Below are 56978 nucleotides of genomic sequence, written 5' to 3' on the forward strand. Positions count from 1 at the left end.
GATGAAGGAGAACGCGATGCGCACCAAACTCACTTACGTCACACCGGCATTGGGTGCTGTCGCGGTAGCCGCCGCGATCTTCGCCGCACCGATCGCGTCGGCTTCCACGATCAGCGACGACTGCGCCGACACGGGCGGCGGCACGGTGTGCCAATCACCGGGAAACGTTCAAATCGACGCCACCCCAGCGCCTTTGTCATACAACCCGTACGGTGACGAGGCATTCCTGCTCGGCGACGGCTTCGTCGGAGGCGGGTTCGGGGGTGTTCACGGCGGCGGGTTCGGCGGCTTTCATGGCGGCGGGCACAGGTAACCGCTAGTCGACGCCGCCGGTGAAATCCAGTGGCAGCTCGGCACGCAACGTCGTTCCGTCACCTCGTGGACTGACGACGGTCAGCGTGCCTCCGACAGCCTCGACGCGGTCGGTGAGGCCGATCAGTCCCGAACCACCGGACGGATCGGCCCCGCCGACTCCGTCGTCATGGATCGTCAGGACCAGACGGTCATCTTCGACGGCCGCGCGAAGCGTCACGACCGACGCGTTCGCGTGTTTGGCCGCGTTGGTCAGCGCCTCCGCGGCGACGTAATAGGCCGCGCCCTCGATGTTCTCCGGTAGCCGCCCGTCGACGTGCACATCCAGTTCGATCGGCACGGCGCAGCGCCGCGACAGCGAGCGCAGCGCCGGCCCGAGTCCACCCTTGGACAGGATCGCCGGGTGGATACCGCGGGACAACTCCCGCAACTCCTCGACCGCCTCGAGTAGCCCAATGTCCAACGCCGCCAAGTCATTTCGCAACGTAGGCGGGTCCGCGGGCACGTCCGACTCGACGAGCCGAAGCTTCAGCGCGAGCGCGACGAGGCGTTGCTGAATGCCGTCGTGCAGATCCCGCTCGATGCGACGTCGCGTCTCGTCGGCCGCCGTCACAATGCGGGCGCGCGACGCCATCAGGTCGGCGTGGGATTGTGCGTTCGCGATGGCGGTGCCGACCAGGGCGGTGAATTCGACCATGTGGGCTTCAGTGTCGTCGGGAAGCGGACGGTCCAGCGGCGACAGCGCGGTGATCGCGCCCCACAGTGATCCGCTGACCATGATCGGCGCGCCCACCGCCGAGTAGGAGCCCGCCGACAGGCCGGGCGGCGACTCTTCGATGATCCGGGCCGACGTACCGCTTTGGCGCACCCGCGCCGCCACGGTCACGTCGATCGCGATACGGGACCCGGTGGCCAGGGGCTGCCCGGTGCGGGTCCACGCGGCGGCCACCGTCGCGCTGCCGTCCGACTCGAATCGCAACAGGCGGGTGATTTCGGCGTCGAGCAGTAGTCCGACTTCCTCGGTGACCGAGGTGAAGATCTCCCGCGCCGGTCGGCCCTGCGCGACGCATGTCGCGACGCGGCGCAGCGCGGCCTGTTCGTCGGTGACGCGGGCCAGCGCGTGGCGACCGCGCTGCAGCGATTCGCCCATCGCATTGAAATTGCGTTCCAGCACCCCGATTTCGGCCTTGCCGGTCTCGGGAACGCGCGCCGTCAGGTCACCGGCCGACAGCCGCTCCGCCATTCGGGCGGTCCGCCGCACCGGACCGACAACCCCGCGCGCCAGATACAGGGTGCTCAGCGCGGTGACCACCAGGGAGGCGCCGAGTCCGACGCCCGCGATGATCGTCGCCTGCTGATAGTCGCGGTCGGCGTTCATCTGCTCCGCGTTGCTGAGCTCGAACTCCGCCGTCAGGAATTCGTCCAACTGCCTGCGCAGCGCGTCCATCCGCTGCTTGCCTTCCTCGTTGGCGGGAAGACCCCGTACCCACGGTTCACCGCGACGCGCAGCGGCGACAAGCGGGTCCGCATAGTCGTGGACGTAGGCCAGCGCGCTGGTCTGCAGGTCCGCGGCCCGTTCAGCCTGAGTCGGGTGGTCGACCATCGCGCGCAGCGTCGTCAACCTTTCCGGAAGCTTCTGGCGGGCCGATTCCCACGGGGCGAGGAAGTTCGGTTCACCGGTGATGATGTAGCCGCGCTGGTTGGTCTCCATGTCGCCGAGCATTCGTCGCACGTCGCGGGCCACGAACGACTCCTCCGCTGAATGGGTGGCCAAATCCCTGGCGCGGTGCACGGAGGCCAGCGCGAAAAAGAGCAGAACGAACGCCGCCGTGACAATCACCGCGACCACGCCCGTCGCCAACAGCAGACGCGTGGTCAGCCCGACTCGCACACGGCTCCCTTCTTGTCCTTCAGGTCCCCGTCAGTTCGCCTAAAGGTAGAGCATGAGCGTGTGAGCTTCACAACAAAACGGCGTACCTTACTCAAGAGTCAGTTCGCATACCTTACTCTTGAGTCAGTTGCGTGTTCGCGCACGTCCACCAGCAAGTGAGGCAGCTGCCATGACCAACACACTGCCGTCCAAGAAGCGCTCGGGCAAAGAGAGCGCCGTCGGCATGCACAAGCACAAGCGGACAGCGACCGACATCGGGTTGGCGCTGATCACCCCCATCGTCGGGCAGGAGTTTCTGGACCGCTACAACCTGCGTGATCCGCTGAACCGTGGTCTGAAGTACGGCGTCAAGCAGGTGTTCACCGCCGCGGGCGCGGCCAATCGGCAGTTCAAGCGGGTCTCCGGCGCGCCGGGCGGGCCCACCCGGCTGAAGAAGAGCGGGGCGGACTTCTTCGACCTGACCCCCGACGACGAACAGCAGATGATCGTCGACACCGTCACCGAGTTCGCCGACGAGGTGATGCGGCCCGCCGCGCACGACGCCGACGAGGCCACCACCTATCCCCCGGAGCTCGTCGCCAAGGCCACCGAACTGGGCATCACGGCCATCAACGTGCCCGAGGATTTCGACGGCATCGCCGCGCACCGCGCCGCGGTGACCAACGTGCTGGTAACTGAGGCGCTGGCGTACGGCGACATGGGTCTTGCGCTGCCGATCCTTGCGCCGGCGGGCGTCGCCTCCGCGCTGACGCACTGGGGCAGCGCCGATCAGCAGGCGACCTACCTCAAGGAGTTCGCGGGTGAGAACGTCCCGCAGGCGTGTGTGGCGATCGCCGAACCACATCCGCTTTTCGATCCCACAGCATTGAAGACCACCGCGGTGCGCACCCCCAGCGGCTACCGCCTCGACGGCGTCAAGTCGTTGGTACCCGCGGCCGCGAACGCCGAATTGTTCATCGTGGCAGCACAACTCAACGGCAAGCCCGCACTTTTCATCGTCGAAGCATCGACCAAGGGCCTCACAGTCACCGCCGACCCGAGCATGGGTATCCGGGCGGCGGCGCTCGGCAAGGTCGAACTCGACCGCGTCACCGTGCCGTTGAGCGCGCGCCTCGGCGAGGACGGTGCGACCGACGCCGACTACTCCGAAGCCGTCGCGCTGTCGCGTCTGGGATGGGCAGCGTTGGCGGTCGGAACCGCACACGCGGTGCTCGACTACGTGGTGCCCTACGTCAAGGAACGGCACGCCTTCGGAGAACCGATCGCGCACCGGCAAGCGGTGGCGTTCATGTGCGCCAACATCGCGATCGAGTTCGACGGGCTGCGGCTCATCACCTGGCGCGGAGCCTCTCGCGCCGACCAGGGTCTGCCATTCGCCCGTGAGGCCGCGCTGGCGAAGCGACTGGGCACCGACAAGGGCATGCAGATCGGACTGGACGGCGTGCAACTGCTCGGCGGCCACGGTTACACCAAGGAGCACCCGGTCGAACGCTGGTACCGCGACCTGCGGGCCATCGGCGTCGCCGAGGGTGTCGTCGTCGTCTAACTTCGAGCGAAAGTCGAACCATGGCAATCAATCTGGAACTTCCGCGCAAGCTGGAAGCGGTCATCGAGAAGGCGCATCAGGGCGCCGCTGAGATGCTGAGGCCGATCGCCCGCAAGTGGGATCTGCGCGAGCACGAATACCCCGTCGAGTTGGACACGCTGGCGACATTGTTCGAAGGCATCTCGGACGCAAAGGCTTTCGCGTTCGCGGGCGCCGAGGCCTTCGCGGGCACCGAGACCAAGGAAACAAACCACAACGGCGGCAACATGTCAGCCGTCCTCAACGTGATGGAAATCAGTTGGGGCGACGTAGCTCTGATGCTGTCGGTACCGCGCCAAGGCCTCGGCAACGCCGCGATCTCCAGCGTGGCCACCCCTGAACAGCTGGAGAAGCTCGGCAAGGGCGTGTGGGCGGCCATGGCCATCACCGAACCCGGCTTCGGGTCGGACTCCGCGGCGGTGTCGACCACCGCGAAACTCGACGGCGACGAGTACGTCATCAATGGCGAGAAGATTTTCGTCACCGCCGGATCACGGGCCTCCCACATCGTCGTGTGGGCGACGCTGGACAAGTCGCTGGGGCGCGCGGCGATCAAGTCGTTCATCGTGCCGCGCGATCACCCCGGCGTCACGGTCGAGCGTCTCGAGGACAAGCTCGGCATCAAGGCCTCCGACACCGCGGTGATCCGGTTCGACAACGTCCGCATCCCGAAGGACAACCTGCTGGGCAGCCCGGAGATCCAGGTGGATAAGGGCTTCGCCGGGGTGATGGAGACCTTCGACAACACGCGTCCGGTGGTCGCCGCGATGGCGGTCGGCATCGCCCGCGCCGCGCTCGAGGAACTGCGCAAGATCCTCACCGAGGCCGGTGTCGAGATCTCCTACGACAAGCCGTCCCACGCACAGAGCGCGCCCGCCGCCGAGTTCCTGCGCATGGAATCCGATTGGGAGGCGGCCTATCTGCTGATGGTTCGCTCCGCCTGGCAGGCCGACAACAACATCCCGAACTCCAAGGAAGCGTCGATGGGCAAGGCCAAGGCCGGCCGCGTCGCCAGCGACATCACGCTCAAGGCGGTCGAACTGGCAGGCACCGTCGGCTATTCGGAGCAGACGCTGTTGGAGAAGTGGGCCCGCGACAGCAAGATCCTCGACATCTTCGAGGGCACGCAGCAGATCCAGCAACTGGTGGTGGCTCGCCGCCTGCTGGGCCTGTCGTCGTCCGAGCTGAAGTAACTCCCCTTTTCCGCGCGGGAGAAGAACCGCCCTCTTAGAAGCCGCCCTTGACCACCACACGGGTGCGGCCTGTGACGCCGCCCCCGACGATGCTGCGCAGGGTGCGCGGTGCGTCGAGGATCGAGACGTCATGGGTGATGTCGTCGAGGTGATCGGGCAGTAGCTCGGTGGCGATCGACTGCCACAGTTCGCGACGCTTGGCGATCGGCAGCAGCACCGAGTCGATGCCGGCCAGCGTGACACCGCGCAGGATGAACGGCATCACCGTCGTCGGCAGATCAGCCGACCGGGCCAGGCCTGAAATCGCCGCCACACCAGCGTAATTGAGCGTGCTCAACGCATACGCGAGCGTGTCGCCGCCCACGCTGTCGACCACCGCGGCGTAGCTCGACTTGCCGAGCGGGCGAACCTTCTCGCCCTCCGCGGGCAGTCGGCCGACCACCTGGTACGCGCCGAGCCCCATCAGATAGTCGTGCGCCTCCGCCTTTCCGGTGGATGCAATCACCTCGTAGCCGATCTTGGCCAGCAAGTCGACGCTGACGCTGCCGACGCCGCCCGTCGCGCCGGTGACCAGCACCGGCCCATCCTGAGGCCGCACCCCATGTGCGCGAATTGCGTTGACGCTCATGGCCGCTGTGAAGCCGGCAGTGCCGATGGCGGCCGCCTGCGCGGTGGTCAGGGTATCCAGCTTGACCAGATAGTCGGCCGGAAACCGTGCGGTGTCGGCATATCCGCCGTGGCGGCCGGTGCCGATGTCGTAGCCGTGGGCGACCACCCGATCCCCCACCGCGAAGTCGTCGACCGTGCTTGCAGTCACCGTGCCGGCGACATCGATACCCGGAATGAGCGGATACGACCGTGCCACACCGCCCTTCGGGGTGATGGCCAGTGCGTCCTTGTAGTTGACGCCGGAGTATTCGACGGAGACCGTGACGTCACCCTCGGGCAAGAAGCTGTCGTCGACAACCTCGTGCCCAAGCGTGATCGCGCCCTCGGCGTCCTGGTGTGCGACCAAAGCGTTGACTGCGACCATGGGCTCAGTATTCACCAAACGCGAAAGCCCCCGACTCGGTGTCGGGGGCTTCGCGTGTTCCGCTGATCAGCCGAGGTAGGAGATCAGGTCCGGCTTCATCTGCTGAAGCTGCGCACCCCAGTAGCCCCAGCTGTGGGTGCCGTTGGGCGGGAAGTTGAAGACCGCATTGCGACCGCCCGCGGCGATGTAGTTGTCGCGGAACGTCTCGTTGGTGCGGATCGTCAGACCTTCGAGGAACGTGGCCGGGAGGTCGGCGCCGCCCAATTCATTCGGCGTGCCGTTGCCGCAGTACACCCACAGTCGGGTGTTGTTGGCCACCAGCGCAGGGATCTGCAGCATCGGGTCGTTGCGCTTCCAGGCGCTGTTCGGGTCTTCGGTCGGACCCCACATGTCGTTGGCCTTGTAGCCGCCCGCGTCGCCCATCGCCATGTTGATCAGGAATGGCCAACTGCCCTCGGACGGATTGAGGAATGCCGACAACGAGCCTGCGTAGACGTACATCTCCGGGTGGTAGACCGCCAGGATCATCGCGGAGTTGCCCGACATGGACAGGCCGACCGCGGCATTGCCGGTCGTGGACACACCCTTGTTGGCGGACAACCACTGAGGCAGCTCACTGGTCAGAAACGTTTCCCACTTGTACGTCTGGCACCCGCTCTTGCCGCAGGCGGGTGAATACCAGTCGGAATAGAAGCTCGATTGGCCACCGACCGGCATCACGATCGACAGCGGGGTATCGAGGAACCACTCGAACGCCTGGGTGTTGATGTCCCAGCCGTTGTAGTCGTCCTGGGCACGCAGGCCGTCCAACAGATACACCGCGTGCGATCCGGTGCCCTTCTGGAACTGGATCTTGATGTCCCGGCCCATCGACGGCGACGGCACCATCAGGTACTCGACCGGCAGGCCTGGCCGGGAGAAGGCACCCGCAGTCGCGGACTCCCCCGCTAGGCCGACCACGCCCGGCAGGACGGCCGCCGCAATGGCTGCCACCGCGAACCGGCGCGCCCAATGGCCACGAATCTTGTCAACGAACCTCATAGAGCAATTCCATCCATCTTCCGGTTACCGCTCCAGCTGTAACTAGTTCCCCCGACGATCACAGATCGTCATTCGCCACCGCAGCACTGTCTCTGCTGCGCTGTCGCGCCCGCTCTATTGAGCCCGGTTCGGCGGAAGAGCGGACCGAGAAAATTTCAGTTGTGCGTGAGCAGTAAAACATGCGACCAGCACACCTGAAACCCCGGCAGGCGTTGACTGCCACTTTCCTGTGAAATATCGGCCGTCTTTTCAGCGCTATTTGCTTGCCTCGCGGGACCGTAGGCTGCGGCTTATGGGGAGGGCTGATTCGCCGACGGGCAACCGGTTGTCGGTCGACGACTGGATCCAGGCGGGCTTTGCGATTCTGGCCGAGGAGGGCATCAAAGCGCTCAAGATCGACCGGTTGTGTCGCCGCCTCGAAGTGACCAAGGGCAGCTTCTATTGGCACTTCAACGACATCGCCGGCTATCGCACCGCGCTGGTACAGGCCTGGGGCGAACTGCGCGGCGACGATCGCAGCGACCTCGGCGAGTTGGCCTCGCTTCCGCCGCGGGAACGCCTGTCACGCATGATGTCGTCGCTGGTCAGCCCCCGTCACTGGACTCTGGAACGCGCAATGCGGGAGTGGGCCCGCACGAACGCCGACGTGGCGGCCAGCGTGCGCGCCGCGGATCTGCGCGTGCTCGCCGCAGTACGCCAGGCGTTCCTCGACTACGGGTTCGACGCCGACGAGGCCGAACTGCGGGCCAACGCCACCTTCGCCGCAGGCGTCGGCTTCCTGCACCTGGCCGGCCCGCACCCGAACGCCCGCGCGGCCGCCGGGCGCGAGGGCTTCCTCGACATCATGCTCAAGCGCTGACGCTCACCGCGCCGCGACCGCGGCTCGTTCGCGGAATTTGCTAGATCACGATCCGGGCGCGATTCGGCGCGTCGTCCCATACCAAAAGGTATGGTAGCGTCGCGCCATGCCCGCCGGAACGGCCGCCCGGCCGACGATCACTGCAGAATTCGTGGCGCGGCTCGGCGAACGGGCAGCGGAAGCCGAACGACTGCGCCGGCTGCCGCAGGCCACCGTCGACGACCTCCTCGCGTCCGGTTTCACCGACCTGCTGGTGCCCGCCCGCTACGGCGGCGCGCAGGCCGATTTCCCGGCCATTCTGGATCCCGTGCGGCGAATGGCGCACGGCTGCGCGTCGAGCGCCTGGACGATCGGGTTCTACGCGCTGCACAACTGGCTGCTCGCGCTGTTCGACGAGCGCGCGCAGCAGGAGGCGTTCGTTACCCGGCCGTTCCTCGCGCCAGCGCCGCTGGCTCCGACGGGCCGCGGCCTCCCGTGTGACGACGGCGTCCGGCTCACCGGCCGCTGGTCGTGGGTCACCGGTGTGATGCACGGCAACTGGGTCATCGTCGGCGCGTTGTGCGGCCCCGAGGAGGATCGAGCCGGGATCTACCCCGCGCTGGCCTTGCTGCCGATCGACCAGATCGAGATCGACGACGTCTGGCACACCGACGGCATGCGCGCCACCGGGTCCAACGACGTCGTCGCCTCCGATGTATTCGTCCCTGCGCACCGGTTGGTGCGGGTGGCCGACATCTACACCGGGACGGCGCCGGGGGCGGGTCTGCACGACGCCGACGCCTACCGCTGGCCGATGGTGCCCGCCTTGGCGCTGCTGGCCGCCATGCCGGCACTGGGCAGCGCCGAACGCGCCGCTGAGATCTACGCGGAGCGACTGTCGCAGCGGGTGCTGGCCTACGAAGACGTGATGCAGAAGGACAAGCCGATCGCCCAAGCGCATCTGGCCGAAGCCCGCGTCCGGCTGCGCGCGTTACACGGCCTGCTCGCCGACACCGTCACGGACATCGAAAACCACGTTGCCACAGGCGATCCCGTACCACGGCAGGTTCGCGGCGAGGCCAGGCTCGCGGCTGCGTACATCGTGCACGAGTCGCGCGCGGTGATCGGCAACCTGCTCGAGGCGTCCGGCGCCAGCGTCCACTTCCTCGACAACCCACTGCAGCGGATCAAGCGCGACGTCGACGTGATCTGCGGGCACGTGATTTTCGACTACGACACCAGCCGCGAACTCTCCGGAGCCCTCACACTGGGGATGAAGGTGCCGCGAACCGCGATGGTGTGAGAGGGGACCCCATGGCCAACGCACTGCGTGACCACATCACCAGCACGTTACAGAAGCAGGTGGCCAACCCGCTGATGCGACTGCTGCCGTTTCAGACGCTGTTGGAGACGACGGGCCGCAAATCGGGTGCACCCCGAAGCACGCCGATCGGCGGCAGTCGGGTCGGCGACCAGTTCTGGTTCGTCTCCGAGTTCGGCGAGAAGGCGCAATACGTCAAGAACATCAAGGCCGACCCCAACGTCCGGGTGCGGTTGAACGGGCGGTGGCACAAGGGCGTCGCGCATCTTCTGCCCGACGACGATCCGCACGAGCGACTGAAGTCGCTGCCCGCGTTCAACAGCATGGGCGTGCGCACCTTCGGCACCAACCTGCTGACCATCCGCGTCGACCTGTTGGATTGACCCGCCCCTGGAAGTAAAACTAATATCACTTTTAGTTTCTTACGTCGACGCTGATGGAGGCCACCATGGAATCGTTCGTCCACCTGCGAAAAGGCCGCACCCCGAAGCGATTACACGCCGATCTCGACGGCCTCAAAGACGACGAGCTCGGCCGCGGGGGCTTCATCGGCCGGACCGCCAACATCTACCGGCGCCACGACCCGACCGCCTACCGCGCCTCCGGGCCACTGCGTCCCGTCGACGTGCTCGCCGACCAACTGAAGCCGGGTGACGCCACCGACGCGGCGGGCGGGCCGCTGCTGATGTTCTCCAACGCCGACTGCCAGGTGCTGCTGTCGCGGCGCAGCGATGCGATGCCGTACTTCGTCCGCTACGTCGACGGTGATCTGCTCAGCTTCGTACACCGCGGCTCGGGCCTTCTGGAAACCGAGTTCGGTCCGCTGCGCTATCGCCAAGGCGATTGGGTCTACATCCCCAAGGCGTGCACGTTCCGCCAAGTCCCCGACGAAGAGTCCACGCTGTTGATGATCCAGGCCACCGACGAGTTCCGGGTGCCGCCGCCGGGCTATCTGGGACGACACTTCCCGTTCGACCCGTCGCAGGCCACCATCCCCGAGCCCGCGCCCATCGACGACGACGGCCGCGGCGAGTACGAGGTGCGGCTAATCCACCCGTCCGTTGCTGGCGGGCCGACTTCGCTGTTCTACCAACATCATCCGCTCGACGTCGAAGGGTGGCGCGGCGACAACTTCGCGTTCACGTTCAACATCGACGACTACAACGTGGTGACCTCCGACAGCGTGCACCTACCGCCCACCGTGCATCTGTTCATGCAGGCCACCGGCGTGTACGTGATGAACTTCCTGCCCAAGCCCGCCGAGGGCGTCCCGGGGACCGAGCGCACGCCCTGGTATCACCGCAACGTCGACTATGACGAGATCGCGTTCTTCCACGGTGGTTCGCTGTACGGAATACCGATGCCACCCGGACTCATTTCCCATGCACCGCAAGGGGTTCACCACGGCGCGCCCGAGAAGGCCCGCGAGCGTGCACGCCGCAAATTCGACGAGTACGACTCGGTGGACTGGTCGGTGATCGCGGTGGACACCCGGCGCAGGCTGGAGCCGTCAGCCGACGTCCTCGCCAACGACCTGGGACAGCACTCATGACGTCCACGATGGTGAAGTACGAATATGACCGTATCCCGTATTTGATTGCATACCAGAACGTTTCGGGTGTCCGGGATGTCTACGGCGGCGTCTCCGAGCTGATCGTCCTCGAGAGCTACCTCCTCAAGCCGGAGACCAAGCCATCGGACACGGTGCTGGTGTTCATGCACCCCATCGGGGGCGGGGCGTACCTGCCGATGATCAACGCGCTGGCCCGCGCGGGGCATCACGTCATCTACTGCAACAGCCGGTTCCGGGGCACGGACTCCGCGCTGCTGATGGAGAAGGTCGTCGAGGATCTCGGCGAATGCATCAAGGACGCCAAAAACCGGCTTGGCTACCAGAAGGTGGTGCTCGCCGGCTGGAGCGGCGGCGGCTCGCTGTCGGCGTTCTACCAGCAGCAGGCCACCCACCCGACGGTGACCGCCAGCCCGTCCGGCGACGGGCCCGACCTGACCAAACTGGGCCTCATCCCCGCCGACGGCATCATGATGCTGGCCGCGCACATCAGCCGCCACGGCACACTGACCGAATGGCTGGACGCGTCCATCCTCGACGAGTCGGACCCGTCCAAGCGGGACCCCGAACTGGACCTGTACGACCAGGACAACCCCGATCAGCCGCCCTACGCCGAGGAATTCCTGCAGCGCTACCGGGCCGCTCAGGTGGCACGCAACCGGCGAATCACCAAGTGGGTCAAAGAAAAACTAGCCAAGCTCTCCGAAGAAGGACGCCCCGATGACGAGTTCGCCTTCGTCGTGCACGGCACCATGGCCGACCCCCGTTGGCTGGATCCCACGGTCGACCCGAACGAGCGAGAACCGCGCAGCACCTACCTGGGCGACCCGCAGGTGGTCAACATGGGCCCGTTCGGCCTCGCCCGGTTCTGCACGCTGCGCAGTTGGCTGTCGCAGTGGAGTTACGACGACGCCAACGGCGACGCCGTCAAGGCCGGCCCCGACATCGACGTGCCCACGCTGGTGATCGGCAACCTGGCCGACAACGCGTGCACACCCAGCCACACCCGCCGCATCTTCGACGCCATCGGGCATCCTGATAAGGAAATGCGCGAGATACACGGCGCCAACCACTACTACTCCGGCCCAGACCAGCGCGACGCGCTGCGCGAGGCCGTCGGCATCTGCACGGACTGGCTGCACCGGCACGGATTCTCGCTATGACAGTGGCGAGCCCGCTGGACGGCATCCGGGTCATCGAGGTCGGCACGCTGATCTCCGGGCCCTTCGCGGGCCGCCTGCTCGGCGACATGGGTGCCGAAGTCATCAAGGTCGAACCGCCGGGGGCGCCGGACCCGCTGCGCACCTGGGGTCAGGCCGAACTCGACGGCCATCACTTCTTTTGGACCGTGCACGCTCGCAACAAGAAAGCCGTCACGCTTAACCTGCGCGAGGAGGCGGGTCGCGCCCTGTTCCTCGACCTCGTCGAGCGCTCCGACATCATCGTCGAGAACTTCCGGCCCGGCACGCTGGAGAAGTGGAACCTTGGTTACGACGTGCTGCGCGAACGCAATCGAGGCATCATCCTGGTCCGTGTGTCCGGTTACGGTCAGACCGGACCCGAGGCACACAAGGCCGGCTATGCGTCCGTCGCCGAGGCGGCCAGCGGACTGAGGCACATGAACGGTTTCCCCGGCGGCCCGCCGCCCCGGTTGGCCCTGTCATTGGGCGACAGCCTGGCCGGGATGTTCGCCGCGCAGGGTGCGCTGGCGGCGCTGTATCGCCGCACGGTGACCGGTGAAGGTCAGATCGTTGACGCGGCGCTGACCGAATCATGCTTGGCGGTACAGGAATCCACGATTCCCGACTATGACGTCGGCGGTGTGGTGCGCGGCCCGTCGGGTACCCGGTTGGAAGGCATCGCGCCGTCGAACATCTACCCGACCGCCGACGGCAGTTGGGTGGTCATCGCCGCCAATCAGGACACAGTGTTCCGCAGGCTGTGCGCGGCGATGGGCCAACCGGAGCTGGCGACCGACGAGCGGTTCGCCAATCACGTTGCCAGGGGTCGCAATCAGGACGATCTGGACAAGATCATCGGCGCGTGGGCCGCGCAGCGCCACCCGGCCGACATCATCTCCACGCTCAGCGACGCCGGTGTGATCAGCGGCCCGATCAACACCGTCGCCGAGGTGGTCAGCGATCCGCAGCTGAATGCCCGCGGCATGATCGCCGACCACTGGGACGAGCGGATCGGGCGAAACGTCAAGGGCCCCGGCGTCGTGCCGGTGCTGTCGCAGACCCCGGGAACCATCCGCAAGGCGGGTCCCGCCAGCCCGGGACAGCACAACGACGAGATCTACCAAGGCCTGCTCGGCAAGACCGCTGAGGACCTGGAGATGCTGCGGGGAAAGGGTGTGCTGTGACCGGATTACCTGAGCACGTCGACATCCGCGACGTCTCGATGCGCGACGGATTGCAGATCGAGGCGCCGATTCCGTTGGCCGCCAAGCTCGAACTGCTCGCGGCGGTCGCCGCCACGGGAGTTCGGGAGATGGAGGCGACGGCATTCGTGTCACCGTCGAAGGTGCCCGCGCTGGCCGACGCCGCGGAACTTGCAGCAGAACTGTCGTCGTTTCCCGGTATCGAGTTCTCGGCGCTGGTCGCCAGCCCCAACGGCGCCAAGCGGGCGATCGCGGCGGGCCTGGGCTCGATTGAATACGTGGTGTCGGCCGCCGACGGCCACAGCCGCGCCAATGTCGGCCGGTCCACGGCCGAAGCCACCGCTCAGATCCCGGAGATCCTCGCGATCGCCCACGACAGCGGAGCGTCCGTCGAGGTCATCATCGCCACGGCGTGGGACTGCCCGTTCGACGGACCCACCCCGGCCGAGCGCGTCGTCGATGTGGTCAGCGCGGCGTGCGACGCCGGCGTCGACAGGCTCGCGATCGCCGACACCATCGGCACCACCACCCCGCGGCGGGTCGTCGACCTGATCGAGCGAATCCGACCGCGTATCGGCGGCATTCCCCTTGGTGCACACTTCCACAACACCCGCGGCGCCGGACTGGCCAGCGCCTACGCGGCGGTCAGCGCGGGCGTCACCCGACTGGACGCCGCGGTCGGCGGCCTCGGCGGCTGCCCGTTCGCCCCCGGCGCCAGCGGCAACATCGCCACCGAAGACCTGGTGTACCTGTTGCGGGACAGCGGCATCCACGTCGACGTCGACCTGCAGGCCGCCATCGCCGCCGCCGGCGTGGCACAACGCGTGGTCCGCCACGATTTGCCGAGTTCGCTGCTGCGCGCGGGCGACCGCATCCTCGGCGGCTAGCGTGCCCGCCGAAACCCTGAGCGCCAAGGGTCGCCAAACCCGAGACGCTATCGAGCAGGCGGCGCGAAAGCTGTTCGCCGAGCGGGGGTTTCACGGCACGACGCTGGCCGACATCACGTCGGCGGCTGGCAAGTCGCCCGCCGTGTTCTATCGCTACTTCGGCGACAAAGAGGATCTGCTCGCCGCGCTGGCCGAGTCGTTCCTGCACGATACCGTCGCGCCGCTGGGGGTGAATCTCGATCTGCCCGATTCCCCCGACGACGACGCGTTCTTCACCTCCGTCGTCGCCGGCTACTGGACCATCTTCAAGCAGAACATCGGCGTGATGATCGCCGTCGCTCAACTTGCCGCCACACAGCCGCGATTCGCCGCTGTGCAGAACGAATTCCGCCGCTTCGGGATCGACATAGTGGCCGCATCGGTGCGGCGCGCTCAGGAGCAGGGCTACGCGGCCGAACTCGTCCCCGAGCACACCGCCGCCGCGATCGCGCTGCTGTTCGAGAACTTCACCACCGTCTTCGTCGGCACCTCCGGCTTGGGCTTGCAGATCACCGACGAGGACGCGGTCGCCACCCTGGCGAGGATTTGGAAGAAGACGTTGTACGGGTTCTGACAACTGAGGAGAATCAGCGTGGATTTCGCCCTGCCAGAGCACCTTCCGGGGTTGCTCGCCGAGATGGACGCGTTCATCGAGGCCGAGATCAAACCGCTGGAGCGTGAGCACATCCAGTACTTCGACCAGCGCCGCGAGCATGCCCGCACCGACTGGGACAACGGCGGCATCCCGCGCCGGGAGTGGGAGGATCTGCTCGGCGAGATGCGCAGGCGGGCCGACAAGGCCGGTTGGTTGCGCTACGGGCTGCCGTCCCGGTTCGGCGGCCGCGACGGCACCAACATCGACATGGCGGTGATCCGGGAACACCTGGCGCACAAGGGGCTCGGACTGCACAACGACCTGCAGGACGAGTCCTCGATCGTCGGGAACTTCCCGCAAGTCATCATGATGGACCGGTTCGGTTCCGAGGCTCAAAAAGCGGAATGGACCGAGGCGCTGATCACCGGTGAGCGGTCGATGGCGTTCGGGCTGACCGAACCGAACCACGGATCGGACGCGACCTGGCTGGAAACCCACGCCGTCCTCGACGGCGACGAGTGGGTGATCAACGGCGCGAAGCGGTTCAACACCGGCGTCCACCGGGCGACGCACGACCTGGTGTTCGCGCGCACCTCCGGTGAGCCGGGTCAGGCCCGCGGCATCACCGCGTTCCTCGTGCCCACCGACAGCCCCGGCTTCACGGTGCCGTACTACTGGTGGACGTTCAACATGCCGACCGATCACGGTGAAGTGGAGCTGAAGGACGTCCGCGTACCTGCCGACGCGGTGCTCGGCGAGGTCGACCGCGGGCTGGAGGTCGGCCAGACCTTCCTGCACGAGAACCGGATTCGGCAAGCCGCCAGCAGCCTCGGGGCCGCGCAGTACTGCATCGACCGGGCCGTCGGCTACGCCAACGACCGGTCGGTGTTCGGCAAGCCGCTCTCGGTCAATCAGGCCGTGCAATGGCCGCTCGTCGAACTGCAGACCGAAGCCCAGATGGTGCGGCTGTTGGTGTATTACGCGGCAACCCAACTCGACGCCAACCACCACATGGAGGTCTCCGACAAGGTGTCGATGGCCAACTACCGGGCCAACCGGCTGGTCTGTGAGGCCGCCGACCGGGCCATGCAGGTGTTCGGTGGCGTCGGCTACAGCAGACACGAGCCATTCGAACACATCTACCGGCATCACCGGCGCTACCGCATCACCGAAGGTGCCGAGGAGATCCAGATCCGTCGGGTGGCCCAGCGGCTCTTCGGATTCGGGCGCAAGTGAGAGAGCAGCTGGCGGCGGTGCTGCGACCGGTGCTCGGTGATGTCACCGTCGAGAACCTGCGGGCGCTGACCGGTGGCGCCAGCCGCACCACATGGGCGTTCGACGCCGTCGGCAATGACCGCCGGCCACTGATCCTGCGGACCGGGCCACCGGACGACGTGCACGCCGGCATGGAATTGGAGGCCGCGGTGCAACAGCGCGCGGCCGCGGCGGGCGCACCCGTCCCCCACATCCTGGCCGCCGACAATTCGGCTGCCGCACTGGGTAATCCGTATCTCATCTGCGACGCGATCGCAGGCGAGACGATCGTCAGGAAGATCCAGCGCAGCCTCGACGACGCTGGCCGGGGGCGACTGCTGCGGCAGTGCGCCGAAGCGCTAGCCGCGATACACCGCGCCGACCCCGACGGCATCGGCTTGGCCGAGGCCGACCAGCTGGCCGGGTGGCGGCAGCGCCTCGACGAAATGGGCGACACCACAGCGACGTTCGAATGGGCGTTTCGTTGGCTGGGCCGCCACCGGCCGCCGCCGTCGCCGCGAGTTCTGGTGCACGGGGACTTCCGGATGGGCAACCTGATCGTCGACGACGGTGGGCTCGCCGCCGTGCTGGACTGGGAACTGGTGCACACCGGCGAGGTGTACGAGGACCTCGCGTGGTTCTGCATCCGCGCATGGCGGTTCGGCGCGTCCGAGTCGCTCGGCGCGGGCGGACTGGGCAGTGTCGAGGCATTCCTGTCCGCGTACGAGGCGGCCGCGAACGTCACGCTTGATCGCGACGCTTTCCGCTGGTGGCTGGTCGCCGCCACGCTGAGCTGGGGCGTCATCTGCCGATTCCAGGCAGAACGACACCTGTCGGGGCAGACGCCGTCGGTGGAACTGGCGGCGATCGGCCGCCGCGTCGCCGAAACCGAATGGGATCTGCTCGACCTGTTGGAGGCGAAGTGAACTGGCTCTACGGACGGCCCACCGCGGCCGAACTGGTCGCCGCCGTCGCCGACTTCCTCGACAACGACGTCCGGTCCCACATCGACGGACAGGTCAACTTCCACGCCCGCGTCGCCGCCAACGTGCTGCGCATCGTCGAACGCGAACTGACCGACGAGTCGGCCGCCGAGGTCACTGGGGCGCTGGCCGCCCTCGGCTTCGCCGACGAGGCCGCGCTGGCGGCGGCCATCCGCGCCGGGTCGTTGGACGAGCGGACTGGCGAGGTGCTGCCCATCCTGCGCAGCCTGGTCCGGCACCGGCTGGCGGTCGCCCACCCGGGCTACGACCAGTAGCGGCCCGGCGATTTGTGCGCGTTGACGAGCGCTGAGCGGCTGAAACGCGCACAAATCACTCAGAGGCGACGGGCGCGGGCCAGCCAGGCGGGCTCGTCGACGCGGGTCCCGGCGGGCAGTCCGATGGCGTCGGCCTGCGCCTCGTTCACCACGCCTCGGTAGGTGGTGGTGTGCAGCGCCTCCAGCGCCCAGCCCGCTGCGAACGCCCCGCGGATATCGGCCTCGCTGACCTGCGGGCCGAAGCCGCGACCCGCGTCGGACAGGGCGAGCACGTGGACCAGCCCACCCTGCCGCAGCGCACCGTGCAGGCTGTGCACGTATCGCATACGGTCGCCCCGGTCGAAGATGTGGAAAAGCGCGCTGTCGAGAATTGTCTGGTACGCGGCATCGGGGTCGAGGTTCATCGCGTCGGCAACCTCGAAACGAGCATCAACGCCGTTGTCCGCGGCGTTGGCTCTGGCTTGCTCGATCGCGTTCGACGAGAAGTCGATGCCGACCACGTCGTAGCCCAGCCGCGTGAGCAGGATGGTGTGTTCACCTGTGCCACAGCCGATATCGAGCACCTTGCTGCGGATCCAGCCGGCACGTTGCAGCTCGACGACAGCCGGCTGCGGCTCGCCGATGACCCACGGCGCGGTGTTGGTTCGGTAGGCGTCGTCGAAGCGGGACAAGGTTGGTGTTGAATCCATGAAGACAAGGGTTCTCCCTCAACCGAACTTGAGGTCAAGGAGACGAACAGAGATGACCGTTGCGAATGCCGAAACGATTGCCGACCGGCTGTTCGGAGCCATCCAGAACGGCGACGTCGCCGCGGTGGAGCAGCTTTGGTCCCCCGACGTCGTCGTGTGGAAGGTGGCCGACCGCGAGCGCGGTAAGGCCAGGGCGCTGCGGGTCATCGACTGGTTCGTCGGCGCGACGACCGAGCGGCGCTACGAAATTCTCGAGCGCAAGTTCTTCGACGGCGGTTTCGTCCAGCAGCACATCCTGCACGCCCGCGGCCACACGGGCGGATTGATCTCGATGCGGGTCTGCATCGTGATCAAGATGGGCGACGACGGTTTGATCAGTCGGATCGACGAGTACTTCGACCCAGCGGAGATCGCCCCGCTGCTGGAGTAGCGGAGATGACATGTCAAGCACACAACAACTCCTCAGCAACCCGGCGGCCGTTGGAGTCTGGGATGTCGACCAGGGCCACTCGACGATCGGTTTTTCGACCAAGTCGATGTGGGGCCTCGCCACCGTCGCGGGCCGATTCACAGGGTTCACCGGCGACGGCCGAATCACCGACGAGCGAAAGGTATTCGGCCGCATCGAGATTCAGACGGCGTCGCTGGACACCAAGCTGCGCATCCGCGACAGGCATCTGCGCTCGGCCGAATACTTCGACGTGCGGAGGTTTCCCACGATCAGCGTTACCATCACCGGCGCCGAGCCTGTCGACGCCGACACCATCGACCTGACGGCCGAACTCACCATCAAGAACACCGAAGCGCTCATACCGCTGCGCGCCACGGTCGAAGTGATCGACGAGCATGCGGTGCGGCTGAACACGCAGGCGACCGTTGACCGCAAGGACTTCGGTGTCGACGGCAACCTGATGGGCATGCTCTCCGACGAGGTGACGATTTCCGGAGGGGTCGTGCTCCGTCGGGAGTACTAGCCGGACGACGATCAAGCGGCGGAAAGCCGCGTTGAGAAGTCCGGCAATCGGTACTAGCCGGACGACGATCAAGCGGCGGAAAGCCGCGTTGAGAAGTCCGGCAATCGGTTCTAGCCGTACGATCGGCCGCATGGCGGAACGTGCACTGCGGATCCTGGTCTACAGCGACAACCCCAGAACCCGTGAGCAGGTGCAGTTGGCGCTCGGCAAGCGCGTGCATCCCGACCTGCCCGAGCTGACCTACGTCGAGGTCGCGACCGGTCCGATGGTCATCCGCCAGATGGACGAGGGGGGCTTCGATCTGGTGATCCTGGACGGCGAGGCGACGCCCACCGGCGGGATGGGGATCGCAAAGCAGTTGAAGGACGAGATCGCCGACTGCCCACCGATCCTGGTGCTGACGGGCCGTCCGGATGACGCCTGGCTGGCCAGCTGGTCGCGGGCCGAGGCGGCCGTCCCCCACCCGATCGACCCGATCCGGTTGAGCGACGCCGTGGTGTCTCTGCTGCGCGCGCCGGTGCAGTAACCAACGCACCAATCGCTCTGTTGCCCTTGCCTTTTCGAGGCACGACAACATGGCCGCGGGCAGCTAGTAGCGACTCTAACCAAAATGCGTGGCACCCGTCTCAAAGCTCGCTAGGGTGTGGGTAAGCTCACATCGACAGCCCACGAGGGAGCGTTTGCGCGGCATGGATTTGTACACGCCAATACTGGTTCTCGGTGCCATTGCGGCTGCGTTCGCAATCGGTTCGGTCGGCATTGCGCTGCTGGTCGGCCCGAGGCGCTACAACCAGTCGAAACTAGAGGCCTACGAGTGCGGCATCGAACCGGTGCCGGAACTGGCGTCGGCCCACGCATCAGGCCAGCGATTTCCGATCAAGTACTACCTGACCGCGATGTTGTTCATCATCTTCGACATCGAGATCGTGTTCCTGTACCCGTGGGCGGTCGCGTTCGACAATCTCGGCCTGTTCGCGCTGGTAGAGATGCTGCTGTTCATGGTCGTGGTGTTCGTGGCCTATGCGTACGTCTGGCGGCGGGGAGGCTTGACATGGGACTAGAGGAAAAGCTGCCCGGCGGCATCCTGCTGTCCACCGTCGAAAAGGTGGCCGGTTACATCCGCAAGGGATCGCTATGGCCTGCGACGTTCGGACTGGCCTGCTGTGCCATCGAGATGATGGCCACCGCGGGGCCCCGATTCGACATCTCCCGGTTCGGCATGGAACGGTTCTCGGCGACGCCCCGGCAGGCCGACCTGATGATCGTTGCGGGCCGGGTCAGCCAGAAGATGGCGCCGGTGCTACGCCAGATCTACGACCAGATGGTCGAACCCAAGTGGGTGCTGGCGATGGGCGTGTGCGCGTCGTCAGGCGGGATGTTCAACAACTACGCGATTGTGCAAGGCGTCGACCACGTCGTGCCCGTCGACATCTATCTGCCCGGCTGCCCACCGCGACCGGAGATGTTGTTGCACGCAATCCTCAAGCTGCACGACAAGATTCAGGAGATGCCGCTCGGCGTGCACCGCGAGGAGGCGATTCGGGAAGCCGAGAAGGCTGCGTTGGCTGTCACGCCGACCATCGAGCTCAAGGGTTTGCTGAGGTGAGCGAGAACGGCAACGGGTCCCAGCCACGGGCCTACGTCGCACCACCGGAGGTCATCAAGATCCGACGCGGCATGTTCGGCAACTCCGACACCGGCGACACCTCGGGTTACGGGCGTCTGGTGCGTCCGGTCACCCTGCCGGGCAGCTCACCACGCCCCTACGGCGGGTACTTCGACGATGTCGTCGACAAACTGGAGGCCGCCCTCGGCTCAGCCGACTTCGCCGAGTCGGTGGAACGGGTCGTCGTGTACCGAGACCAGCTGACCCTCGAGATCGACCGCGGCCAGTTGCCGCTGGTGGCCCGCACGCTGCGGGACGATCCCGGGCTGCGGTTCGAGTTGTCTCTCGGGGTCAGCGGGGTGCACTACCCCGACGACGCCGGACGCGAACTGCACGCGGTCTATCCGTTGATGTCGATCACCCACAACCGCCGGATGCAACTCGAGGTAACCGCGCCGGACGCCGACCCACACATTCCGTCGCTGTTTTCGGTGTACCCGACAGTCGATTGGCATGAGCGGGAGACCTACGACTTCTTCGGCATCATTTTCGACGGCCATCCCGCCCTCACCCGCATCGAAATGCCCGACGACTGGGTCGGGCACCCACAGCGCAAGGACTACCCGTTGGGCGGCATCCCGGTGGAGTACCACGGCGCGGAGATACCACCGCCCGATCAGCGGAGGGCCTACAACTGATGAGCACATCCACCAACCCGCCCGAACGGGTGGTCGTCGTCGGCGGCCAGGACTGGGACCAAGTCGTCGCTGCCGCAAGGGAAAACGCCGCTTCGCACGCCGGCGAGCGGATCGTGGTGAACATGGGACCTCAGCATCCTTCCACGCACGGAGTGCTGCGGCTGATCCTGGAGATCGAGGGCGAGACCATCGTCGAAGCCCGCGCGGGCATCGGGTATCTGCACACCGGCATCGAGAAGAACCTCGAGTTCCGCACCTGGACCCAGGGCGTCACCTTCGTCACCCGAATGGACTATCTCTCACCCCTTTTCAACGAGACGGTGTACTGCCTCGGCGTCGAGAAACTACTCGGCGTCACCGACGACATCCCCGAGCGGGCCAGCGTCATCCGGGTGATGATGATGGAACTCAACCGGATCTCCTCGCATCTGGTGGCGCTGGCCACCGGCGGCATGGAACTGGGCTCGATGGGCGCGATGTTCTACGGGTTCCGCGAACGCGAGCAGATCCTGTTGATCTTCGAGACCATCACCGGCCTGCGGATGAACAACGCCTACATCCGGCCCGGCGGGGTGGCGATGGATCTGCCCGACGAAGCCGTCCCCCAGATCCGCGACATGCTCAAGCTGATGCCAAGGCGGCTCAAGGATCTCGAGGATCTGCTGACCGAGAACTACATCTGGAAGGCCCGCACGCAGGGCATCGGCTACCTGGACCTGACCGGCTGCATGGCGCTCGGCGTCACCGGCCCGTGCCTGCGGTCCACCGGGCTGCCGCACGATCTGCGCAGAGCCCAACCCTATTGCGGCTACGAGAATTACGAGTTCGACGTCATCACCGACGACGCCTGTGACTCCTACGGCCGCTACCTGATCCGGGTCAAGGAGATGCACGAATCGCTGAAGATCATCGAGCAGTGCCTGGACAAACTGCGGCCCGGCCCGGTGATGATCACCGACAAGAAGCTGGCGTGGCCCGCCGATCTCAAGCTCGGGCCCGACGGTCTTGGCAACTCGCCGGAGCACATCGCCAAGATCATGGGCCACTCGATGGAGGGACTCATTCACCACTTCAAACTCGTCACCGAAGGCATCCGCGTACCCGCCGGCCAGGTGTACGTGGCGATCGAGTCGCCGCGCGGTGAGCTCGGCGTGCACATGGTCTCCGACGGCGGCACCCGGCCATACCGGGTGCACTACCGAGATCCGTCGTTCAACAACCTGCAGGCGGTGGCCGCGATGTGCGAAGGCGGCATGGTGGCCGACGCGATCACCGCGGTGGCGTCCATCGACCCGGTGATGGGTGGGGTGGACAGGTGAGCGTCTTTCTCGAACTGGGTCAGCGGCCGGACGAGCCAGGCCCACCGATCCACGGCGCCAAGACCTACCCAGCCGACGTCGAAGCACGGTTGGCCGCCGACGCCGCGAAGGTGATCGCGAAGTACCCGCAGGGCCGCTCGGCGTTGCTGCCGCTGCTGCACCTCGTGCAGTCCGAGGACGGCTGTCTCACTTCGGCGGGCATCGCGTTCTGCGCGGCCCAGCTGGGATTGACCGATGCCGAGGTGACCGCCGTCGCCACCTTCTACTCGATGTACCGGCGCACCCCGACCGGCGACTACCTGGTGGGCGTCTGCACGAACACCCTGTGCGCGATCATGGGTGGCGACGCGATTCTCGATGCGCTGCAGGAACATCTGGGCATCCATGCCGGTAAGACCACCTCCGACGGCCGCGTGACGCTCGAACATGTCGAGTGCAACGCCGCCTGCGATTACGCGCCCGTCGTGATGGTCAACTGGGAGTTCTTCGACAACCAGACGCCGTCGTCGGCCCGCGACCTCGTCGACGGACTGCGGGCAGGTCAGCCGCCGTCGCCGACGCGCGGTGCGCCGCTGTGCACCTTCAAAGAAACCGCGAGAGTCCTTGCCGGTCTGCCGGATCCGGAACGGGCCGCCGCGCAGGGCGGCCCGGGCGATGCGACCCTCGCCGGGTTGCGCGTCGCCAGGGAGCGGGGCATGACCGCGCCCGACGTCGAAGCCGTGACAGATTCGCACGGCGGGCGCAACGACGTCGAAGTGGCGACCGAGGCCACCAAGAACCAAGCCGCGCCTGGTCCGTCCGCCACCGTGCCACCGAAATCCGAGAAGCCCGAAACGGATCCGAGGACATGACGCAACTGACTCCTGTGTTGAGCCGGTTCTGGGATGAACCCGAATCGTGGTCGATGGACACCTACCGCCGTCACGACGGCTACCAGGCGCTCGAGCGCGCGCTGCGCATGGCGCCCGACGACGTGATCACCACCATGAAGGACTCCGGTCTGCGCGGACGCGGCGGGGCCGGGTTCCCGACCGGCACCAAATGGTCGTTCATCCCGCAGGACGACACCGGCGCAGGCGCCAAGCCGCACTACCTGGTGGTGAACGCCGACGAGTCGGAACCCGGTACGTGCAAAGACATTCCGTTGATGCTGACCACGCCGCACTTCCTCGTCGAGGGCATCATCATCGCCTCGTATGCGATCCGGGCGCACCACGCGTTCATCTACGTGCGCGGCGAGGTCGTGCCGGTGCTGCGCCGACTGCAGACCGCCGTCGCCGAGGCCTACGACGCCGGTTACCTGGGCACGAACATCCTCGGGTCCGGCTTCGACCTGGAGTTGATCGTGCACGCGGGTGCGGGCGCCTACATCTGCGGTGAGGAGACCGCGCTGCTCGACTCACTGGAGGGCAGGCGCGGTCAGCCCAGACTGCGACCGCCGTTTCCGGCCGTGGCCGGCCTGTACGCCTCCCCCACCGTCGTCAACAACGTGGAATCCATCGCCAGTGTGCCGCCGGTTCTGCTCAATGGGGTGGACTGGTTCCGCTCCATGGGCACCGAGAAGTCTCCGGGGTTCACGCTGTATTCACTGTCCGGTCACGTCACCACTCCCGGGCAATACGAAGCGCCGCTCGGCATCACGCTGCGCGAGCTACTCGAGTACGCGGGCGGTATCCGGGCCGGGCACTCGCTGAAGTTCTGGACGCCTGGCGGATCGTCCACCCCGCTGCTGACCGAAGAGCATCTCGACGTGCCGCTGGATTACGAAGGCATGGCGAGCGTCGGCACCATGCTGGGCACCAAGGCGCTGCAGATTTTCGACGAAACCACCTGTGTGGTGCGGGCGGTGCGTCGGTGGACCCAGTTCTACGCGCACGAATCCTGCGGAAAGTGCACGCCGTGCCGCGAGGGCACCTACTGGCTGGCACAGATCTACGAACGCCTCGAAACGGGCAGGGGCACTGAAGAGGACATCCAGAAGCTGCTGGACATCTCCGACAACATCTTCGGAAGGTCGTTCTGCGCGTTGGGTGACGGCGCCGCTGCGCCGATCATGTCATCGATCAAGTTCTTCCGCGACGAATACCTCGAGCATCTGTCGGGCGGTTGCCCGTTCGATCCGCATGCCTCGACGCTGATGGCCACGGAAGGGGTGGGCGTCTAGATGGTTGCGTTCTCAGCGCGAGCAGAAGGTGGGCCTAGATGACCCAGACCGCCGACACCGGCACCGCCTCGGCCGTCGAGATGGTGAACCTCACCATCGACGGTGTCGAGGTCAGTGTGCCCAAGGGCACCTTGGTGATTCGGGCCGCAGAGTTGATCGGCGTCCAGATCCCGCGGTTCTGCGACCATCCGCTCCTCGACCCTGTCGGCGCCTGCAGGCAGTGCCTGGTCGAGGTGGAAGGCCAGCGCAAGCCGATGGCGTCGTGCACCACGACGTGCACACCGGACATGGTCGTGCACACCCAGTTCACTTCGGAAGCCGCGGACAAGGCCCAGCAGGGGGTGATGGAACTCCTGCTCATCAACCACCCGTTGGACTGCCCGGTGTGCGACAAGGGCGGCGAGTGTCCGCTGCAGAACCAGGCGATGTCCAACGGCAGGCCCGAGACGCGGTTCGAAGACGTCAAACGCACCTACCCCAAGCCGATCAACATCTCCTCGGAAGTCCTGTTGGACCGCGAGCGCTGCGTGTTGTGCGCGCGCTGCACCCGGTTCTCCGAACAGATCGCCGGCGACCCCTTCATCGAACTGCTGGAACGCGGTGCGCTGCAACAGGTCGGCATTGCGCCCGGCGAACCGTTCCAGTCGTACTATTCCGGCAACACCGTGCAGATCTGCCCGGTCGGCGCGCTGACCGGCGCCGCATACCGATTCCGCGCCAGGCCGTTCGACCTGGTGTCCAGCCCGAGCGTGTGTGAGCACTGCGCGTCGGGCTGCGCGCAGCGCACCGACCACCGCCGCGGAAAAGTGCTGCGCCGGTTGGCAGGTGACGACCCGCAGGTCAACGAGGAGTGGAACTGCGACAAGGGCCGCTGGGCGTTCACGTACACCACCCGGGGCGACCGCATCACCACCCCACTGGTCCGCGAAGACGGCAAGCTGCGCCCGGCGTCGTGGTCGGAGGCGCTCGGCGTGGCCAGCGCAGGCCTAGCCGCGGCCTATGGCAGCGCCGGGGTGCTGGTCGGCGGCCGGGTCACCGTCGAAGACGCCTACGCATATTCGAAGTTCGCTCGAATGGTTCTGGGCAGCAACGACATCGACTTCCGCGCCCGTCCGCACAGCGCGGAGGAAGCCGACTTCCTCGCCGCCCACGTTGCCGGCCAGCCGATGGCGGTCACCTACGCCGACCTGGAGACCGCGCCGTCGGTGGTGCTCGCCGGGTTTGAACCCGAAGAGGAATCGCCCATCGTCTTCCTACGGCTACGGAAGGCGGTCCGCAAAAACGGCTTGCAGGTCAAGTCGATAGCACCGTTGGGCACCCGTGCGCTGGCCAAGCTGCGGGGCGAGTTGATCGCGACGGCTCCCGGTGACGAAGCCGCGGCGCTCGACGCCCTGTCCGACGACGCGCAGCTCAAGATGCCTGGCTCCGTGATCATCGTCGGCGAGCGGCTGGCCGGCTCCCCCGGAGCGCTGTCCGCGGCAGCGAGATTGGCCGCAGCGACCGGTGCCCGGCTGGCGTGGATACCGCGACGGGCCGGTGAGCGTGGTGCGCTGGAGGCCGGCGCGCTGCCAGGACTGTTGCCCGGCGGCCGCCCCGTCGATGACGCCTCGGCCCGCGAACAGGCTGCCGCCGGTTGGAATTTCGGTGAGCTGCCGTCCACTCCGGGCCGGGACACCGCGGGCATCCTCGACGCGGCGCGCAGCGGCGAACTGGGTGCGCTGCTTGCCGGCGGTGTCGAACTCGCCGACCTGCACGACCCGGACGCCGCACTGGCCGCGATCGACGCGGCGCGCTTCGTGGTGAGCCTGGAGTTGCGGGAAAGTGCGGTCACCGCTCTCGCCGACGTCGTGTTCCCCGTCGCGCCGGTCGTGGAGAAGGCCGGCTCGTTCATGAACTGGGAGGGCCGAATTCGGCCCTTCGCGCCGTCGCTGCAGACCAACGCACTGCCGGATCTGCGCGTGTTGGCCTTCCTCGCCGACGAACTCGGCATCGACCTGAACATGCGCTCCGCCGCCGTCGCAGGCGACGAAATGGCGCGGCTGGGACTGTGGGCGGGGCAGCGCCCCGCTTCCCCGCAGCAGGCGGCGGTGAATCCGCCATCACCGGGTCAGGGGCAGGCTCTGCTGACCGGGTGGCGCATGTTGCTCGACGCGGGTCGGCTGCAGGACGGTGAACCGCATCTCGCGGGCACCGCGCGGCCACCGGTCGTGCGGTTGTCGGCGGCCACCGCGGCCGGAATCGGTGCAGCCGAAGGCGATCCGGTGACGGTGAGCACCGATCGTGGTGCGATCACTCTGCCGCTGGCCATCACGGACATGGTCGACGGCACGGTGTGGTTGCCTATCAACTCCCCTGGTTCGGCGGTGTATCCGCAACTCGGCGCGACGGCAGGTGCCGTGGTATCGATCGGACGGTCCACCTCATGACATATCCCGACCCCACACTGTTCGGCCACGATCCCTGGTGGCTCGTCATCATCAAGGCGCTCGCCATCTTCGTGTACCTGATGTTGTCCGTCCTGGTCGCGATCCTGATCGAACGCAAACTACTGGGGTGGATGCAGAACCGGCCCGGACCCAACCGCGTCGGACCGTGGGGGCTGCTGCAGTCTCTGGTCGACGGCGTCAAGCTGGCACTCAAAGAGGGCCTGATCCCCGCCGGGGTGGACAAGTTCATCTACCTTGCCGCGCCGGTCATCTCGGTGGTGCCCGCGTTCATCGCGTTCGCCGTGATCCCGATGGGCGGCGAGGTTTCGATATTCGGGCACCGGACCGCCTTGCAGCTGACCGATATGCCGGTCGCGGTGCTCTACGTCCTCGCCGCCACGTCGATCGGTGTGTACGGAATCGTGTTGGCAGGCTGGGCATCCGGCTCGACATATCCTCTGCTTGGTGGGCTGAGGTCCAGCGCGCAGGTGATTTCCTACGAGATCGCAATGGCGTTGTCGTTCGCGGCGGTCTTCATCTACGCGGGCACCATGTCGACGTCGGGCATCGTCGCATCGCAGCACGGCCTCTGGTACATCTTCCCGCTGCTGCCGTCGTTTCTGGTCTACCTCACCTCGATGGTCGGCGAGACGAACCGGGCACCGTTCGACCTGCCGGAGGCCGAAGGCGAGTTGGTCGGCGGGTTCCACACCGAGTATTCCTCGATCAAGTTCGCGATGTTCATGCTCGCTGAGTACGTGAACATGACGACGGTGTCGGCGCTGGCCACCACGTTGTTCCTCGGCGGGTGGCATGCCCCATGGCCGATCAACATGTGGGACGGCGCGAATTCCGGGTGGTGGCCGCTGCTTTGGTTCGTCGCCAAGGTGTGGACCTTCATGTTCTTCTTCTTCTGGCTGCGCGCCACGCTGCCGCGGATGCGCTACGACCAGTTCATGGGACTGGGCTGGAAGGTGCTGATCCCGGTCTCGCTGGCGTGGATCATGATTGTCTCCACCGCCCGCGCGCTGCGCAACGAGGGCTGGGACCAGTTGACCACCGGCCTGATCACGGTCGGCGCCGTGGCGGCCCTGATCCTGCTGTTCGTGCTGTGGAGATCGCTGCGATCGAGAACGGTTCGAGAGGTTCCCGAACAAGTCATCGACACAGGGGCTTTCCCGGTGCCGCCGCTGCCGACGGCTTCAAAGGAGAAGACGAATGCCTAAATTCCTGGATGCCATCGCCGGCTTCGGCGTCACGTTCAGCACCATGTTCAAGAAGCGGCTCACCGAGCAGTACCCGGAGAAACCCGGCCCGGTGGCCAAGCGCTACCACGGCCGCCATCAGCTCAATCGCTATCCGGACGGACTGGAGAAATGCATCGGCTGTGAGTTGTGCGCGTGGGCGTGCCCCGCCGACGCGATCTACGTCGAGGGCGCCGACAACACCGAGGACGAACGTTATTCGCCCGGTGAGCGTTACGGCCGCGTCTACCAGATCAACTACCTGCGATGCATCGGGTGCGGCCTGTGCATCGAGGCGTGCCCCACCAGGGCGCTGACGATGACCAACAACTACGAGATGGCCGACGACAACCGCGCCGACCTGATCTGGGGCAAGGACAAGCTGCTGGCCCCGCTGCAGCCGGGCATGGAGGCGCCGCCCCATGACATGGCGCCGGGCAGCACCGACGAGGACTACTACCGCGGCAACATCAAACCGATAACCGAGGATGCCAGGTGAGCGTCGAGGTCCTCGCTGCGCTCTCGGCGGACACCGTCGGACACACCTCGACGACGGAGGCGGTGCTGTTCTGGGTGCTCGGCACGGTCGCGGTACTCGGTGCCATCGGCGTGGTGGCCGCGCCGAAAGCGGTGTACTCGGCGATGTTTTTGGCCACCACGATGATCGTGCTGGCGGTCTTCTACATCGCGCAGGGCGCGCTGTTCCTCGGTGTCGTGCAGGTCGTGGTCTACACCGGCGCCGTGATGATGCTGTTCCTGTTCGTGCTCATGCTGATCGGCGTCGACTCGTCCGAATCCTTGGTCGAAACGATTCGGGGGCAACGGGTTGCGGCCATCATCGTCGGCCTCGGGTTCGGTGTTCTGGTCATCGCGGGCATCGGCAGCGTGTCGGTGAGCGGATTCACCGGGTTGGCCGAAGCCAACGCCGGCGGCAACGTCGACGGCCTCGCGGTGCTCATCTTCACGAAGTACCTGTGGGCGTTCGAATCGACCGGCGCCCTGCTGATCACCGCCGCCCTGGGGGCGATGGTGTTGGCGCACCGCGAACGCTTCGAGCGGCGTAAGTCGCAGCGTGAACTGGCGCAGGAGCGTTTCCGGCCCGGTGGACATCCGACCACCCTGCCCAATCCCGGTGTGTACGCGCGCAACAACGCCGTCGACATCGCCGCCCGGCTGCCAGACGGTTCGCCCGCCGAGTTGTCGGTCAGCGCGATCTTGCAGAAACGAACCGTCGGTCAGGCCAGCGGCAGGAACGGTGACTCGTGAATCCGGACAATTACCTCTACCTGTCGGCGCTGCTGTTCACCATCGGCGCGTCAGGAGTGTTGTTGCGGCGCAACGCCATTGTCATGTTCATGTGTGTGGAGTTGATGCTCAACGCAGCGAACCTGGCCTTTGTCGCGTTCTCCCGCATGCACGGCCATCTGGACGGCCAAGTCGTGGCCTTCTTCACAATGGTGGTCGCCGCCTGCGAGGTGGTGGTCGGGCTCGCGATCATCATGACCGTCTTCCGCACCCGCAGGTCGGCTTCAGTCGACGAAGCCAGTCTGCTGAAAAACTAAGGCTGCGATGATAACTCTGGTGTGGCTGGTGATCGCCCTCCCACTGGCGGGTGCGGCGATCCTTCTGCTCGCGGGCAGGCGATCCAACGCCTGGGGGCACCTGCTGGGATGCCTGGCGGCGCTGGGCTCCTTCGCTGCCGGTGTGGTCTTGTTCGTCGACCTGCTCGGCCGCCATGCCGAAGACCGTGTGGTGCACCAAAACCTGTTCTCCTGGGTGCCGGTCGGCGGTCTGCATGTGGACTTCGGTCTGCAGCTGGATGCGCTGTCCATGTGCTTCGTGCTGCTGATCACCGGTGTGGGCTCGCTGATCCACATCTACTCGATCGGCTACATGGCCGAAGACCCGGAGCGCAGACGGTTTTTCGCCTATCTCAACCTCTTTTTGTCGGCGATGCTGCTGTTGGTGTTGGCCGACAACTACCTCGGCCTCTACGTCGGATGGGAAGGCGTCGGCCTAGCGTCGTACCTGCTGATCGGGTTCTGGCAGCACAAACCGTCGGCGGCCACCGCGGCCAAGAAGGCATTCGTCGTCAACCGCGTCGGTGACATGGGTCTGGCCATCGCGTTGATGGTGATGTTCGCCTACTTCGGGTCGATCTCCTACGCGGGCGTGTTCTCCGCGGCGCCGCGACTCAGTGAAGGCACGCTCAACGCGATCGGCCTGCTGCTGTTGGTGGCGGCGTGCGGCAAGTCGGCGCAGGTGCCGCTGCAATCCTGGCTGGGCGACGCAATGGAGGGTCCGACACCGGTGTCGGCGCTCATCCACGCCGCGACCATGGTCACCGCGGGCGTGTACCTGATCGTGCGGTCCGGCCCCGTGTTCGACCTTGCGCCCGGCGCGCAGGTGGGTGTCGTCATCGTGGGCACCGTCACGCTGCTCTTCGGTGCGATCGTCGGTTGCGCCAAAGATGACATCAAGAAAGCGCTTGCGGCGTCCACCATGTCGCAGATCGGCTACATGGTGCTGGCCGCGGGTCTCGGGCCGGCCGGTTACGCCTTCGCGATCATGCATCTGCTCACCCACGGCTTCTTCAAGGCCGGACTGTTCCTCGGGGCCGGTTCGGTCATGCACGCCATGAACGACGAAGTGAACATGCGCCGCTACGGCGGATTGCGCAAGGCGCTGCCGATCACGTTCGCCACGTTCGGCCTCGGCTACCTCGCGATCATCGGCGTGCCACCGCTGGCCGGCTTCTTCTCCAAGGACGGCATCATCGAGGCCGCGCTGGGCAGCGGCGGGATCAAGGGCCCGATCCTCGGGGCCGCCGCGATCCTCGGCGCGGGCATCACCGCGTTCTACATGACCCGGGTGATGCTGATGACGTTCTTCGGCGAAAAGCGTTGGGCTTCCGAGAGGGACGAAGCGACGGGGAACAAACTTGTCGCGCATCCGCATGAGGCGCCCGCGGTCATGACGTGGCCGATGATCCTGCTCGCCGTGGGATCGGTGTTCTCCGGCGGTGTTTTCGCGATCGGCGGCACCTTGCAGAAGTGGCTCGAACCAGTCGTCGGCGCGCACGAGGAGGCGCACGCCGTTCCGGTGTGGGTGGCCACCACCGTGATCCTGGTCGTGGTGGCCGCGGGCATCGCGATCGCGTACCGAATGTACGCCAAGCGGGCGGTCCCGGAAGAGGTGCCCGCCGGATCGGCGCTCACTGTCGCTGCGCGACAAGACCTTTACGGCGATGCGTTCAATGAGCGGGTGTTCATGAGGCCGGGCGCGCTGCTCACCGAGGGGCTCGTCGAGATCGACGACGACGCGGTGGACGGTGCGGCGAACGGACTTGCCGCGATCGTCGGCCGGATCTCGGACGGATTCCGGAAACTGCAGACCGGCTTCGCCAGGTCGTATGCGTTGTCGATGTTGGCCGGTGCGGCCCTGGTGGTCGCCGCGATCCTGGCGGTGCAGCTGTGGTGAGTAACCTCCCTTGGCTCACGATCCTGTGGGCGATCCCGACGCTCGGCGCGGCGCTGCTGATGCTGCTGCCCGCGGCGCAACGCACAACGGTCAAGTGGCTGGCGCTGCTGATCTCGCTGGCGGTGCTCGCGGTCACCTTGGTGGTGGCCGTCGGCTTCCAGCCGGGCGGCGAGCAGTACCAGTTTGTCGAAAACCACAGATGGATCCCGTCATTCGGCACGGGCTACATCCTGGGCGTCGACGGCATCGCCCTGGCACTGGTGGTGCTGACGGCCGTCCTGGTGCCGCTGCTGATCATCGCCGGCTGGAACGATGCCGATCACCAGACAGGCCTGCGCGGTCGGTCAGTGCACACCTACCTGGCGCTGACACTGGCCGTCGAGGGCATGGTGCTCATCTCCCTGGTGTCGCTCGACATACTGCTGTTCTACGTGTTCTTCGAAGCCATGCTGATCCCGATGTACTTCCTGATCGGCGGATTCGGCGGCGAGAACCGGTCCAAGGCGGCGGTGAAGTTCCTGCTGTACAACCTCTTCGGCGGTCTGATCATGCTCGCCGCGGTGATCGGCCTGTATGTGGTGACCGCGCAGAGCGACGCGTTCGGGGCGGGCACCTTCGACTTCCGCGCGATCGTCGCCGCGGTGTCCAGCGGTCAGTTCGTGATGAGCCCGGCGGTGATGAACCTGTTGTTCGGCGGGTTCATGTTCGCCTTCGCGGTCAAGGCGCCGCTGTGGCCGTTTCACCGCTGGCTGCCCGACGCCGCGGTGGAAGCCACCCCGGCCAGTGCGGTGCTGATGATGGCCGTGATGGACAAGGTCGGCACGTTCGGCATGTTGCGCTACTGCCTGCAGTTGTTCCCGGACGCCTCAATGTATTTCCGGCCGCTGATCATCACGCTGGCCGTGATCGGAATCGTCTACGGCGCGATCGTGGCGATCGGGCAGGTCGACGTGATGCGACTGATCGCCTACACGTCGATCTCGCATTTCGGCTTCATCATCCTCGGCATTTTCGTGATGACCACCCAGGGCCAATCCGGATCGACGCTGTACATGGTCAACCACGGCATCTCCACCGCCGCGCTGTTCCTGATCGCCGGATTCCTGGTGTCGCGCAGGGGCACTCGCCTGATCGCGGCCTATGGCGGGGTGCAGAAGGTGGCACCGATCCTGGCGGGCACCTTCCTGGTCGCCGGCCTCGCGACGTTGTCCCTGCCGGGCCTTGCGCCGTTCATCAGTGAATTCCTGGTGTTGATCGGAACATTCACGCGTTACCCGGCGTTCGCGGTGTTCGCGTCACTGGCGCTGGTGTTGTCCGCGATCTACATCCTGTGGATGTATCAGCGGATGATGACCGGCCCGGTCAAGGAGGACAACCACGGCCTGCGCGATCTGGTGCCACGCGAACTCGTCGTCGTCGCACCACTCATCGCACTGTTGCTGTTGCTCGGGGTGTATCCCAAACCCGCACTCGACGTGATCGATCCCGCCGTCAGCCACACGCTGACCACCGTCAACCAGCCTGACCCGGCGCCGCGGATGGCAGAAGGGCCGGTCCGATGAACGTCCCCACCCCCACCGTCGAATACGGCTTGCTGTCACCCATGCTGATCGTGCTCGGGGCGGCCGTGCTCGGAGTTCTGGTCGAGGCGTTCCTGCCCCGCCACCGGCGCTACGCCGCCCAGTTGGTGCTCAGCCTCGGCGGGCTGGCCGCCGCCTTCATCGCGGTCGTCGGACTCGCTCGCGATCTACGCGGCAGCACCGGACGTTCGGCCGTGATGGGTGCCATCGCGGTCGACGCCCCAACCCTGTTCCTTCAGGCCACCATCCTGCTGGTCGGTGTGCTCGGCATCCTGCTCATCGCCGAACGGCGCAAACCCGCATCCGCAGACGACGAGATCAGCCCCGGCCTTGATGCGTTCACCCCGCAAGCGTCGGCGGTGGCGGGCAGCGTCGTGGAGAAACTGGCCACCAAGGCGGGCGTCATCCAGACCGAGGTCTTCCCGCTGACCATGTTCGCCATCGGCGGCATGCTGTTGTTCCCCGCCTCCGACGATCTGCTGACCATGTTCATCTCGCTCGAGGTGCTCTCGCTGCCGCTCTATCTGCTCTGCGGGCTGGCCCGCAGGCGGCGACTGCTTTCGCAGGAAGCGTCGGTCAAATACTTTCTGCTGGGCGCATTTTCGTCGGCGTTCTTCCTGTATGGCGCCGCGATGTTGTACGGCTACGCCGGCACACTGAACCTCGGCGGCATCGCCGACGCGGTGACGGCGGGCACGGGCAAAACGTCGCTGGCGCTGCTCGGCACCGGGTTGCTGCTCGTCGGTGTGCTGTTCAAGGTCGGCGCCGTGCCGTTCCATTCGTGGATTCCCGACGTGTACCAGGGCGCACCGACCCCGATCACCGCGTTCATGGCGGCGGCGACGAAGATCGCGGCGTTCGGCGCGATGCTGCGCATCTTCTACATCGCGGTGCCCGGTCTGCACCAGGACTGGCGACCGGTGATGTGGGCGATCGCCATTCTCACCATGGTGGTCGGCACCGTGACGGCGGTGACGCAGAACGACGTCAAGCGCATGCTGGCGTATTCGGCTGTGGCACATACCGGTTTCATCCTGACCGGTGTCATCGCCCAGAACGAGGCAGGCGTGTCGTCGACGCTGTTCTACCTGTTCGCCTACGGGTTCAGCACCGTCGGCGCGTTCGCGGTGGTCGGTTTGGTGCGCACCCCCGACGGCGACGAGGACACCGCGTTGGCGCGGTGGGCGGGCCTCGGCCGCCGGTATCCCGTTGTCGGCATTGTGTTTTCGCTGTTCCTACTGGCGTTCGCCGGCATCCCTCTGACGAGCGGGTTCGTCAGCAAGTTCGCGGTTTTCAAGGCCGCAGGCGAGGGCGGTGCAATTCCACTCGTCGTGATCGGCGTCATCGCCAGCGCCGTGGCCGCGTACTTCTATGTTCGGGTCATCGTGTTGATGTTCTTCACCGATCCGCCCGACGACGCGCCAATAGTGGTGGTGCCCAGCGTGTTGAGCACGGCGGTCGTCACCGTCACCGCGGCTGTCACCTTCGCCCTCGGCGCCCTGCCTCAGCCGCTGCTGGACCTGGCCAATACCGCCAACCAGTTCCTGCCGTAACCCTCTCTCCTGCGGAGAAGATTCCGCCAAAACGTCGCTCTCGGCGGAAGGGGAGCCATGACCGAACCGCTTGTCCTGACGGCTGACCACGGCGCGGTCAGGCTGCTGACGCTCAACCGACCCGGCGCCAGAAACGCGCTGAGCCGCGATCTGATCAAGGCCACGTACACCGCGCTGACCGACGCCGATGCCGACGACTCGGTGCGCGCCGTGGTGCTGACGGGGTCGGATCCGGCGTTCTGCGCAGGCGTCGACCTCAAGGAGGCGCAGCGCGACGGACTGAAGTACTTCGAGGAGTTCCGATCACAGAGCTGCATCGCCGCGGTGGCCAACATGCGCACGCCGATCATCGGAGCGATCAACGGGGCAACGTTCACCGGCGGGCTCGAGATGGCACTGGGCTGCGATTTCCTGGTGGCGTCCGAGCGGGCGGTGTTCGCCGATACGCATGCCCGCGTCGGCATCCTGCCCGGGGGTGGGATGACCGCACGGCTGCCCCAGGTCGTCGGGGTGGCGATGGCGCGGCGACTGTCGATGACAGGTGAGGTGGTCGACGCTGCTCGCGCTGAGCGCATCGGGCTGGTGACCGAGGTGGTGCCGCACGGGCAGCTGCTCGAGCGGGCCCTGGAGTTGGCGACCCAGATCGCCGAGGTGCCGACACCAACCAAGTTGGGGCTCAAGGAGATCTACACGACCGGAGTGGCCGCGGTGGTCGACCCCGCTCTCGCCGCCGAAGCGGCGATCGCGTTCGCGCAGCACCGTGATTTCGACGGCCTCGGTGATACGTTCCGCGCCGTGACTGAGCGCAACAAGCGCCAGATCGACAGCTAGCGCCTCAACGCGGCCACCGACTGCGCCGCGATGTCGCTTTCGACCATCAAAGCCACCAGTTCGACGAACGACATGCGCGGTTTCCAGCCCAACACCGACCGCGCCTTGGCTGCATCTCCGATCAGCACGTTGACGTCGGCGGGTCGAAGTTGCGCCGCGTCGACCCTGACATGGCGCGACCAATCGTCGACACCGATTACCGCGAACGCGACGTCGAGAAACTCAGCGACAGAATGGGCTTCGCCCGTAGCCAACACATAGTCGTCGGGCTTGTCCTGCTGCAGCATCAGGTGCATGGCCTCGACATAGTCTCCCGCGAAGCCCCAATCACGTTGTGCCTGCAAATTTCCCAGCGAGATGGTGTCCTGTAGCCCCAGCGAGATTCGCGCCACTGCCTGGCTGATCCGTCGAGTCACGAACTCCGTTCCGCGACGAGGTGATTCATGGTTGAACAACATCGCCGAGCTGGCGTGCATGCCGTAGGACTCGCGGTAGTTCACGGTCATGTAGTGCCCGTACGCCTTCGCCGCGCCGTACGGTGACCGGGGATAGAACGGACTCGATTCCCGCAGCGGGGTCTCTTGGGCGTTGCCGAACATCTCGGCGCTCGACGCCTGGTAATAACGCACGTCGTGGCCCGACACCTGCTGGTAGAGCCGCACCGCCTCGAGCATGTTGAGCACACCGCCGCCGGTGACGTCGAACGTCAGCCGCGGGTTTTGCCACGAGTACGCCACGAAGGTCACGGCTGCGAGGTTGTACACCTCGTCCGGCTGCGCGACGTGCATGGCCGACACCAGGCTGGACATGTCGAGCAGATCACCGTGCAGGATGTGGACTTCCGGAAATTCGGCGCGAAGACCCGGTTCTTTCGGATTGTTCTGGCCGCGGACCAGGCCGTACACCTGGTAGCCCTTGCTCAACAGCAACTCGGTCAGGTACCCGCCGTCCTGCCCGGTGATACCGGTGATCAGCGCTCTTCTGCCGGAGGCAGCGTTCCCTTGGTACCGTCCACCCACCCTGCATGCCCCCTCGCCCCATACTTTGATGCAGATTGTCCGTCATACTACGCACATGAAGTTCGCTAGTGTGTGGCTTTGCAAATGCTGTGTGAATGTTCACAAAGTGCTGTGCGTCTGAACGTAGATTCTCGACGTGCGAATTCGACCGATCGATGCCGGTTTCGATCCGTGCAAAGCGAACGAATATTCCAGGCAGCGAAAATTATGCCGATTAGCTGTGGGCTACGACTTCAGCCCCGGAGCAACCTGAACTCGACGGTCCGCCTGCCGTCGAACTCGGGACGCGGCGTTGTCGTCATGTCCACCTGTGCGCGCGCCTGCTCCAGCACCGGCGTCGCGGGATCGAGCACCGACAGGTACACGTCGTGGGCCGCGAGCGACGTGACGGCGCGCTCGAAACAGTCGTCGTCGATCACCTCGGCATGGGTCACCTCTGGGCCAATCTCGAACAGCCACCGAGGCGGGTCGCCCAACGAATCATAAGCCGCCGCAACGGCGTTCGAGAACTCAATGTGGTCGCGCCGGTTCGGCTGCCCCGGCCCCCACTCCGGACCGCCGTAGATCGTCAGCGCCACGTCGGGCCGCAGCATGCCGATCGTGTCGGCGATCTTCGCACGCAATTCCGGCGTATTGCGGATCCGACCGTCGGGAAAGTCCCAGAACTGCACGTCGTCGACGCCGACGATGGCGGCCGACCGGCGCTGCTCCATCTCCCTCAGCGGCCCCGCCTGCTCGGGCGGCATGCCCTCGATGCCCTTTTCGCCCCGGCACGCCAGTGCGTAATGCACTGTCTTGCCCTGCGCCGTCCATTTCGCAATCGCCGCGGCGCAGTCGTACTCGACGTCGTCGGGATGGGGCACGAGCACCAGTGCGGTCCGCCAGTCGGTTGGGAAGGTCTCCAGCATCGTTTTCTAGGCCACTACGCCGTGCACCACGATTGCGGTCGTCTGCGCGACCCATTCCTCACCGAGCGGTTCGTCGGGCATCAGCAGCACACGCAACAGCGTAGCGCCGCCGATCACCTCCACCAGGCGGTCCGGATCGACGTCGGCGTGTACCTCGCCCCGCCGCACGGCGTCGGCCAGTCGGGTTCGCACGGCGACGAAGACGTCGGTGAAGCGGCTCATCACCCGCGCGTTGAGGTCGGCATCGGCGGCCATGTCGGCGATCAACCCGGGCAGCGCGGCGCGCACAAGGGCACTGGTGAACACGTCGCGGGCGGCGGCGATCATGGCGTGGATGTCGGCGGCGATGTCGCCCGGCGGCGTCTCGATCGCAGTCGGCGCGGCCGGAAACGCGGCCTCGTGCACCAATTCGGCCTTACTCGACCAGCGCCGGTACAGCGCGGTCTTGGTGGTCCCGGCGCGCTCGGCCACCGCAGCCATGGTCAGGTTCGAATATCCGATTTCCACAAGCAGATCCGCCGCGGCACGCAGAATGGCAGCGTCGATGCGCGCATCCCGTGGCCGCCCGCGGCTCTTGTCAACCGAAGGCGGGTCTGCTTTCATAACGCTACCCACCGTATCGTAATTATCGGCCGAAGGAAGAACTGTGGCTACTGAACCGGCTGTCGAAGATGTCAGCCGCCTTGAACACTCGAGTCGTGACCTGAGCGCCCTGCCCGAGGTGATGTCGGACTGGTTGGCGACCGTGATGCCTGGCGGTGTCAGGCCTGAGATCACCGTCGAAAGCGGTGTCGACTCCAACGGCATGTCGTCGGAGACGATCATCCTGACCGGCCGCTGGGACGGCAATGAACAGAAGTGGGTGGCGCGGGTGGCGCCGACCGCGCGAGACGTGCCGGTGTTCTCGTCATACCGGATGGACCACCAGTTCGACGTGATCCGGCTTGTCGGCGAGAAGACCGACGTGCCGGTCCCCCGCGTGCGCTGGCTCGAACCGACAGGAGCGGTGTTCGGCACACCGTTCTTCCTGATGGACTACGTCGAGGGTCAGGTGCCGCCGGATGTCATGCCGTACACGTTCGGCAACAACTGGTTCGCCGACTCCCCCGCCGAGCGTCGGCGTGAACTGCAGGACAGCACCGTCGAGGTGATCGCCAAACTCCACTCGATTCCCGAGCCCGAGAAGACATTCGACTTCCTCGACGACGGCAGTGAGCCGAATGCGTTGCGGCGCAATCTCAATTGGCTGCAGTCCTGGTATCAGTTCGCCGTTCCCGACATCGGCCGCTCGGAACTGCTCGAACGTGCGCTGGACTGGTTGGAGACGAACTGGCCCGCCGAGGTCGCCGCCAAGGACCCGGTGCTGGTGTGGGGCGACTCCCGCGTCGGCAACGTGCTCTACCGGGATTTCCGGCCAGTTGCGGTGTTGGACTGGGAGATGGCGGTGCTCGGTCCGCGGGAGATGGACGTCGCGTGGATCATCTTCGCCCACATGGTCTTTCAAGAGCTGGCCGGCTTGGCTGGATTGCCAGGGCTGCCGGATTTCATGCGCGAGGAAGACGTCAAGGCGACGTACGCCGAGTTGGCCGGTGTCGAGTTGGGCGACCTGCACTGGTTCTACGTGTACTCCGGTGTGATCTGGGCGTGTGTGTTCATGCGGACCAGTGCTCGGCGGGTGCGGTTCGGCGAGATCGAGAAACCCGACGACGTGGAATCGTTGTTCTACCACGGCTCGGTGCTCAAGCGGCTGATCGGAGAGGCGTAATGCTCGGCCCCATGGACGAATTCCCGGTGCACCAGGTCCCGCGGCCGATCGCCTGGCCCGGGTCCAGTGACCGCAACTTCTACGACCGCTCGTATTTCAACGCACACGACCGCACCGGCGACATCTTCGTGATCTCGGGCATCGGCTACTACCCGAATCTCGGGGTGAAAGACGCGTTCCTCCTGGTTGCCCGCCGCGGAGGCGGCAGGTTCGGCGGAAGCGGCGACGAGCAGACCGCTGTGCACCTCAGTGGCGCCATCGACCAGGACCGGCTGCGCCAGCACGTCGGCAACTATCGCGTCGAGGTCGTCGAGCCGCTGCACAAGCTTCGCATCGTGCTCGACGAAACCGAAGGCATCGCTGCGGATTTGACGTGGGAGGGACTGTTCGACGTCGTGCAGGAGCAACCCCACATCATGCGGCGCGGCAACCGCGTCACACTCGATGCGCAGCGTTTCGCCCAGGTGGGCGCGTGGAGCGGTCAGCTGGCGATCGACGGCCACGAGATCGCCGTCGACCCCTCCCGCTGGATCGGGACCCGCGACCGGTCCTGGGGTATCCGGCCGATCGGCGAGGCCGAGCCGCCGGGCCGCCCCGATGATCCGCCCTTCGAGGGCATGTGGTGGTTGTACGTGCCGATGGCGTTCGACGACTTCGGCATCGTCGTGATCATGCAGGAGGACCACCTGGGCTTCCGGTCGCTCAACGACTGCACGCGCATCTGGAAGGACGGCCGCGTCGAGCAACTCGGCTGGCCCCGGGTCAAGATCCACTACCGCTCCGGCACCCGCATCCCCACCGGTGCGACCATCGACGCGACCGCATTCGACGGCACCCCAGTACATTTCGACGTCGAGTCCAAGCTGCCGGTGCCGATCCATGTCGGCGGCGGATACGGCGGCGACTCGGACTGGCTGCACGGCATGTGGAAGGGTGAGAACTTCACCGAGCGTCTCACCTACGACATGACCGACCCGGCCATCGTCGGGCGCGCGGGTTTCGGCGTGATCGACCATGTCGGCCGCGCGGTGTGCCGGGATGCCGACGGCGTCGAGCGTGAGGGCTGGGGGCTGTTCGAGCACGGCGCGCTCGGCAGGCACGACCCGTCCGGATTCTCCGACTGGCTGACCGTCGCGCCGTAACTCCCCCTGTGCGCGCCGGTTAGGTGACCCCGACCAACGCCGCCGCGGCGATCGTCTCGACCAGGAAGTAGAACCAATTCGGATAGAACGCCGTCCGGTCGCCCAACGCCGCGGCGGCGAGTCGGCCGAACGCCATGCCCGCCAACGCCGCCGCCACCGTGAGTAGGATGCCTTTCCGCACTTCACCGTCCGCGACGACGGCATACGCCAGCACCGCCGCGATCGCCAGCCCGAAACCGCCGTAGACCGCGCGCACCTCCGACCGCGACGCGGACTCCCCCAGCGTGATCCCGAACGGACGCACCAACGCGACGGGCGCGGCAAGCGCATAGAGGCCCATGCCGACGAAGAACACGGCGATGACGCCGATGACCGCGACCGTCACGGTAACCTCCTGACAAGTTGACGTAGGAGGCCAGCATGACGGCAGACGTCACCCCTGCGCTTCCACAAACCTGCTATCCGTCGGTGTGGCTGTGGCCCGGCCACGCGCTGTACGCCGGTCCGTCCCTCAACCCCTCGCCGCACTCCGGGTCGGTGTGGTGCCTGGCTGTCGGCATCGGCGGCCCGCTGACGGTCGCGACGGCGGACGGCGTCACGCGCGACGTCCGCAGCGCGCTGATCCCGCCGCGGTTGACGCACCAACTCACCTGCCACGGCACCGGTTTGGTGTCCTGCTATCTGGAACCGACATCCGAGCGCGCCGACGCGGGCCGTCATAAGTTCCGCCAGTGGCAACACCTGATCGGCGTCGGTCACGTCGACGAAGAACGCCTGCAGTTCGCCCCGGTCGACGACGACAGTGCTTCGCACTGGCTCGATTTGGCCGCACCGGCGACGCGGCGGCAGATCGATGCGCGCATCGCGCGGGCGGCGGCCAGAATTCGCGCCGAACTCTCGGCGGCGATTCCGATCGCCGACTTGGCCGCCGAGGCCGGGCTCTCGGAGTCACGGTTTCTGCACCTGTTCCGCGACGAGCTCGGCACCAGTGTGCGCCGCTATCGGCTGTGGGTCCGGTTGACGCATGCGGGCGCGGCCATCGCGGCGGGTGACAACCTCACCACGGCGGCGATGAAGGCGGGGTTCGCCAGCCCGTCGCACCTCGCAGACAGGTTCAAGTCGACGTTCGGTTTATCGGCTACCCAACTGCTCGGGACCGGTCTGCAGCTGCGGACCCGATAGCCGCCCGCCCGAACACCATCGACTCCTCGATGCGGTCGAAGCGGTGGTCGATGGCGTCGAGCACATAGTTGTGCCGCACGTGCCACGGCCGGTGCGTACTGGATTTCGGCAGCACGTGGGCGGCCCGTCGGACATAGCCCGCCTGCAGATCCCACAGCGGCTTTTCGGCCAGCGGCTTGCCGCCACGATGCGGATAGGCATGGGTGTAGCCGTGAGAGTCCATGTAGGACAACAGTTTGGCGACCGAACGCGCCGTCATATCCGCCCGCAACGTCCACGAATTGTTCGTGTACCCGATGCACCACGCCATGTTCGGCAGGTCCTCGAGCATGTGCTCCTTGTACACGAAGCGGTCAGCGGGGTCGATCTTCTCCCCGTCGACGCTGACGCTGATGCCACCGAGCGCCTGCAGTCGCAATCCGGTTGCGGTGACGATGACGTCGGCGTCGAGGCGGCGACCGGACCTCAGGACGATTCCCGCTGCATCGATGTGATCGATGTGATCGGTGACGACCTCGACCCGACCGTCGCTGATCGACTTGTACAAATCGGAATTCAAGATCACGCACATGCGCTGATCCCACGGGTTGTACAGCGGCTTGAAATGCGTGTCGACGTCGTAACCCTCTGGCAGGTTGCGGATGGCCCGCTGGCGGATCACCCACTTCATCACGCGCGGCAACTTGCGGGCGAGCAAAAACATCGACCAGAAGAACAACGCGTTGCGCCACCGGATGATCGAATGTGCGACCTTCTCCGGCAACACCTTCTGCATCACCCGGGCCATCGGTTCGATCCTCGGCATCGAGAACAGGTAAGACGGTGACCGCTGCAGCATGGTCACGTGGGCGGCCTTCGCGGCCACCGTGGGAATCATGCTGATCGCGGTGGCGCCGCTGCCGATCACCACGACCCGCTTGCCGGTGTAGTCGAGCGACTCGGGCCAATGCTGGGGATGGGCCACGACGCCACCGAAGTGCTCGATACCGGGCAGGTCCGCACTATGCGGGTGGTCGTAGTTGTAATACCCGGTGCCGAAGAACAGGAAGCGGCAGCGGTACGTCTTCTCGACGCCGTTCTGTTGCGCCCGAACCGTCCAGGTGTCGGTCTGCGAGTCCCAATCAGCCGATTCGACACAGGTGTTGAAAGCAATGTGCTCGTCGATGTGGTGTTTACGCGCCGTATCGTCGAGATACCGCCAGATGTCGGATCCGTCGGCGATGGTCTCCTCACGCCGCCACGGTTCGAACGGGAAGCTCAACGTGAAGATGTCGCTGTCGGACCGCACACCCGGATAGCGGAACAGGTCCCAGGTGCCGCCCAATCGCGGTCGCTGTTCCAGAATCGTGTACGACAGCGCCGGATTCTTCCCGTGGATGCGATACGCGGCGCCGATGCCGGAAATGCCTGCACCGACAATCAACACATCGCAGTAGGTGGGTTCGGTGGAACTCACGGGCTTACCTCCTTCGAGCCCACTAGGCCGACTTGGCCCCCTTGGCCGCCCCGGCGCAGCCGAACACCATCGACTCCTCGATGCGGTCGAAGCGGTGGTCGATGGCGTCGAGTACGTAGTTGTGCCGCACGTTCCACGGTCGGCGGGTACCGGACTTCGGTAGGGCGTGCAACGCGCGCTGCACGTAACCGGCGTTGATGTTCCACGCCGGCTTCTCTGGCATCGGCACGTCGCCGAGATGCGGATACGCATGCGTATAACCGTGAGAATCCATGTAGGACAACAGCTTCGCCACCGAACGTGCCGTGAGGTCGGCGCGCAACGTCCAGGACGCGTTGATGTAGCCGACGCACCACGCCGAGCATGTGCTCCTTGTAGACGAACCGGTCCTGCGGTTTGATCTCGGCGCCGTCGATGCTGATGGCCACCCCGCCCAGCGCCTGCAACTGCAGGCCCGTCGCGGTGACGATCACGTCGGCGTCTATGTGGCGTCCAGAGTTCAGCACGATCCCTGTGCTGTCGATGTGGTCGATGGTGTCGGTGACCACCTCGGCGCGCCCGTCGCCCACCGCCGTGTACAGGTCATTGTCCAGGATCAGACACATGCGTTGATCCCACGGGTCGTAGCGCGGCTTGAAGTGGATGTCGACCGGATAGCCTTGCGGCAGGCTCTTTTTCGCCATCGTCCGGATCAGCCACCTGCTGAACTTCGGCGCCTTGCGCGCGACGACGTAGGTCATGACGGTGAAGAATGTGTTGTACAGCCGGACGACGTGGTTGGCGGCCCGCGTCGGCAACGCCTTCCGGATGGCCTGCACCACGGGGTGGATGCGCGGCATCGACAGCATGTAGGTGGGCGAGCGCTGCAACATGGTGACGTGACCGGCTTTCTCGGTCAGTGACGGGATCATGCTGACCGCGGTGGCGCCGCTTCCAATCACCACGACACGCTTACCCGAATATTCCAGCGACTCCGGCCAGAACTGCGGGTGCACGACCTCCCCCGTGAAGGTCTGGATGCCAGGCAACTCGGGCCGGTAGGGCTCGTCGTAGTCGTAGTAGCCAGTGCCGAAGAACACGAACCGACCGCGGTAGGTTTTCGGCTCGCCGTCCTGTTCGGTCTGCACCGTCCAGGTGTCGGTAGCCGAGTCCCAGTCGGCGGAGACGACCTTGGTGTTGAACCGGATGCGCTCGGTGATGCCGTGCTTGCGGGCGGTCTCGGTCAGGTACTCCCTGATGTCGTGGCCGTCGGCGACGTTCTCCGGCCTGCGCCACGGCTCATAGGGGAAGCTGAGCGTGAAGATGTCGCTGTCGGACCGGATGCCCGGATAGCGGAACAGGTCCCAGGTGCCGCCAATACGGGCACGGCGTTCCAACACCGTGTAGGACAGCCCGGGGTTCTTCTCGTGGATGCGGTAGGCGGCACCGATTCCTGATATCCCAGCGCCGATGATCAGCACGTCTGAGTACTCGGGAGCGCTCAAGAGAACCTCCTTTGGTCCGCCCGAGTACCACCATAGGGGCTTACCTGTCGAGCGCGTCGACGATCGCGGCCAACGATTCCACCGCGATTGGTCCTGGCTGGTAGATGCAAATCCGGTCGGAGACGCCCGCGACACGGTCGCGGATGTGCGCGGCGATTTCGGCGGGGCTGCCGCAGGCGGCGACGGTGTGCAGCACGTCGTCATCGATGAGCTTGGCCATGTCCTCCCAGCGACCCTGTTTGGACAACGTGTTGAGTTCGGGTTGCAGATCGCCCCAACCGTGCGCATCCAGCACCGGCCGGTACGCCGGCGTCGACCCGTAGAAGGCCAGCAACCTGCGGGTGGCGGAGTGGTCGTCCCCGGCGGAGACGATGATCTCCGGGACGACCGCGAAGTCGGCATCGTCGCGCCGCGTGGCGGCCAGGCCCTTGCGGACGGCGGGCATTGTCGCCTCGTGCAGAAACCGCTTCGACCCGAACGGCATCACCAGCAGGCCGTCCGCGATCTCGGCGGTGGCCCGGGTCAACCGCGGGCCGAGCGCACCGACATAGATGGGCGGCGGGCCGTACGGGTTGGCGCCGGGATTGAAGGTCGGCGTCATCAACGTGTGACGGTAGTACTCGCCGCGGAAGTCGAGGCGCTCGCCGGACTGCCATGCCGCGAAGATGGCGCGCAGCGCGCGCACCAGCTCGGTCATCCTGGCGACGGGCCGGTCGAACTCCGCACCGAACCGCTTCTCGATCTGCGTGCGCACCTGCGTGCCGAGCCCGAGCGTGAACCGCCCTTTCGTCAGCAACTGCAAGTCGTTGGCTTGGTGCGCGAGGTGAATCGGGTTGCGGGGAAACGCGATCGCCACGTTGGTCATCAGGTCGAGATCCTCCACCGCCGCAGCGAGGGCGAGCGGGGTGAAGACGTCATGCGGACCCTCGAAGGTGAACACCCCGCTGGCACCGGCCTCACGAAGCGCGTGTGCGCGGGCGATCGCATCGGTTGGTCCGAACAACGCTGTCATCACCTTCACGGCGTGAGAGCCTAGTGGTGTGACCATTCCACCCAAAGCCGACGTCGTCGTGATCGGCGCCGGATTCGCGGGACTATCAGCCGCCCGCGACTTGGCACAGCTCGGGTATGACGTCGTAGTTCTCGAAGGCCGCGATCGGGTCGGGGGGCGCTCGTCGACGGCGACGATCGCGGGTGCGCCGGTCGATCTCGGCGGCACGTTCGTCGGGCCGACGCAGGACGCCGTCATCGCGTTGGCGAAGGAACTGGGCTGTGAGATGGTGCGGACCCACAGCCGCGGCAAGAACCTGATCCGCTGGCGCGGCAAGGTCAGGTCGTACCGCAGCACGACCCCGAAGCTGTCGATCATCGAACTGCTCGACGTGTCCCGGATTCAATGGCGGTTCGAGCGCGTCTCACGGCGGGTGCCGGTGCACGAGCCGTGGACGTCGTCGATCGCCGAGATTGCCGACTCGAAGACGCTCGACGAGTGGCTGCGCTATGTGCACGCGGGCGCCTCGACGCGGGATCTCATGGCGATCATGGCCCGCGCGACATGGGGCTGCGAACCGGAGGAGGTCTCGCTGCTGCACGCGATCCGCTATGTCAAGGCGGCGGGCGGACTTGGCCGCATGCTCGACGTCGAGGGCGGCGCACAGCAGGATCGCTTTCCCGCTGGCACACAACAGATTGCGCTGCGGATGGCCGAACAACTTGGCGACGCCGTTGCGCTCAATGCGGTGGTGCGCAGCATCTCCCGACGCACCGACGGCACGCTGGTCGTCGGTTCCGACCGCGGCGATGTCGCGGCCAAGGCCGTCATCGTGGCGGTGCCGCCGCAGCACAGGGCGGGCATCGCGTTCGACCCGCCACTGCCGCCGGAATACGAAAAGCTCACCGCGCATTGGCCGCAAGGCAACCTGAGCAAGGCGTACGTGGCCTATGAGACGCCGTTTTGGCGGGCCAACGGCTGCTCCGGTGAGGCGCTGTCCGACGAGGGCCCGGTGTTCATCACCTTCGACGTCAGCCCGAGCGACGCCGGACCCGGCATCCTGTTGGGCTTCACCGATGCGCGCACGTTCGATCCGTTGCCTGCCGAGCAGCGGCGCGCGAAGGCGCTGAGTGGGTTCGCCGCCCTGTTCGGTGACGCCGCCAAAAAACCCATCGACTACCTCGACCACTGTTGGGGCACCGAGGAATTCGCACCCGGTGGGCCGACCGCTGCGGTTCCGCCCGGATCGTGGACGACCTACGGACCGTGGCTGCGCAAGCCGATCGACAACATCTTCTGGGCGGGCACCGAGACCGCCGACGAGTGGACGGGCTTCCTCGACGGCGCTGTGCGGTCGGGTAAACGGGCGGCCGACGAGGCGCACCGGGCGTTGACCGGCTAGGCGTTGTCCGGCGACAGGATTCGTCGTGCGGTGACCGCGACCGCGAGGGTGATCAGCTGCTTGGGGTCGTCGAGGTCGACGTCGAGAAGTTTCGCGATCTGGTCAAGCCGGTAGTACAGCGACTGCCGTCGCATGTGCAACCGCTTGGCCGCCTCCGCCTTGTTGCCCCCGCAGGCGGCCAGCACCTCCAACGTGTGGGCCAGCTGACCGCTTTTCGCGGAATCGGTGCGCTCCAGAATGCCGATCTGGTCGTCGACGAAACGCCTTGTGGCGGCGAGGTTTCCGTGCGCGCTCAGCATGCGTTCAAGCGCCAGCGTCTGCACACTGACGACCGGGTGTTTCACGTGCAGGTCCTGGCCAAGGGCCAGCGTCTCCCTCGCCTCCGACATGGCGCGCGGTAGATCCGACGGATCACGCACCGCCCGTCCGACCGCGGCGCACAACCGCGCCTGCCGGGGCAGGGCATCGCGCGCTGCCGAACGCACCACGTGGGCGAGATTCGGTGTCGCATCGTCGATCTGACCGGCCACCAGTGCGCACAGCGTCCCCTCGACCAGTCCGAAGATCCCGTGTCCCGCTTGCCGGATGAGCCCGTCGACGATCTTGGCCGCCGACTCGACCCGACGCGGATCCACGGCGATGCACGCATACTCGTGATCCGCGGTGGCCACGCCCGCCGCCCGCATGCGCGCCTCCAACAGACGGCGCTCGACGGCCTGATTGGTGGCGAGTTGGTCGAGCAGCAGCTGCTGGGCGCGCAGAGCGCCCGCGACGTCTTGTTGCTCGCGGATCAGACACAGACCCAAAACCGTTGGTGCGCGCTCCATCACCGCCTCGATAAAAACCTCGGGTACGCCCTGCGCGCCGACGGTCAGGCGGCCCCACGCGGTGCCCTCGACGAGGACGGGGGCTTCCGAACGCGGGCCGTCGTCCGGCTCGAGACGATCGGCCGTTACGACGATTCGTCCTGCATAGTCGCTGAGCCGCGCCCAAGTTCCCAGTGCGACGCCGATGTGCTCGATCAGCTCGCGCAGCGACGCGCCGCGGGCCAGCTTCTCCGACAACGTCCGAGAAATCTCGTCGGCGTGCCGCAGGCGGGCGACGGAACGGTCGATCAGCTCGCTGTTGACCGCTTCGGCCACCTCGGTGAAGCGCAGAACCGGTTGCAGTTCGACGACCGGCAACCCGACGTCGCGGCCTTCGGCCACCATCTCGGCAGGCACCTCGGCGAACGTCCTGCCGACCTCGAAGAGCAGTCCGGCGACGCCGCTTTCGGCCAGCCGTCGCACATACAGTCGGCGGCCGACCTCGTCGACCCCGACGAGCCCGACCCCGTTGGTCAGCAGCACCTCGTCACCACGCAACAGCGGAGCGATGTCGTACAGGTCCGCGGTGTGCACCCAGCGCACGGAGTGGTCCAGCTGCTCGGCACCGCTGAGCAGCACCGGGCTGGCCGGCTGCAGCACGGGATGGCTGAGAACCTGGCGCAGCATCACAACCGACAGTATGTCCCACATAACCCGGGAAAGTTCTGACAATCCGTCCGTTGATGCACTCCGGGACGGGTCGCATGCTGATTATCCATGAGCACTCTGGTGACCGGCGGCCTCGGCTTTGTCGGGCGTCACCTGGTCAATCAACTACTGGCCGACGGCGACAAGGTCGTCAGCTACAACCGCGACTTCGCCGTCGACCCTCGCGACGGGCTGACCGTCGTGCAGGGCGAGCTGTTCGACATCCCGCGCCTCTCCGACACGCTGCGCAGGCACAGCGTCGATCGCATCATCCACACCGCGGGTCAGAGCCACCCCGGTGTGTCGATCGAGCTGCCGTGGACGACGTTCAAGGCCAACGCAGAGGGCACCCTGGCGGTCTACGAGGCGGCCCGCGCCACCGGTGTGCGCCGCATCGTGAACTTCTCCTCGGAGTGCGCCATCGGCACCGTCGACCCCACGGTCCCCGTCGATGAGACGGTCACGCCGCAACCGACGACGCCGTATGGCGTCACCAAGGTCAGCGGCGAACTGTTCGGCTCCGTGTACAACTCGCTGTACGGCATGGAGATCGTGTCGCTGCGGGTGACCGAGGTCTACGGCCCCGGGTTGTGGATGCCCAGTCTGCTCGGCGACATGATCCGCGCCGGAATCCGTGGCGAGACTTTCGAACTCGAACGGGGTGGCGATCACCCCTTCCAATTCGTCTACGTGGCCGACGTCGCCACCGCCGCCAGTCTGGCCGCCACTGCTGCGGCACCCGCGCTGGCGGTGTACCTCATCTCCGGCGACCGGCACATCACCGTCGCCGAGACGGCGCGCCTGCTCGCCGGGCGCATCCCCGGCAGCCGTTACGAGATCGGTCCCGGCTTCCTCCCCGACTGGGATCGTCTCGGCCGGTTCGATCTCTCCGCAACGACGCGAGACCTGGGCTACCGCCCCGCCTGGTCGTTGGAGCGCGGCTTGGACAGCCAGATCGCTTGGCTGCGTGCACAGGAAGCGGCCGCATGAACGAGATGGCCGGACGCATCGCCCTTGTCACCGGCGCGGCCTCCGGGATCGGATTGGCCACCGCCGAAGCGCTGGCCAAGGAAGGCGCCGACCTCGCATTGCTGTCGCGTCCCGGCGACGACCTCGACGGCGCGCGGGACCGGGTCAAGCAGCACGGCGGGCGCGTGCTCACCGTCGCCGCCGATGTCGCAGACCCGGCCGCGGTGCGCGCAGCAGTCGAACGCGTGGAATCCGAACTGGGTCCCGTCGATGCGGTGCACAACAACGCGGGGATATCGGTGGCGTGCCCGCTCACCGAAACCACCGATGACGTCTTTCGGCGGCTCGTCGACGTCAACCTGGCCGGTTCGTTCTACGTGCTGCGCGAGGCCGCCCGGGTCATGCAGGGCCGCCGCGCAGGCGCGATCGTCAACACCGCATCCGAACTGGCGATCATCGGCCAGACGGGGTACGTCGCGTACACCGCCACCAAGGGCGCGGTCCTGGCGATGACCAGAAGCGCGGCCGCCGAACTGTCGTCATGGCACATCCGGGTCAACGCGGTCTGCCCCGGCACCACCAAGACCCCGATGTTCCTGGCCGAGTTCGACGACGCCGACGATCCGGCCGCCGAGCTCGCCGACAACGCCGCGAGTGTGGCAATGAAGCGCATCGCCGAACCCGCGGAGATCGCCGAAGCGGTGGTCTTTCTGCTGTCGCAGCGCGCGGGCTACATCACCGGCACACATCTGATCGCCGACGGCGGTCGCACCGGATGCGTGCCTGCCGGCTCCATCGGCGTCGCAACGCCCTGAAACCATCCATCACGGAGACCCTCATGTCGGAAACCCGTTCTCGGCTCGAGCAACTCGGCTATTCCCAGCAACTCGAGCGCAGGCTGAACATTCCCGAAGTCGTCGGCCTGGCCATGGCCGACGTCTCCCCCACCATGGCAGTGCTGTTCTTGTCCGCCGGAGTCTTCGTGGTCGGCGGGACGTTCTCCATCGGAGCAGGCCTGCTGCTGTCCGTCGTCGTCGTGTTGATCGCCTTGTGTCTCGGTGAACTTGCCGGGATGTTCCCGATCGCCGGCGGCATGTACTCGCTTGTCCGGCGCGTCCTACCCGGGCCGCTGTCCTGGATCACGATGTTCAACTACCTCATCCAGGGCATCGTGATCCCGGCCAGCATCGCGTTGGGAATACCCGGCTACTTACGAGACCTGTTCCCGTCATTCGGAATTCCCGACACCGCCGCCGCCGTCGTGCTGTTGGCGCTGGCCACCGCCCTCGCCCTGACCAAAGTGGAGGTGGGTGCGTGGGCCACCGCCGCGATGGTGGTCGTCGAATGCGTCGTTCTCGGGATCATCACTGTCGCAGCGCTTCTGCACCCGCATCAGCCGCTGGCCCAGGTCACGTTCCACCCGACCGTGCTGAGCAACGGCGAACTGGTGGCGGTCGGCGCCGCCGTCATGTTGGCCACCCTGGCACCGGCATTCAACGTGATCAACGGCTATGACGCCGCGCTCGGCTTCTCCGAGGAACTCAAAGGCGGCGAACGCAACATCGCCAAGGCGGTGATCATCTCCGCCGTGCTCGCCTGCCTGCTGATCATGATCCCGCTGATCTCCGCCGTCGTCGCCGCACCGGATCTGAAGGAATTCTTCAACGCGCCGGCGCCGGTCATCTACTCGGTGGAGGCATCGCTCGGCGACAAGGCCAGGATCATCATCGACGTCGGGGTGATCATCGCTTTGTTCAACGCGATGTTGTCACTGCTGATGTACTTCGGCCGCGGTGTCTACACCACCGGTCGCGACGGTGTGTGGCCGCCGGCGGTGAACCGAATCCTCGGCTCGATCAACAGGTTCCGTGCGCCAGGAGCCGGTGTCATGCTGCTGGCCATCCCGGCGGCGGTGCTGATCTTCACCTCGGCGCTCAACTTCCTGATCATCTTCGCGGGCACCGTGATCGCCGCCGTGTACTTCTGCATCGGCCTGGCCGCGTTGTGGAGTCGACGCAGCATGCCGAACGAGCCACGGCCGTACAAGATGCCGCTGTGGCCGCTGCCGCCGCTCGTGGTGATCGGGTTCACCGGTATCGCGCTGGCCACCCAGGAGCGGCAATACCTGATCGCCGAGGTGGTGCTCATCTGCCTCGCGCTTTCGGCATGGTTCGGCTCGAAGAAGTGGTCGGCCCCGCAGCCCCCTACCGTCGCGACCGAAACCCAGGTCCGCGGCCTGGATCCGATCCCATGACCGAAAACAGATCACGAGAACCATTGAGCTGAAACAGGAGTTTGCTATGACAGCGCCTCGGGTGTACCGCCATATGACGTGGGAAGAAATCGCCGATGCGGCGCGCGCCGACATCCCGATCGCCATCCCGGTCGGGGCCACCGAGCAGCACGGACGTCACCTGCCTGTGTGCACCGACTGGGTGCTGCCGGAGAACGTCCTGAGCGAAGCCGGTCGCGCCCGGGACCTGGTCGTCGGCCCCTTCATCCCGTTCGGCTACCGAAGCCGGCCGGGAAGCGGTGGCGGGCAACACTTTCCGGGCACCGTCTCGCTGCGAGCAACCACGTTCATGAGCATGCTCGAAGACGTGCTCAGTGAGCTCAAACGCACCGGATTCCGCAACATCATGTTGTACAACTGGCACTACGAGAACGCCGGCTTCGTCTACGAACCGGCTTACCTTGTCTCCGAACAAAACCCGGAGCTCAAGATCGTGGTGGTCGAGGACGTCTTCCCCGAGTTCACCGCGGAACGCCAGCAGCTCATCTGGCCCGGCGAATTTCCCGGGCTGGCGCTCGAACACGCCGCCGTCATCGAGACCTCGCTGTGGATGCACTTCGACCCCTCGGCGGTGCGGCACGACCGGATGGCACCCGACCAACCGCAGCGGGTGGTCAACCATGACGTCGTCCCCATCGACACCCGCATGTCGACGGCGAGCGGATCGTTGTCGTCGCCGGTGGAGGCCACTCCCGAGAAGGGCAGGCTGCTCACCGAATGGCTCGTGGACCGACTCGTCGACGTCCTCGACGAGGAATTCCCCGCGCCGAACCGCGCGGCGGCCGACCGCAACGGTGAGCGCTCGAGAGCCTGATCAGGCGCTGCGCTGTTGCCGCACGGACTCGGCCAACATGCGCAGGTGTTTGTTGACGTCGTCGGGACGCTCGACGATGGCGCAGTGGCCGCCGGGCAACTCGACGAACGATGCCAGGTTGGGGGCCATCCTCGCGATGTGCTGCGACGAAACCATCGGCAGCAGGCGGTCTTTGGTGCTCCCGATGACCAGCGTCGGCACGGTCAGATTGGTCATGCCGATGTGCTCGGGGCCCAGCGCGTCGACCAGCGTGCGGGCCCAGCCGCCACGCCCCGCGGGCGGTGTCGACGTGAACAACTCGTAGATGAAATCGACGACCGAGGGATCGGCGTCGCGACCCACCGCGATGGTCGAGACAAACCGCCTGCTCGGCCGGTCCACCGCGCGCAGAAGCGGTGCGGCCCCGAATGTTTTGAGCAGGGTGCCGGCGGCACGCACCCGCGCCTGCGCCAACGGCGCTGGCACACCCAGCAGCTTCACATTGCGCAGCAGGTCGCCGGTGGTGGTGTTGATCAGGGCGACGGCGTCCGCGCGCTGCGTCACCCGATCGGGGAACCGGTCGGCCCACGCCGTGATCGCGATGCCACCCATGGAGTGGCCGGCGATGACTGCCCGCTCGCCCGGCGACACCGTCGCCGCCAGCACGGCATCCAGGTCGGCGGCCAGGATGTCGAGGCTGTACCGGGTGTGCCGCGGCGGCACCGCGCTCTTACCGTGGCCGCGGTGGTCGAATGCGATGACGCGGTAATCCCGCGATAAGTCTGCGATCTGGTAGGCCCACACGCGCAGGGCACATGTGATGCCGTGCGCGAACACGATCGGATAACCGTCTTCCGGCCCGAAGACTTCGGTGTGCAGACGGATGCCGTCCTCGGACCGAACGGCAACGACGCGGCCTTTGGGCAATGCCTCGGCCGCGGCGAATTTTCTGGCCGGCGAACCGGCCCGCTGGCCACGTCCCATACGTGCTCCCATCGAGTTCGGCAACGCTGCCGTCAATACCAGCCTACCGGTCGGTTGGGCGCACACGGCGCAGGAGTTAAATAGTGCGATGCGTGCGATTCAGATTGCCAGCCTCGACGGACCACAAGCCGCGAAGGTCGTCGAGATCGACGAACCGGGCGCCGGCGACGGCGACGTCCTGATCGATGTTCACGCCGCCGGTGTGGCGTTTCCAGATGCCCTGCAGTCGCGGGGCCTCTATCAATACAAGCCGCAGATGCCGTACACGCCGGGCGCAGAGATCGCCGGGGTGGTGCGCAGTGCGCCCGCCGACGCGCACGTCGCTGCGGGCGATCGAGTCGCCGGGTTGACGATGCTGTGTGGCGCGATGGCGGAAGTGGTTGCGCTGCAAGCGGATCGGGTGTTCAAGCTGCCGGATTCAGTGTCGTTCGAGGCTGGCGCCGGTCTGTTGTTCAACGACCTGACAATGCATCATGCGCTGCGCACGCGCGGCCGTCTCGCCGAAGGTGAGACGGTGCTGGTGCACGGTGCCGCGGGCGGCATCGGGACGTCGACGTTGCGACTGGCGCCGGCGTGGGGTGCGGCGCGCACCATCGCGGTGGTCAGCACCGAGGACAAGATTGCGGTGGCCAAGGCGGCGGGGGCGTCCGATGTCGTGCTGGCCGACGGGTTCAAGGACGCGGTCAAGGAGTTGACTGGCGGGCGGGGCGTGGACATCGTCGTCGATCCTGTCGGCGGTGATCGGTTCACCGACTCCCTGCGTTCCCTCGCTCCCGGTGGCAGGCTGCTGGTCATCGGGTTCACCGGCGGCGACATTCCGACGGTCAAGGTGAACCGACTGCTCCTGAACAACGTCGACGCGGTCGGTGTCGGGTGGGGCGCCTGGAGCCTGACCCATCCCGGCTATCTGCACGAGCAGTGGGCAGAGCTCGAGCCGCTGCTGGCGTCGGGCAGGGTGTCTGCCCCAGAGCCGATCGTCTACCCGCTGGACAGGGCCGCCGACGCGATCGCCTCGCTCGAGGACAGAACCGCGAAAGGCAAGGTCGTCGTCAAGGTGCGGTGAGCGACCGGCCGAGCTGCTCGCCCACCGCGGTCAGCAGTTCGGCGGCCCGCGCCATCGACTGTGCCTGATCCGGTTCCAGGTCGCTGAGCGCGTAGACGCCCGCGAACCCCGCCCCAATCGCCTCGTCGGCCGTCAACGCCGACACGCCCGCTACGGCGAACGTCGGAACCCGGTGCGCGGCGGCGCGCCGGCACACGCCGACTGCGGCCTTGCCGCGCAACGACTGCCGATCGAGTGAGCCCTCGCCAGTGACGACCGCGCGCGCCCCCGACAGCTGCCGATCGAGCTCGATGCGGTCGATAATCACGTCGATGCCGGGCTGCATTTTCGCGCGCAACACGGCCAGCGCGGCGAAGCCGACGCCACCTGCCGCACCGGCGCCAGCGGCGGAGCTGTAAACCGATCCCGTCTCACGCTCCACCACCTCGGCCCAGCGGCGAAGCGAGCGGTCGAGCTCCTCGACCTGTTCTGCGGTGGCGCCCTTCTGCGGGGCGTACACGCTGGCCGCACCCAGCGGACCGCAGAGTGGATTGTCCACGTCACTGGCGAGAGTGAATGTGGCAGAGGCGATCCCGGGATGCAGTCCGGTCAGATCGAGCGTTTCCGCGTCACCGATGCCCTGCCCGGACGGGTCGATCCGCTCGCCGTTGCGATCACGCGCGATGGCGCCGAGTGCGGCGAGCAAGCCTGCTCCGCCGTCGGTGCTGGCGCTGCCCCCGACGCCGATGATGATGTCGCGGCAGCCGTGCTCGAGGGCTTGGGCCACCACCGCACCGAGACCGTAGCTGGAGGCCGTCATCGGAGCCCTTTCCCCGCCTGGAAGTCGTTGCAGGCCACAGATTTCGGCCATCTCCACGACGGCGGTGCCGCCGCTGCGGGCGTATGCCGTTTGCACCACCTGCCCGGTCGGCCCCTTGCCGTAGACGGCAACTCGCTCAAAGCCCGCCGCGAGCACCGTGTCCAGCGTTCCGTCGCCGCCGTCGGCGACCGGGCGAAGCACCGTCACCAGGGCGGGGTCGCTGCGTTTGAGTCCCGCCGAGAGGGCTTCGGCCGCCTCCGCGGCCGTCAACGAGCCCTTGAATTTGTCGGGCGCGATCACGACATGGCCAGTCACTGAACACCCCTCCGTCTCGAACCAGCAAACAATTCCGCGATCCGGAATTGTTATTCCGGAGTTATACCGTCGCACGTTCTAGGCGCCGACGTCAACGCTTTCAGGCCGTTCAGAGGCGTTACCAGCGGTCCGCCCTTGACAATACGACCGGCGGCAGCGTTCACTATTTTGCATTGTGAGTGTTTAATTCCGTATTGCGGAATACGAAAGGAACGCGGAATGACGGCCTATACGGTCAACTGCTCGATCCTGCTGACCGATCTGCCACTGCTGGATCGGCCGCGCGCAGCCCGTAACGCGGGCTTCGAGGCGGTCGAGTTCTGGTGGCCGTTCGACACCCCGACCCCGGCCGACGCCGACGTCGATGCGTTCGTCCGCGCCATCCAGGACGCGGGTGTCCAGTTGACCGGGCTCAACTTCGCCGCCGGTGACATGCCCGCAGGCGACCGCGGCATCCTGTCCAACCCGGCCTTGACGCAGGACTTCCGCGACAACGTCGAGATCGCCGTCGGCATCGCCGAAACCCTCGGCACGCGTGCCTTCAATGCGCTGTACGGCAATCGCATCGACGAGCACTCGCCGGAGACCCAGGATGACGTCGCCGTCGGCAACCTCGGCTACGCCGCCCGTGCGGCAGATCGCATCGGCGCCACGGTGCTGATCGAACCCGTCAGCGGGGCACCGAAGTACCCGCTTCTGACGGCGGCCGACGCCATCGGCGTGATCGACCGGGTGCACGACGAACATGGCGCAGAGAACCTGCGACTGCTCGCCGACTTCTACCACCTTCACGTCAACGGCGACGACATCACCGCCGCAATCACCAAGTACGGCAGCAGGATCGGCCACGTACAGATCGCCGACGCCCCCGGCCGCGGTGAGCCGGGCACCGGCGAGATCCCGATCCGCACCTACCTCGAGCAACTGGCCGCAGAGGGCTACGAGGGATACGTCGGCCTTGAGTACAAGGCGACCAAACCGGACACCTTCGAATGGCTGCCGCGCGAAGACCGCGTCGCGACCCTGGAATCACAAGCAGAAACGAGGATCTAATGAGCACCATCGCTTTCATCGGACTTGGCATCATGGGCAGCCCGATGGCGGCCCACTTGGTCAAGGCGGGCCACACCGTCGT

General features: G+C 66.3%; 55 protein-coding genes and 2 pseudogenes (1 of these 57 running past the window's edge). 43 read left to right on the forward strand and 14 right to left on the reverse strand.

The window, feature by feature from the left end; genetic code table 11:
• The first annotated feature begins 1 nt into the window (after window position 1).
• Window positions 2-313 carry a hypothetical protein gene (locus A5724_RS23800; protein ID WP_232004961.1) on the forward strand — a complete coding sequence of 104 codons (312 nt, stop codon included), beginning with the start codon at window positions 2-4 and terminating at the stop codon, window positions 311-313.
• Between the two features lie 3 nt (window positions 314-316).
• Here A5724_RS23800 and A5724_RS23805 read toward each other — a convergent pair whose 3' ends face one another.
• Complete coding sequence (locus tag A5724_RS23805; RefSeq protein ID WP_067808182.1) at window positions 317-2203, reverse strand: CHASE3 domain-containing protein; 1887 nt, start codon at window positions 2201-2203, stop codon at window positions 317-319.
• A 169-nt stretch (window positions 2204-2372) separates the two neighbouring features.
• Between A5724_RS23805 and A5724_RS23810 the strand changes: the two genes are divergently transcribed.
• Together A5724_RS23810 and A5724_RS23815 are read left to right on the forward strand one after the other, a co-directional pair.
• Window positions 2373-3749 (forward strand): acyl-CoA dehydrogenase family protein, encoded by a 1377-nt coding sequence (locus A5724_RS23810; protein ID WP_067808186.1) that lies wholly within the window; start codon window positions 2373-2375, stop codon window positions 3747-3749.
• Between the two features lie 20 nt (window positions 3750-3769).
• On the forward strand, window positions 3770-4981 hold the full coding sequence (locus A5724_RS23815) for an acyl-CoA dehydrogenase family protein (protein ID WP_067808189.1): 1212 nt from the start codon (window positions 3770-3772) through the stop codon (window positions 4979-4981).
• Between the two features lie 34 nt (window positions 4982-5015).
• Here the strand turns inward: A5724_RS23815 and A5724_RS23820 are convergent, their stop codons facing one another.
• Both A5724_RS23820 and A5724_RS23825 read right to left on the reverse strand, forming a co-directional pair.
• The gene (locus tag A5724_RS23820) at window positions 5016-6014 is read right to left on the reverse strand and encodes an MDR family oxidoreductase (protein ID WP_067808192.1); all 999 of its coding nucleotides are present in this window, start codon (window positions 6012-6014) and stop codon (window positions 5016-5018) included.
• 66 nt (window positions 6015-6080) lie between these two features.
• On the reverse strand, window positions 6081-7055 hold the full coding sequence (locus A5724_RS23825; protein WP_067808194.1) for an esterase family protein: 975 nt from the start codon (window positions 7053-7055) through the stop codon (window positions 6081-6083).
• 292 nt (window positions 7056-7347) lie between these two features.
• Between A5724_RS23825 and A5724_RS23830 the strand changes: the two genes are divergently transcribed.
• The 11 genes from A5724_RS23830 to A5724_RS34740 all read left to right on the forward strand — a co-directional run bounded on the left by A5724_RS23830 (window position 7348) and on the right by A5724_RS34740 (window position 17200).
• Complete coding sequence (locus A5724_RS23830) at window positions 7348-7914, forward strand: TetR/AcrR family transcriptional regulator (RefSeq protein ID WP_067808197.1); 567 nt, start codon at window positions 7348-7350, stop codon at window positions 7912-7914.
• A 106-nt stretch (window positions 7915-8020) separates the two neighbouring features.
• Window positions 8021-9196: an acyl-CoA dehydrogenase family protein gene (locus tag A5724_RS23835; protein WP_197518765.1), complete on the forward strand. Its 1176-nt coding sequence runs from the start codon at window positions 8021-8023 to the stop codon at window positions 9194-9196.
• 11 nt (window positions 9197-9207) lie between these two features.
• Window positions 9208-9597, forward strand: a complete 390-nt coding sequence (locus A5724_RS23840) for a nitroreductase/quinone reductase family protein (protein WP_067808200.1) — start codon at window positions 9208-9210, stop codon at window positions 9595-9597.
• A gap of 65 nt (window positions 9598-9662) precedes the next feature.
• Window positions 9663-10766, forward strand: a complete 1104-nt coding sequence (locus A5724_RS23845; RefSeq protein ID WP_067808365.1) for a homogentisate 1,2-dioxygenase — start codon at window positions 9663-9665, stop codon at window positions 10764-10766.
• Complete coding sequence (locus A5724_RS23850; RefSeq protein WP_067808204.1) at window positions 10763-11947, forward strand: S9 family peptidase; 1185 nt, start codon at window positions 10763-10765, stop codon at window positions 11945-11947. The genes A5724_RS23845 and A5724_RS23850 overlap by 4 nt, the downstream gene beginning before the upstream one ends.
• Window positions 11944-13149, forward strand: a complete 1206-nt coding sequence (locus A5724_RS23855; protein ID WP_067808207.1) for a CaiB/BaiF CoA-transferase family protein — start codon at window positions 11944-11946, stop codon at window positions 13147-13149. The genes A5724_RS23850 and A5724_RS23855 overlap by 4 nt, the downstream gene beginning before the upstream one ends.
• Window positions 13146-14054: a hydroxymethylglutaryl-CoA lyase gene (locus A5724_RS23860; protein ID WP_067808210.1), complete on the forward strand. Its 909-nt coding sequence runs from the start codon at window positions 13146-13148 to the stop codon at window positions 14052-14054. Before A5724_RS23855 ends, A5724_RS23860 begins: the two co-directional genes overlap by 4 nt.
• A 1-nt stretch (window position 14055) precedes the next feature.
• Window positions 14056-14667: a TetR/AcrR family transcriptional regulator gene (locus A5724_RS23865; RefSeq protein ID WP_067808213.1), complete on the forward strand. Its 612-nt coding sequence runs from the start codon at window positions 14056-14058 to the stop codon at window positions 14665-14667.
• Window positions 14668-14685: 18 nt separating this feature from the next.
• Window positions 14686-15924, forward strand: coding sequence for an acyl-CoA dehydrogenase family protein (locus A5724_RS23870; protein ID WP_067808216.1), 1239 nt, complete (start codon window positions 14686-14688; stop codon window positions 15922-15924).
• A complete protein-coding gene (locus A5724_RS23875) occupies window positions 15921-16868 on the forward strand; it encodes a phosphotransferase family protein (RefSeq protein ID WP_067808219.1) in 948 nt (315 codons plus the stop codon). Before A5724_RS23870 ends, A5724_RS23875 begins: the two co-directional genes overlap by 4 nt.
• Window positions 16835-17200, forward strand: a complete 366-nt coding sequence (locus A5724_RS34740) for a DUF6285 domain-containing protein (protein ID WP_067808222.1) — start codon at window positions 16835-16837, stop codon at window positions 17198-17200. Before A5724_RS23875 ends, A5724_RS34740 begins: the two co-directional genes overlap by 34 nt.
• Before the next feature lie 59 nt (window positions 17201-17259).
• Here A5724_RS34740 and A5724_RS23885 read toward each other — a convergent pair whose 3' ends face one another.
• The gene (locus A5724_RS23885) at window positions 17260-17889 is read right to left on the reverse strand and encodes a class I SAM-dependent methyltransferase (protein ID WP_067808225.1); all 630 of its coding nucleotides are present in this window, start codon (window positions 17887-17889) and stop codon (window positions 17260-17262) included.
• Window positions 17890-17941: 52 nt separating this feature from the next.
• Here A5724_RS23885 and A5724_RS23890 point away from each other — a divergent pair, with 52 nt between their 5' ends.
• From A5724_RS23890 to A5724_RS23975, 18 genes and pseudogenes are all read left to right on the forward strand, one after another.
• On the forward strand, window positions 17942-18319 hold the full coding sequence (locus A5724_RS23890; protein WP_067808227.1) for a nuclear transport factor 2 family protein: 378 nt from the start codon (window positions 17942-17944) through the stop codon (window positions 18317-18319).
• Window positions 18320-18329: 10 nt separating this feature from the next.
• Entirely contained in the window at window positions 18330-18863 is a 534-nt protein-coding gene (locus tag A5724_RS23895) for a YceI family protein (protein WP_067808230.1), read from the forward strand.
• A gap of 130 nt (window positions 18864-18993) precedes the next feature.
• Window positions 18994-19389 carry a response regulator transcription factor gene (locus tag A5724_RS23900; protein WP_067808233.1) on the forward strand — a complete coding sequence of 132 codons (396 nt, stop codon included), beginning with the start codon at window positions 18994-18996 and terminating at the stop codon, window positions 19387-19389.
• 163 nt (window positions 19390-19552) lie between these two features.
• A complete protein-coding gene (locus A5724_RS23905) occupies window positions 19553-19924 on the forward strand; it encodes an NADH-quinone oxidoreductase subunit A (RefSeq protein WP_067808236.1) in 372 nt (123 codons plus the stop codon).
• Window positions 19915-20469, forward strand: coding sequence for an NADH-quinone oxidoreductase subunit B family protein (locus tag A5724_RS23910; RefSeq protein WP_067808240.1), 555 nt, complete (start codon window positions 19915-19917; stop codon window positions 20467-20469). Before A5724_RS23905 ends, A5724_RS23910 begins: the two co-directional genes overlap by 10 nt.
• The gene (locus A5724_RS23915; protein ID WP_067808243.1) at window positions 20466-21167 is read left to right on the forward strand and encodes an NADH-quinone oxidoreductase subunit C; all 702 of its coding nucleotides are present in this window, start codon (window positions 20466-20468) and stop codon (window positions 21165-21167) included. Before A5724_RS23910 ends, A5724_RS23915 begins: the two co-directional genes overlap by 4 nt.
• A complete protein-coding gene (gene nuoD, locus A5724_RS23920) occupies window positions 21167-22486 on the forward strand; it encodes an NADH dehydrogenase (quinone) subunit D (RefSeq protein ID WP_067808246.1) in 1320 nt (439 codons plus the stop codon). The genes A5724_RS23915 and nuoD overlap by 1 nt, the downstream gene beginning before the upstream one ends.
• The gene (gene nuoE, locus A5724_RS23925; RefSeq protein ID WP_067808249.1) at window positions 22483-23337 is read left to right on the forward strand and encodes an NADH-quinone oxidoreductase subunit NuoE; all 855 of its coding nucleotides are present in this window, start codon (window positions 22483-22485) and stop codon (window positions 23335-23337) included. The genes nuoD and nuoE overlap by 4 nt, the downstream gene beginning before the upstream one ends.
• Window positions 23334-24650 carry an NADH-quinone oxidoreductase subunit NuoF gene (gene nuoF / locus A5724_RS23930; RefSeq protein ID WP_067808252.1) on the forward strand — a complete coding sequence of 439 codons (1317 nt, stop codon included), beginning with the start codon at window positions 23334-23336 and terminating at the stop codon, window positions 24648-24650. The genes nuoE and nuoF overlap by 4 nt, the downstream gene beginning before the upstream one ends.
• Window positions 24651-24688: 38 nt before the next feature.
• A complete protein-coding gene (locus A5724_RS23935) occupies window positions 24689-27076 on the forward strand; it encodes an NADH-quinone oxidoreductase subunit G (RefSeq protein ID WP_067808254.1) in 2388 nt (795 codons plus the stop codon).
• The gene (nuoH, locus tag A5724_RS23940; RefSeq protein ID WP_067808256.1) at window positions 27073-28302 is read left to right on the forward strand and encodes an NADH-quinone oxidoreductase subunit NuoH; all 1230 of its coding nucleotides are present in this window, start codon (window positions 27073-27075) and stop codon (window positions 28300-28302) included. Before A5724_RS23935 ends, nuoH begins: the two co-directional genes overlap by 4 nt.
• A pseudogene (nuoI, locus tag A5724_RS23945) lies at window positions 28286-28819 on the forward strand (NADH-quinone oxidoreductase subunit NuoI); the annotation flags it as partial. The gene nuoH and the pseudogene nuoI, both read left to right, overlap by 17 nt.
• Entirely contained in the window at window positions 28816-29586 is a 771-nt protein-coding gene (locus A5724_RS23950; RefSeq protein WP_067808260.1) for an NADH-quinone oxidoreductase subunit J, read from the forward strand. The pseudogene nuoI and the gene A5724_RS23950, both read left to right, overlap by 4 nt.
• The gene (gene nuoK / locus A5724_RS23955; protein ID WP_067808262.1) at window positions 29583-29882 is read left to right on the forward strand and encodes an NADH-quinone oxidoreductase subunit NuoK; all 300 of its coding nucleotides are present in this window, start codon (window positions 29583-29585) and stop codon (window positions 29880-29882) included. Before A5724_RS23950 ends, nuoK begins: the two co-directional genes overlap by 4 nt.
• Before the next feature lie 7 nt (window positions 29883-29889).
• Window positions 29890-31800 (forward strand): NADH-quinone oxidoreductase subunit L, encoded by a 1911-nt coding sequence (gene nuoL / locus A5724_RS23960; protein WP_067808263.1) that lies wholly within the window; start codon window positions 29890-29892, stop codon window positions 31798-31800.
• On the forward strand, window positions 31797-33362 hold the full coding sequence (locus A5724_RS23965; RefSeq protein ID WP_369830663.1) for an NADH-quinone oxidoreductase subunit M: 1566 nt from the start codon (window positions 31797-31799) through the stop codon (window positions 33360-33362). The genes nuoL and A5724_RS23965 overlap by 4 nt, the downstream gene beginning before the upstream one ends.
• Complete coding sequence (gene nuoN, locus A5724_RS23970; protein WP_067808268.1) at window positions 33359-34933, forward strand: NADH-quinone oxidoreductase subunit NuoN; 1575 nt, start codon at window positions 33359-33361, stop codon at window positions 34931-34933. Before A5724_RS23965 ends, nuoN begins: the two co-directional genes overlap by 4 nt.
• A gap of 57 nt (window positions 34934-34990) precedes the next feature.
• On the forward strand, window positions 34991-35764 hold the full coding sequence (locus A5724_RS23975) for an enoyl-CoA hydratase (RefSeq protein WP_067808271.1): 774 nt from the start codon (window positions 34991-34993) through the stop codon (window positions 35762-35764).
• Here the strand turns inward: A5724_RS23975 and A5724_RS23980 are convergent.
• From A5724_RS23980 to A5724_RS23990, 3 genes are all read right to left on the reverse strand, one after another.
• The gene (locus A5724_RS23980) at window positions 35761-36783 is read right to left on the reverse strand and encodes a GDP-mannose 4,6-dehydratase (protein ID WP_067808273.1); all 1023 of its coding nucleotides are present in this window, start codon (window positions 36781-36783) and stop codon (window positions 35761-35763) included. The two genes, A5724_RS23975 and A5724_RS23980, sit on opposite strands and share 4 nt — an antisense overlap.
• Before the next feature lie 233 nt (window positions 36784-37016).
• Window positions 37017-37691 (reverse strand): PIG-L deacetylase family protein, encoded by a 675-nt coding sequence (locus A5724_RS23985; RefSeq protein ID WP_067808274.1) that lies wholly within the window; start codon window positions 37689-37691, stop codon window positions 37017-37019.
• Window positions 37692-37697: 6 nt separating this feature from the next.
• Window positions 37698-38294, reverse strand: a complete 597-nt coding sequence (locus A5724_RS23990) for a TetR/AcrR family transcriptional regulator (RefSeq protein WP_067808276.1) — start codon at window positions 38292-38294, stop codon at window positions 37698-37700.
• Window positions 38295-38337: 43 nt separating this feature from the next.
• On the opposite strand from A5724_RS23990, the gene A5724_RS23995 reads away from it, so the two are divergent.
• Window positions 38338-39456, forward strand: coding sequence for a phosphotransferase family protein (locus A5724_RS23995; protein ID WP_067808278.1), 1119 nt, complete (start codon window positions 38338-38340; stop codon window positions 39454-39456).
• Window positions 39456-40598: a hypothetical protein gene (locus tag A5724_RS24000; protein ID WP_067808279.1), complete on the forward strand. Its 1143-nt coding sequence runs from the start codon at window positions 39456-39458 to the stop codon at window positions 40596-40598. The genes A5724_RS23995 and A5724_RS24000 overlap by 1 nt, the downstream gene beginning before the upstream one ends.
• 19 nt (window positions 40599-40617) lie before the next feature.
• On the opposite strand, the gene A5724_RS24005 is transcribed toward A5724_RS24000, so the two are convergent.
• A complete protein-coding gene (locus A5724_RS24005; RefSeq protein WP_082965239.1) occupies window positions 40618-40983 on the reverse strand; it encodes a DUF4345 family protein in 366 nt (121 codons plus the stop codon).
• Between the two features lie 35 nt (window positions 40984-41018).
• On the opposite strand from A5724_RS24005, the gene A5724_RS24010 reads away from it, so the two are divergent.
• Window positions 41019-41780: a helix-turn-helix transcriptional regulator gene (locus A5724_RS24010; RefSeq protein WP_067808281.1), complete on the forward strand. Its 762-nt coding sequence runs from the start codon at window positions 41019-41021 to the stop codon at window positions 41778-41780.
• On the opposite strand, the gene A5724_RS24015 is transcribed toward A5724_RS24010, so the two are convergent.
• From A5724_RS24015 to A5724_RS24025, 3 genes and pseudogenes are all read right to left on the reverse strand, one after another.
• Complete coding sequence (locus A5724_RS24015) at window positions 41737-43236, reverse strand: NAD(P)/FAD-dependent oxidoreductase (protein ID WP_067808283.1); 1500 nt, start codon at window positions 43234-43236, stop codon at window positions 41737-41739. The genes A5724_RS24010 and A5724_RS24015 overlap by 44 nt on opposite strands.
• A 22-nt stretch (window positions 43237-43258) precedes the next feature.
• Window positions 43259-44720: pseudogene (locus tag A5724_RS24020) on the reverse strand (flavin-containing monooxygenase).
• Window positions 44721-44760: 40 nt separating this feature from the next.
• Window positions 44761-45732: a TIGR03617 family F420-dependent LLM class oxidoreductase gene (locus tag A5724_RS24025; protein ID WP_197518768.1), complete on the reverse strand. Its 972-nt coding sequence runs from the start codon at window positions 45730-45732 to the stop codon at window positions 44761-44763.
• 28 nt (window positions 45733-45760) lie between these two features.
• Between A5724_RS24025 and A5724_RS24030 the strand changes: the two genes are divergently transcribed.
• Window positions 45761-47113 (forward strand): flavin monoamine oxidase family protein, encoded by a 1353-nt coding sequence (locus A5724_RS24030; protein WP_067808287.1) that lies wholly within the window; start codon window positions 45761-45763, stop codon window positions 47111-47113.
• Here A5724_RS24030 and A5724_RS24035 read toward each other — a convergent pair.
• Window positions 47110-48606: a PucR family transcriptional regulator gene (locus A5724_RS24035; RefSeq protein ID WP_197518766.1), complete on the reverse strand. Its 1497-nt coding sequence runs from the start codon at window positions 48604-48606 to the stop codon at window positions 47110-47112. The two genes, A5724_RS24030 and A5724_RS24035, sit on opposite strands and share 4 nt — an antisense overlap.
• Before the next feature lie 90 nt (window positions 48607-48696).
• Between A5724_RS24035 and A5724_RS24040 the strand changes: the two genes are divergently transcribed.
• Genes A5724_RS24040 through A5724_RS24055 form a run of 4 tightly spaced genes read left to right on the forward strand, consistent with a single transcriptional unit; the run spans window position 48697 to window position 52703 of the window.
• The gene (locus tag A5724_RS24040; RefSeq protein WP_067808290.1) at window positions 48697-49617 is read left to right on the forward strand and encodes an NAD(P)-dependent oxidoreductase; all 921 of its coding nucleotides are present in this window, start codon (window positions 48697-48699) and stop codon (window positions 49615-49617) included.
• Window positions 49614-50411: an SDR family NAD(P)-dependent oxidoreductase gene (locus tag A5724_RS24045; RefSeq protein ID WP_232004957.1), complete on the forward strand. Its 798-nt coding sequence runs from the start codon at window positions 49614-49616 to the stop codon at window positions 50409-50411. The genes A5724_RS24040 and A5724_RS24045 overlap by 4 nt, the downstream gene beginning before the upstream one ends.
• Before the next feature lie 23 nt (window positions 50412-50434).
• Window positions 50435-51850 (forward strand): APC family permease, encoded by a 1416-nt coding sequence (locus A5724_RS24050; protein ID WP_067808372.1) that lies wholly within the window; start codon window positions 50435-50437, stop codon window positions 51848-51850.
• Between the two features lie 46 nt (window positions 51851-51896).
• Window positions 51897-52703 (forward strand): creatininase, encoded by an 807-nt coding sequence (locus A5724_RS24055; protein WP_067808293.1) that lies wholly within the window; start codon window positions 51897-51899, stop codon window positions 52701-52703.
• Here the strand turns inward: A5724_RS24055 and A5724_RS24060 are convergent, their stop codons facing one another.
• Window positions 52704-53666 (reverse strand): alpha/beta fold hydrolase, encoded by a 963-nt coding sequence (locus tag A5724_RS24060; protein WP_067808295.1) that lies wholly within the window; start codon window positions 53664-53666, stop codon window positions 52704-52706.
• Window positions 53667-53754: 88 nt separating this feature from the next.
• Here A5724_RS24060 and A5724_RS24065 point away from each other — a divergent pair, with 88 nt between their 5' ends.
• The gene (locus A5724_RS24065; protein WP_067808296.1) at window positions 53755-54729 is read left to right on the forward strand and encodes an NADPH:quinone oxidoreductase family protein; all 975 of its coding nucleotides are present in this window, start codon (window positions 53755-53757) and stop codon (window positions 54727-54729) included.
• On the opposite strand, the gene A5724_RS24070 is transcribed toward A5724_RS24065, so the two are convergent.
• Window positions 54716-55843: a glycerate kinase gene (locus tag A5724_RS24070; protein WP_067808303.1), complete on the reverse strand. Its 1128-nt coding sequence runs from the start codon at window positions 55841-55843 to the stop codon at window positions 54716-54718. The genes A5724_RS24065 and A5724_RS24070 overlap by 14 nt on opposite strands.
• Before the next feature lie 219 nt (window positions 55844-56062).
• On the opposite strand from A5724_RS24070, the gene A5724_RS24075 reads away from it, so the two are divergent.
• A complete protein-coding gene (locus A5724_RS24075) occupies window positions 56063-56896 on the forward strand; it encodes a hydroxypyruvate isomerase family protein (RefSeq protein WP_067808305.1) in 834 nt (277 codons plus the stop codon).
• On the forward strand, window positions 56896-56978 hold the 5' end (the start) of the coding sequence (locus A5724_RS24080) for a 2-hydroxy-3-oxopropionate reductase (RefSeq protein WP_067808307.1). It continues 799 nt past the right edge of the window; 83 of the gene's 882 nt are visible here — the first part of the coding sequence; it begins with the start codon at window positions 56896-56898; the stop codon falls past the right edge of the window. The genes A5724_RS24075 and A5724_RS24080 overlap by 1 nt, the downstream gene beginning before the upstream one ends.

This window comes from Mycobacterium sp. ACS1612, assembly GCF_001667505.1.
In the GTDB taxonomy this organism is placed as follows: Bacteria; Actinomycetota; Actinomycetes; order Mycobacteriales; family Mycobacteriaceae; genus Mycobacterium.

Bases quoted from the DNA above. Each gene is read 5' to 3' on its own strand.
- A5724_RS23800 (WP_232004961.1), top strand. From the start codon at position 2: ATGAAGGAGAACGCGATGCGCACCAAACTCACTTACGTCACACCGGCA.
- A5724_RS23810 (WP_067808186.1), top strand. From the start codon at position 2,373: ATGACCAACACACTGCCGTCCAAGAAGCGCTCGGGCAAAGAGAGCGCC.
- A5724_RS23815 (WP_067808189.1), top strand. From the start codon at position 3,770: ATGGCAATCAATCTGGAACTTCCGCGCAAGCTGGAAGCGGTCATCGAG.
- A5724_RS23820 (WP_067808192.1), bottom strand. From the start codon at position 6,014: ATGGTCGCAGTCAACGCTTTGGTCGCACACCAGGACGCCGAGGGCGCG.
- A5724_RS23825 (WP_067808194.1), bottom strand. From the start codon at position 7,055: ATGAGGTTCGTTGACAAGATTCGTGGCCATTGGGCGCGCCGGTTCGCG.
- A5724_RS23830 (WP_067808197.1), top strand. From the start codon at position 7,348: ATGGGGAGGGCTGATTCGCCGACGGGCAACCGGTTGTCGGTCGACGAC.
- A5724_RS23835 (WP_197518765.1), top strand. From the start codon at position 8,021: ATGCCCGCCGGAACGGCCGCCCGGCCGACGATCACTGCAGAATTCGTG.
- A5724_RS23840 (WP_067808200.1), top strand. From the start codon at position 9,208: ATGGCCAACGCACTGCGTGACCACATCACCAGCACGTTACAGAAGCAG.
- A5724_RS23845 (WP_067808365.1), top strand. From the start codon at position 9,663: ATGGAATCGTTCGTCCACCTGCGAAAAGGCCGCACCCCGAAGCGATTA.
- A5724_RS23850 (WP_067808204.1), top strand. From the start codon at position 10,763: ATGACGTCCACGATGGTGAAGTACGAATATGACCGTATCCCGTATTTG.
- A5724_RS23855 (WP_067808207.1), top strand. From the start codon at position 11,944: ATGACAGTGGCGAGCCCGCTGGACGGCATCCGGGTCATCGAGGTCGGC.
- A5724_RS34740 (WP_067808222.1), top strand. From the start codon at position 16,835: ATGGGATCTGCTCGACCTGTTGGAGGCGAAGTGAACTGGCTCTACGGA.
- A5724_RS23885 (WP_067808225.1), bottom strand. From the start codon at position 17,889: ATGGATTCAACACCAACCTTGTCCCGCTTCGACGACGCCTACCGAACC.
- A5724_RS23890 (WP_067808227.1), top strand. From the start codon at position 17,942: ATGACCGTTGCGAATGCCGAAACGATTGCCGACCGGCTGTTCGGAGCC.
- A5724_RS23895 (WP_067808230.1), top strand. From the start codon at position 18,330: ATGTCAAGCACACAACAACTCCTCAGCAACCCGGCGGCCGTTGGAGTC.
- A5724_RS23900 (WP_067808233.1), top strand. From the start codon at position 18,994: ATGGCGGAACGTGCACTGCGGATCCTGGTCTACAGCGACAACCCCAGA.
- A5724_RS23905 (WP_067808236.1), top strand. From the start codon at position 19,553: ATGGATTTGTACACGCCAATACTGGTTCTCGGTGCCATTGCGGCTGCG.
- A5724_RS23910 (WP_067808240.1), top strand. From the start codon at position 19,915: ATGGGACTAGAGGAAAAGCTGCCCGGCGGCATCCTGCTGTCCACCGTC.
- nuoD (WP_067808246.1), top strand. From the start codon at position 21,167: ATGAGCACATCCACCAACCCGCCCGAACGGGTGGTCGTCGTCGGCGGC.
- nuoF (WP_067808252.1), top strand. From the start codon at position 23,334: ATGACGCAACTGACTCCTGTGTTGAGCCGGTTCTGGGATGAACCCGAA.
- A5724_RS23935 (WP_067808254.1), top strand. From the start codon at position 24,689: ATGACCCAGACCGCCGACACCGGCACCGCCTCGGCCGTCGAGATGGTG.
- nuoH (WP_067808256.1), top strand. From the start codon at position 27,073: ATGACATATCCCGACCCCACACTGTTCGGCCACGATCCCTGGTGGCTC.
- nuoL (WP_067808263.1), top strand. From the start codon at position 29,890: ATGATAACTCTGGTGTGGCTGGTGATCGCCCTCCCACTGGCGGGTGCG.
- nuoN (WP_067808268.1), top strand. From the start codon at position 33,359: ATGAACGTCCCCACCCCCACCGTCGAATACGGCTTGCTGTCACCCATG.
- A5724_RS23975 (WP_067808271.1), top strand. From the start codon at position 34,991: ATGACCGAACCGCTTGTCCTGACGGCTGACCACGGCGCGGTCAGGCTG.
- A5724_RS23985 (WP_067808274.1), bottom strand. From the start codon at position 37,691: ATGCTGGAGACCTTCCCAACCGACTGGCGGACCGCACTGGTGCTCGTG.
- A5724_RS23990 (WP_067808276.1), bottom strand. From the start codon at position 38,294: ATGAAAGCAGACCCGCCTTCGGTTGACAAGAGCCGCGGGCGGCCACGG.
- A5724_RS24000 (WP_067808279.1), top strand. From the start codon at position 39,456: ATGCTCGGCCCCATGGACGAATTCCCGGTGCACCAGGTCCCGCGGCCG.
- A5724_RS24010 (WP_067808281.1), top strand. From the start codon at position 41,019: ATGACGGCAGACGTCACCCCTGCGCTTCCACAAACCTGCTATCCGTCG.
- A5724_RS24025 (WP_197518768.1), bottom strand. From the start codon at position 45,732: ATGACAGCGTTGTTCGGACCAACCGATGCGATCGCCCGCGCACACGCG.
- A5724_RS24035 (WP_197518766.1), bottom strand. From the start codon at position 48,606: ATGCTGCGCCAGGTTCTCAGCCATCCCGTGCTGCAGCCGGCCAGCCCG.
- A5724_RS24040 (WP_067808290.1), top strand. From the start codon at position 48,697: ATGAGCACTCTGGTGACCGGCGGCCTCGGCTTTGTCGGGCGTCACCTG.
- A5724_RS24045 (WP_232004957.1), top strand. From the start codon at position 49,614: ATGAACGAGATGGCCGGACGCATCGCCCTTGTCACCGGCGCGGCCTCC.
- A5724_RS24050 (WP_067808372.1), top strand. From the start codon at position 50,435: ATGTCGGAAACCCGTTCTCGGCTCGAGCAACTCGGCTATTCCCAGCAA.
- A5724_RS24055 (WP_067808293.1), top strand. From the start codon at position 51,897: ATGACAGCGCCTCGGGTGTACCGCCATATGACGTGGGAAGAAATCGCC.
- A5724_RS24060 (WP_067808295.1), bottom strand. From the start codon at position 53,666: ATGGGACGTGGCCAGCGGGCCGGTTCGCCGGCCAGAAAATTCGCCGCG.
- A5724_RS24065 (WP_067808296.1), top strand. From the start codon at position 53,755: ATGCGTGCGATTCAGATTGCCAGCCTCGACGGACCACAAGCCGCGAAG.
- A5724_RS24075 (WP_067808305.1), top strand. From the start codon at position 56,063: ATGACGGCCTATACGGTCAACTGCTCGATCCTGCTGACCGATCTGCCA.